Annotated in this window: 56 protein-coding genes, 9 tRNA genes and 1 other annotated feature (1 of these 66 cut by a window edge); of the genes, 29 read left to right on the forward strand and 36 right to left on the reverse strand. The window is 31.1% G+C overall.

Annotated elements, in window-relative coordinates; genetic code table 11:
* Positions 1–17: 17 nt before the first annotated feature.
* Positions 18–1625, reverse strand: a complete 1608-nt coding sequence (locus BN350_RS14765; RefSeq protein WP_028044298.1) for a CTP synthase — start codon at positions 1623–1625, stop codon at positions 18–20.
* A gap of 200 nt (positions 1626–1825) precedes the next feature.
* On the opposite strand from BN350_RS14765, the gene BN350_RS14770 reads away from it, so the two are divergent.
* Entirely contained in the window at positions 1826–2521 is a 696-nt protein-coding gene (locus BN350_RS14770; protein WP_028044299.1) for a response regulator transcription factor, read from the forward strand.
* 23 nt (positions 2522–2544) lie between these two features.
* Positions 2545–3642, forward strand: coding sequence for a sensor histidine kinase (locus tag BN350_RS14775; RefSeq protein WP_231385298.1), 1098 nt, complete (start codon positions 2545–2547; stop codon positions 3640–3642).
* A gap of 172 nt (positions 3643–3814) precedes the next feature.
* On the opposite strand, the gene BN350_RS19420 is transcribed toward BN350_RS14775, so the two are convergent.
* From BN350_RS19420 to BN350_RS14790, 3 genes are all read right to left on the reverse strand, one after another.
* On the reverse strand, positions 3815–4312 hold the full coding sequence (locus tag BN350_RS19420; RefSeq protein ID WP_044600373.1) for a 4Fe-4S binding protein: 498 nt from the start codon (positions 4310–4312) through the stop codon (positions 3815–3817).
* Positions 4309–4947 carry a rubredoxin-like domain-containing protein gene (locus BN350_RS14785; RefSeq protein ID WP_028044301.1) on the reverse strand — a complete coding sequence of 213 codons (639 nt, stop codon included), beginning with the start codon at positions 4945–4947 and terminating at the stop codon, positions 4309–4311. Before BN350_RS14785 ends, BN350_RS19420 begins: the two co-directional genes overlap by 4 nt.
* Positions 4948–5008: 61 nt before the next feature.
* On the reverse strand, positions 5009–5644 hold the full coding sequence (locus BN350_RS14790; protein WP_028044302.1) for a flavin reductase: 636 nt from the start codon (positions 5642–5644) through the stop codon (positions 5009–5011).
* Positions 5645–5807: 163 nt separating this feature from the next.
* Here BN350_RS14790 and BN350_RS14795 point away from each other — a divergent pair, with 163 nt between their 5' ends.
* The 10 genes from BN350_RS14795 to BN350_RS14840 all read left to right on the forward strand — a co-directional run bounded on the left by BN350_RS14795 (position 5808) and on the right by BN350_RS14840 (position 8032).
* The gene (locus BN350_RS14795) at positions 5808–7088 is read left to right on the forward strand and encodes an aspartate aminotransferase type Ic (protein WP_028044303.1); all 1281 of its coding nucleotides are present in this window, start codon (positions 5808–5810) and stop codon (positions 7086–7088) included.
* Positions 7089–7272: 184 nt separating this feature from the next.
* Positions 7273–7348: transfer RNA gene (locus tag BN350_RS14800), tRNA-Gln, on the forward strand.
* A gap of 5 nt (positions 7349–7353) precedes the next feature.
* Positions 7354–7429: transfer RNA gene (locus BN350_RS14805), tRNA-Val, on the forward strand.
* A gap of 3 nt (positions 7430–7432) precedes the next feature.
* Positions 7433–7508 (forward strand) — tRNA-Thr (locus tag BN350_RS14810).
* A gap of 8 nt (positions 7509–7516) precedes the next feature.
* Positions 7517–7600, forward strand: a tRNA-Tyr gene (locus BN350_RS14815).
* Positions 7601–7606: 6 nt separating this feature from the next.
* Positions 7607–7682: transfer RNA gene (locus BN350_RS14820), tRNA-Lys, on the forward strand.
* A gap of 14 nt (positions 7683–7696) precedes the next feature.
* Positions 7697–7785, forward strand: a tRNA-Leu gene (locus BN350_RS14825).
* 7 nt (positions 7786–7792) lie between these two features.
* Positions 7793–7866: transfer RNA gene (locus BN350_RS14830), tRNA-Gly, on the forward strand.
* A 7-nt stretch (positions 7867–7873) separates the two neighbouring features.
* Positions 7874–7949 (forward strand) — tRNA-Asn (locus tag BN350_RS14835).
* A 7-nt stretch (positions 7950–7956) separates the two neighbouring features.
* Positions 7957–8032: transfer RNA gene (locus BN350_RS14840), tRNA-Glu, on the forward strand.
* A 70-nt stretch (positions 8033–8102) separates the two neighbouring features.
* On the opposite strand, the gene BN350_RS14845 is transcribed toward BN350_RS14840, so the two are convergent.
* The 7 genes from BN350_RS14845 to BN350_RS14875 all read right to left on the reverse strand — a co-directional run bounded on the left by BN350_RS14845 (position 8103) and on the right by BN350_RS14875 (position 14699).
* Complete coding sequence (locus BN350_RS14845; RefSeq protein ID WP_028044304.1) at positions 8103–9104, reverse strand: Gfo/Idh/MocA family protein; 1002 nt, start codon at positions 9102–9104, stop codon at positions 8103–8105.
* 74 nt (positions 9105–9178) lie between these two features.
* Positions 9179–10081, reverse strand: coding sequence for an AraC family transcriptional regulator (locus BN350_RS14850; RefSeq protein WP_028044305.1), 903 nt, complete (start codon positions 10079–10081; stop codon positions 9179–9181).
* Positions 10082–10115: 34 nt separating this feature from the next.
* Positions 10116–12113, reverse strand: a complete 1998-nt coding sequence (locus BN350_RS14855; protein WP_028044306.1) for a penicillin-binding transpeptidase domain-containing protein — start codon at positions 12111–12113, stop codon at positions 10116–10118.
* Positions 12114–12231: 118 nt separating this feature from the next.
* Entirely contained in the window at positions 12232–12648 is a 417-nt protein-coding gene (locus BN350_RS14860) for a hypothetical protein (protein ID WP_028044307.1), read from the reverse strand.
* Between the two features lie 53 nt (positions 12649–12701).
* Positions 12702–13106, reverse strand: coding sequence for a hypothetical protein (locus BN350_RS14865; protein ID WP_028044308.1), 405 nt, complete (start codon positions 13104–13106; stop codon positions 12702–12704).
* 56 nt (positions 13107–13162) lie between these two features.
* Positions 13163–13858 (reverse strand): tRNA threonylcarbamoyladenosine dehydratase, encoded by a 696-nt coding sequence (locus tag BN350_RS14870; RefSeq protein WP_028044309.1) that lies wholly within the window; start codon positions 13856–13858, stop codon positions 13163–13165.
* Position 13859: 1 nt separating this feature from the next.
* Entirely contained in the window at positions 13860–14699 is an 840-nt protein-coding gene (locus BN350_RS14875; RefSeq protein WP_028044310.1) for a tRNA 2-thiocytidine biosynthesis TtcA family protein, read from the reverse strand.
* Positions 14700–14791: 92 nt separating this feature from the next.
* Between BN350_RS14875 and BN350_RS14880 the strand changes: the two genes are divergently transcribed.
* Positions 14792–15760 carry a Gfo/Idh/MocA family protein gene (locus BN350_RS14880; RefSeq protein ID WP_028044311.1) on the forward strand — a complete coding sequence of 323 codons (969 nt, stop codon included), beginning with the start codon at positions 14792–14794 and terminating at the stop codon, positions 15758–15760.
* 463 nt (positions 15761–16223) lie between these two features.
* A complete protein-coding gene (locus BN350_RS14890) occupies positions 16224–16970 on the forward strand; it encodes a CAP domain-containing protein (protein WP_028044313.1) in 747 nt (248 codons plus the stop codon).
* Positions 16971–16999: 29 nt separating this feature from the next.
* On the opposite strand, the gene BN350_RS14895 is transcribed toward BN350_RS14890, so the two are convergent.
* The 5 genes from BN350_RS14895 to BN350_RS14915 all read right to left on the reverse strand — a co-directional run bounded on the left by BN350_RS14895 (position 17000) and on the right by BN350_RS14915 (position 21534).
* The gene (locus BN350_RS14895; protein ID WP_028044314.1) at positions 17000–17770 is read right to left on the reverse strand and encodes an ABC transporter permease subunit; all 771 of its coding nucleotides are present in this window, start codon (positions 17768–17770) and stop codon (positions 17000–17002) included.
* Positions 17767–18669, reverse strand: a complete 903-nt coding sequence (locus tag BN350_RS14900; protein ID WP_028044315.1) for an ABC transporter ATP-binding protein — start codon at positions 18667–18669, stop codon at positions 17767–17769. The genes BN350_RS14895 and BN350_RS14900 overlap by 4 nt, the downstream gene beginning before the upstream one ends.
* Complete coding sequence (locus BN350_RS14905; protein ID WP_028044316.1) at positions 18670–18870, reverse strand: PLDc N-terminal domain-containing protein; 201 nt, start codon at positions 18868–18870, stop codon at positions 18670–18672.
* Positions 18867–19991: a helix-turn-helix domain-containing protein gene (locus tag BN350_RS14910; RefSeq protein ID WP_028044317.1), complete on the reverse strand. Its 1125-nt coding sequence runs from the start codon at positions 19989–19991 to the stop codon at positions 18867–18869. The genes BN350_RS14905 and BN350_RS14910 overlap by 4 nt, the downstream gene beginning before the upstream one ends.
* A 133-nt stretch (positions 19992–20124) precedes the next feature.
* Positions 20125–21534, reverse strand: coding sequence for an amidophosphoribosyltransferase (locus BN350_RS14915; RefSeq protein WP_028044318.1), 1410 nt, complete (start codon positions 21532–21534; stop codon positions 20125–20127).
* Between the two features lie 166 nt (positions 21535–21700).
* Here BN350_RS14915 and BN350_RS14920 point away from each other — a divergent pair, with 166 nt between their 5' ends.
* Entirely contained in the window at positions 21701–24130 is a 2430-nt protein-coding gene (locus BN350_RS14920) for an ATP-binding cassette domain-containing protein (protein ID WP_028044319.1), read from the forward strand.
* Between the two features lie 34 nt (positions 24131–24164).
* On the opposite strand, the gene BN350_RS14925 is transcribed toward BN350_RS14920, so the two are convergent.
* Positions 24165–25418: an N-acetylmuramoyl-L-alanine amidase family protein gene (locus tag BN350_RS14925; RefSeq protein WP_028044320.1), complete on the reverse strand. Its 1254-nt coding sequence runs from the start codon at positions 25416–25418 to the stop codon at positions 24165–24167.
* A gap of 139 nt (positions 25419–25557) precedes the next feature.
* Between BN350_RS14925 and BN350_RS14930 the strand changes: the two genes are divergently transcribed.
* The 4 genes from BN350_RS14930 (at position 25558) to BN350_RS20700 (ending at position 28231) form a co-directional block, all read left to right on the forward strand.
* Positions 25558–26343 carry a zinc dependent phospholipase C family protein gene (locus BN350_RS14930; RefSeq protein ID WP_028044321.1) on the forward strand — a complete coding sequence of 262 codons (786 nt, stop codon included), beginning with the start codon at positions 25558–25560 and terminating at the stop codon, positions 26341–26343.
* Positions 26315–27571: an MFS transporter gene (locus BN350_RS14935; protein WP_028044322.1), complete on the forward strand. Its 1257-nt coding sequence runs from the start codon at positions 26315–26317 to the stop codon at positions 27569–27571. The genes BN350_RS14930 and BN350_RS14935 overlap by 29 nt, the downstream gene beginning before the upstream one ends.
* Before the next feature lie 137 nt (positions 27572–27708).
* Complete coding sequence (locus BN350_RS14940) at positions 27709–28095, forward strand: hypothetical protein (protein ID WP_028044323.1); 387 nt, start codon at positions 27709–27711, stop codon at positions 28093–28095.
* Complete coding sequence (locus tag BN350_RS20700; RefSeq protein ID WP_155849109.1) at positions 28067–28231, forward strand: hypothetical protein; 165 nt, start codon at positions 28067–28069, stop codon at positions 28229–28231. Before BN350_RS14940 ends, BN350_RS20700 begins: the two co-directional genes overlap by 29 nt.
* Before the next feature lie 63 nt (positions 28232–28294).
* On the opposite strand, the gene BN350_RS14950 is transcribed toward BN350_RS20700, so the two are convergent.
* Complete coding sequence (locus BN350_RS14950) at positions 28295–29413, reverse strand: aldo/keto reductase (RefSeq protein ID WP_028044324.1); 1119 nt, start codon at positions 29411–29413, stop codon at positions 28295–28297.
* Between the two features lie 144 nt (positions 29414–29557).
* Between BN350_RS14950 and BN350_RS20050 the strand changes: the two genes are divergently transcribed.
* Both BN350_RS20050 and BN350_RS14965 read left to right on the forward strand, forming a co-directional pair.
* On the forward strand, positions 29558–30391 hold the full coding sequence (locus tag BN350_RS20050) for a prepilin-type N-terminal cleavage/methylation domain-containing protein (RefSeq protein ID WP_049945584.1): 834 nt from the start codon (positions 29558–29560) through the stop codon (positions 30389–30391).
* Between the two features lie 342 nt (positions 30392–30733).
* Positions 30734–31837 (forward strand): DUF362 domain-containing protein, encoded by a 1104-nt coding sequence (locus BN350_RS14965; protein WP_028044325.1) that lies wholly within the window; start codon positions 30734–30736, stop codon positions 31835–31837.
* Positions 31838–31872: 35 nt separating this feature from the next.
* Here BN350_RS14965 and BN350_RS14970 read toward each other — a convergent pair whose 3' ends face one another.
* The 8 genes from BN350_RS14970 to BN350_RS15005 all read right to left on the reverse strand — a co-directional run bounded on the left by BN350_RS14970 (position 31873) and on the right by BN350_RS15005 (position 41412).
* A complete protein-coding gene (locus BN350_RS14970; RefSeq protein ID WP_028044326.1) occupies positions 31873–33933 on the reverse strand; it encodes a helix-turn-helix domain-containing protein in 2061 nt (686 codons plus the stop codon).
* A 145-nt stretch (positions 33934–34078) separates the two neighbouring features.
* A complete protein-coding gene (locus BN350_RS14975; protein ID WP_028044327.1) occupies positions 34079–34543 on the reverse strand; it encodes a DUF3284 domain-containing protein in 465 nt (154 codons plus the stop codon).
* A 118-nt stretch (positions 34544–34661) separates the two neighbouring features.
* Positions 34662–35663, reverse strand: coding sequence for an ornithine carbamoyltransferase (gene argF, locus BN350_RS14980; RefSeq protein ID WP_028044328.1), 1002 nt, complete (start codon positions 35661–35663; stop codon positions 34662–34664).
* A gap of 9 nt (positions 35664–35672) precedes the next feature.
* The gene (argB, locus tag BN350_RS14985) at positions 35673–36533 is read right to left on the reverse strand and encodes an acetylglutamate kinase (protein WP_028044329.1); all 861 of its coding nucleotides are present in this window, start codon (positions 36531–36533) and stop codon (positions 35673–35675) included.
* Positions 36534–36544: 11 nt separating this feature from the next.
* Positions 36545–37759 (reverse strand): bifunctional glutamate N-acetyltransferase/amino-acid acetyltransferase ArgJ, encoded by a 1215-nt coding sequence (argJ, locus tag BN350_RS14990; RefSeq protein WP_028044330.1) that lies wholly within the window; start codon positions 37757–37759, stop codon positions 36545–36547.
* Between the two features lie 11 nt (positions 37760–37770).
* The gene (gene argC / locus BN350_RS14995; protein ID WP_028044331.1) at positions 37771–38805 is read right to left on the reverse strand and encodes an N-acetyl-gamma-glutamyl-phosphate reductase; all 1035 of its coding nucleotides are present in this window, start codon (positions 38803–38805) and stop codon (positions 37771–37773) included.
* Positions 38802–40178, reverse strand: coding sequence for an argininosuccinate lyase (gene argH / locus BN350_RS15000; RefSeq protein ID WP_028044332.1), 1377 nt, complete (start codon positions 40176–40178; stop codon positions 38802–38804). The genes argC and argH overlap by 4 nt, the downstream gene beginning before the upstream one ends.
* Positions 40179–40191: 13 nt before the next feature.
* On the reverse strand, positions 40192–41412 hold the full coding sequence (locus tag BN350_RS15005; RefSeq protein ID WP_028044333.1) for an argininosuccinate synthase: 1221 nt from the start codon (positions 41410–41412) through the stop codon (positions 40192–40194).
* Positions 41413–41524: 112 nt separating this feature from the next.
* Positions 41525–41730, reverse strand: a binding site (T-box leader).
* A 203-nt stretch (positions 41731–41933) separates the two neighbouring features.
* Here BN350_RS15005 and BN350_RS21035 point away from each other — a divergent pair.
* From BN350_RS21035 to BN350_RS15015, 3 genes are all read left to right on the forward strand, one after another.
* Positions 41934–42275 (forward strand): metallophosphoesterase, encoded by a 342-nt coding sequence (locus tag BN350_RS21035; RefSeq protein ID WP_196802973.1) that lies wholly within the window; start codon positions 41934–41936, stop codon positions 42273–42275.
* A complete protein-coding gene (locus BN350_RS21040) occupies positions 42272–42781 on the forward strand; it encodes a metallophosphoesterase family protein (RefSeq protein ID WP_196802974.1) in 510 nt (169 codons plus the stop codon). Before BN350_RS21035 ends, BN350_RS21040 begins: the two co-directional genes overlap by 4 nt.
* 104 nt (positions 42782–42885) lie before the next feature.
* Positions 42886–44097: an ATP-binding protein gene (locus BN350_RS15015; RefSeq protein WP_028044334.1), complete on the forward strand. Its 1212-nt coding sequence runs from the start codon at positions 42886–42888 to the stop codon at positions 44095–44097.
* A gap of 192 nt (positions 44098–44289) precedes the next feature.
* Here BN350_RS15015 and BN350_RS15020 read toward each other — a convergent pair whose 3' ends face one another.
* The gene (locus BN350_RS15020; protein ID WP_028044335.1) at positions 44290–45621 is read right to left on the reverse strand and encodes a hypothetical protein; all 1332 of its coding nucleotides are present in this window, start codon (positions 45619–45621) and stop codon (positions 44290–44292) included.
* The gene (locus BN350_RS15025) at positions 45605–46426 is read right to left on the reverse strand and encodes a MurR/RpiR family transcriptional regulator (protein WP_049945585.1); all 822 of its coding nucleotides are present in this window, start codon (positions 46424–46426) and stop codon (positions 45605–45607) included. Before BN350_RS15025 ends, BN350_RS15020 begins: the two co-directional genes overlap by 17 nt.
* Before the next feature lie 180 nt (positions 46427–46606).
* Between BN350_RS15025 and BN350_RS15030 the strand changes: the two genes are divergently transcribed.
* Genes BN350_RS15030 through BN350_RS19435 form a run of 3 tightly spaced genes read left to right on the forward strand, consistent with a single transcriptional unit; the run spans position 46607 to position 49907 of the window.
* Positions 46607–47881, forward strand: coding sequence for a PTS sugar transporter subunit IIC (locus tag BN350_RS15030; RefSeq protein WP_028044337.1), 1275 nt, complete (start codon positions 46607–46609; stop codon positions 47879–47881).
* Positions 47868–49298 carry a glycoside hydrolase family 1 protein gene (locus BN350_RS15035; RefSeq protein ID WP_028044338.1) on the forward strand — a complete coding sequence of 477 codons (1431 nt, stop codon included), beginning with the start codon at positions 47868–47870 and terminating at the stop codon, positions 49296–49298. The genes BN350_RS15030 and BN350_RS15035 overlap by 14 nt, the downstream gene beginning before the upstream one ends.
* Before the next feature lie 54 nt (positions 49299–49352).
* A complete protein-coding gene (locus tag BN350_RS19435; RefSeq protein WP_478209956.1) occupies positions 49353–49907 on the forward strand; it encodes a DUF6198 family protein in 555 nt (184 codons plus the stop codon).
* Between the two features lie 49 nt (positions 49908–49956).
* On the opposite strand, the gene BN350_RS15045 is transcribed toward BN350_RS19435, so the two are convergent.
* From BN350_RS15045 to BN350_RS15065, 5 genes are all read right to left on the reverse strand, one after another.
* Positions 49957–50862, reverse strand: coding sequence for an alpha/beta hydrolase family protein (locus BN350_RS15045; protein WP_028044339.1), 906 nt, complete (start codon positions 50860–50862; stop codon positions 49957–49959).
* A gap of 193 nt (positions 50863–51055) precedes the next feature.
* Positions 51056–52510: a TrkH family potassium uptake protein gene (locus BN350_RS15050; protein WP_028044340.1), complete on the reverse strand. Its 1455-nt coding sequence runs from the start codon at positions 52508–52510 to the stop codon at positions 51056–51058.
* A complete protein-coding gene (locus BN350_RS15055) occupies positions 52507–53172 on the reverse strand; it encodes a potassium channel family protein (RefSeq protein WP_028044341.1) in 666 nt (221 codons plus the stop codon). The genes BN350_RS15050 and BN350_RS15055 overlap by 4 nt, the downstream gene beginning before the upstream one ends.
* Positions 53169–53615, reverse strand: coding sequence for a potassium channel family protein (locus BN350_RS15060; protein ID WP_049945586.1), 447 nt, complete (start codon positions 53613–53615; stop codon positions 53169–53171). Before BN350_RS15060 ends, BN350_RS15055 begins: the two co-directional genes overlap by 4 nt.
* Complete coding sequence (locus BN350_RS15065; RefSeq protein ID WP_028044343.1) at positions 53612–53989, reverse strand: hypothetical protein; 378 nt, start codon at positions 53987–53989, stop codon at positions 53612–53614. Before BN350_RS15065 ends, BN350_RS15060 begins: the two co-directional genes overlap by 4 nt.
* A gap of 220 nt (positions 53990–54209) precedes the next feature.
* Between BN350_RS15065 and BN350_RS15070 the strand changes: the two genes are divergently transcribed.
* Both BN350_RS15070 and BN350_RS19440 read left to right on the forward strand, forming a co-directional pair.
* Entirely contained in the window at positions 54210–54872 is a 663-nt protein-coding gene (locus BN350_RS15070) for a DUF5680 domain-containing protein (protein WP_028044344.1), read from the forward strand.
* Positions 54873–54882: 10 nt separating this feature from the next.
* Positions 54883–55395, forward strand: a complete 513-nt coding sequence (locus BN350_RS19440) for a pyridoxamine 5'-phosphate oxidase family protein (RefSeq protein ID WP_081652937.1) — start codon at positions 54883–54885, stop codon at positions 55393–55395.
* Here the strand turns inward: BN350_RS19440 and BN350_RS15080 are convergent.
* The 3 genes from BN350_RS15080 to BN350_RS21455 form a co-directional block, all read right to left on the reverse strand.
* A complete protein-coding gene (locus BN350_RS15080; RefSeq protein WP_028044345.1) occupies positions 55336–56037 on the reverse strand; it encodes a response regulator in 702 nt (233 codons plus the stop codon). The two genes, BN350_RS19440 and BN350_RS15080, sit on opposite strands and share 60 nt — an antisense overlap.
* Entirely contained in the window at positions 56030–56857 is an 828-nt protein-coding gene (locus BN350_RS21450; protein WP_231385300.1) for a sensor histidine kinase, read from the reverse strand. The genes BN350_RS15080 and BN350_RS21450 overlap by 8 nt, the downstream gene beginning before the upstream one ends.
* Positions 56858–57129: 272 nt before the next feature.
* Positions 57130–57671, reverse strand: partial view of a DUF4118 domain-containing protein gene (locus BN350_RS21455; RefSeq protein WP_231385301.1) — the 3' portion only. 1039 nt of this gene lie beyond the right edge of the window; 542 of the gene's 1581 nt are visible here — the last part of the coding sequence; the start codon falls outside the window, past its right edge; it ends in the stop codon at positions 57130–57132.

Here is a 57671-nt window from a genome sequence, read left to right on the forward strand (position 1 = left end):
TAAAAAAAGAAGAAAATTTATTCCTTCTTAGATTTATTTTGGCTTGCAGCTGTTATAAAACCTTGAAACAATGGTTCACTACGATTAGGACGTGAACTAAATTCAGGATGAAACTGACACGCTACAAAATATGGGTGATCTTTTAATTCAATAATTTCAACGAGGTTTCTTTCTGGATTAATACCTGATACAACAAATCCATGTTGTTCTAAAATATCTTTATATTTATTATTAAATTCATAACGATGCCTGTGTCTTTGTTGAATAAGTGTTTTACCATAGAGTGCATAAGCTTTCGTTTGAGGAATTAACTGACAATCATAATTTCCTAGTCTTTGTGTTCCTCCCATATCATCTAATGACTGATCACTCATCAAATGAATCAAAGGTGTTTGACATAATTCATTAAATTCAATAGAATTAACATCTTCTAAATGACATACATTTCTTGCAAATTCTATGGATGCAAGTTGCATTCCTAAACATATTCCTAAAAAAGGAACTCGTTTTTCTCTAGCATATTGAATAGCTATAACCATACCCTCTATGCCACGTTCTCCAAAACCGCCAGGTACCAATATTCCATCTGCTTCCGACAATTTATCTTCAACATTATTTTGATGAATATCTTCTGCATTAACCCATTCAATATGCACTCTACTATTTTCATAATATCCAGCATGTCTTAAAGCTTCATTAACAGATAAATAAGCATCTGGTAATTGAACATATTTACCAACCATTTTGATTGTTATATCTTTATGAAGTCCTTTAACTCTTTGAATCAGACCTTTCCATTCTTCCATATCTGCAATAGGGGCTTCTATTCTCAAATGTTCTAAAACTAAATCATCCATATGTTGTTCCAATAACATCATTGGTAACTCATACAAAACATCAACATCATAATTAGAAATAACTGCCTGCGTAGGAACATTACAAAATAATGATATTTTCTCTTTTAATTCCTGATCTATATATTTTTCACTACGACAAACAATAATATCTGGCTGAATACCATAGCCTCTTAATTCTTTAACACTATGCTGAGTAGGTTTTGTTTTCACTTCATGACTTGCACCTATGTAAGGCAATAAAGTTGTATGAATATATAATGTATTTTCATAACCTAAATCTAAACGAATTTGACGTATTGCTTCAATAAAAGGCAAGCTCTCAATATCTCCTACCGTTCCACCAATTTCAGTAATCACAATATCTGCCTGACTGCTTTTTGCAGCTGCATATATTCTTGCTTTAATTTCATTTGTAATATGAGGAACAACTTGAACAGTCGCACCCAAATAGTCACCACGACGTTCCTTCGCTATGACATGACTATATATTTTTCCAGTTGTAATTGATGAATCTTTATTTAATTCTTCATCAATAAATCTTTCATAGTGTCCTAAATCCAAATCAGTTTCTGCCCCATCAGCTGTTACAAAAACTTCACCATGTTGAAATGGTGACATCGTCCCTGGATCCACATTAATATAAGGATCTAATTTTTGCATAAATACTTTTAATCCTCTTTGTTTCAATATTCTTCCCAAAGATGCAGCCGTCAACCCTTTTCCAAGACCAGATACAACTCCACCAGTTACAAATATAAATTTTGCCATTTTACAAACTCCTTTCTTAACTAAAAAATGCACTTCAACGGAAAGCCGTGAGTGCCCTTTTTCATTCTAACAAAAAATAATTATCAATGCAATTATTTTTTTACACACATTTTATTTTCCCCAATTTTCATAAACAATATACATTTTATTGTTGTTGTTTTGTTATTTTTCCTTATAATAAGAATGAAGGAGGATGAACAATGAATATACCTCATATCCTCGTCGTTGATGACGAAAAAGAAATCACTGATTTAATAGAAATTTATTTAACTCAAGAAGGTTATCAAGTTGAAAAAAGATACAATGCATTAACACTTCTTGATGATATTCAAAATCATCATATTGATCTTGTTATTTTGGATGTGATGATGCCTGAAATAGATGGTATCCAAGCATTAAAAATGATTCGAGAAAAATATAATATTCCTGTTATTATTGTTTCTGCAAAGACTGCCGATTCAGATAAAATCAATGGATTAACAACAGGAGCCGATGATTATATTAGCAAACCCTTCAATGCTATGGAATTAGTTGCAAGAGTTAAAACACAAATTCGTAGAGCACAAGTTTACAATAAACCTGTCCATGATTCTTCATATATTATTGAAGCTACCGATCTCATCATTGATACTCAAAAGAAATTAGTGACTTTAGATGGTGTTCCACTTGCCCTTACAAGGATTGAATATAATATTCTTGTATTATTGGCTAGCGCACCAGGAACTGTATTCTCAATAGAAGATATCTTTGAAAAGATATGGCATGAAAAATCAACGAATTCTAATAATACAATTATGGTCCATATTAGAAAATTAAGAGAAAAAATAGAAAGACAGCCTAGAAATCCTAGACATATTAAAACTGTTTGGGGTATAGGCTATAAATTTGATTTATGATGAATAAATTGAGAAGATTGTTTATGAGCAGTTTTCGTTGGAGACTGCTCATAAACCTCATTATTTCTTATATTATGACTTTTTTGGTTTATAGTGCGATGGTTATTATTTTAGAAAGCTTTGATATTTTTGGTATGTCTATTGAGATAAAATATTTCATTTCTTTCATTATTTCTTTATTTATATTTTTAATTATCTTTTTTGATTTAATGAATATTACACTTAAATATCTAAAAGTATTAAGTCATACAATCCAAGAAGTAACAGCTGGTGATTATCATGTCGAAGCTCCTATTGAGTATGATGATGAATTAGGCTTATTAGCAGCAAATATCAATGCCTTAGCAAAGACACTTAATGACAAAGAAAAAGAAAGCGAAATATTAAAAGAAAATGAAAGACTTGCTTTTGATGCTGAAAGAAATGCTGAAAAACAAAAGAATGATTTAATTACAAATGTTGCTCATGATTTAAGAACACCTTTAACAACAATTGTAGGGTACTTAGAATTAATAAAAAATAATAGTCAATTATCTAAAGAAGATATTCAAAAGTATTCTACTGTTGCTTATGAGAAATCAAAAAGATTACAATCAATGATGGACGATTTATTTGAATTTACAAGTTTAGATCAAGCTAATGTAAAAATTCATATGACGACATTAAATATATCTGAATTATTATTACAGATGATAGATGAATTTTATCCTACTTTTCAAGAACATCAGTTAACTCCAGTTGTAAAGATTAGTCAGCCCAATCTCTATATCAAAGGAGATGGACAATTAATTGCAAGAGTATTTGATAATCTTTTGTCTAATGCTATTAAATATGGTGAAGATAATCATGAAATTAAGATAGAAGTCTTGAATGATCATGAGAATATTACAATTAAGATTATGAACTATGGCAATCCTATTGCCCAAGAAGATTTACCTTATATTTTTGATAAGTTTTATCGTACTGATTCTTCTCGTTCTTCTGCAACTGGTGGAACTGGACTAGGTCTAGCTATTGCTAAAAATATTGTTCACATTCATAATGGTCAAATTTTTGCAACAAGTCATAAGGAAAAAACAACATTTGTCGTTGTTCTAAAAAGAATACATATACAAGAATAAACTAAATTCTAAATGATATTATACTTTTATTCTCATGATGATAATCATCATGAGTTTTTTAGATATTTATATAAAAGACTGCGATTTATAACACGAAACATAAAGAGGATAAAGCAGAAATACATAATTTGCTTTATCCTCAAGAATGATATACTTAACAAATTATTACTTTTTAATCATTCACTGGTAATAACTTCACTAATTCTTTTGCCATCTTTTTTATATTTTCATCATCCACAGTCTCTATAATCATCTGCAATAAAGTATGTGTATTTTGACTTTGAGGCAACATATATCCAGCTTCTCTTGCTAGATCTTCTGCCATAACACGATTTGATGTTTCAATGGCTTGTGCTAATTGCATGATGATTGGATCTTGCTGATGTTGTTTGAGATAGCGCATAGCTGATTCTTGTTTTGACTTACTGCTTATTAAGCGATGTAAATCATCAATCATAGCTGGTTCTTTAACTTGTTGAGCAGGATATTCATATGGAACTAATGACAATGCATGTGATGGACAAGATTGTACACACATGCCACACCCAATACATTTTGTTGCGTCAATCTGACCATTTTCTGTATCACTAGCACCTGTCGGACATACATATAAACATAAACAGTCTTTTGTGCATAATCTAATATTTCTAATTGCTCTCATTTTTTTCATAATACATACCCTCTTTTCACTTCATGTATTTTTAGACTTGGAACTTTACACACAGGGCAGATTTCTGGAACATGAGCACCAATATAGATGAAACCACATATTTCACAGACAAAAACTTTTGTATCTTTTGTAAGATTTTCTTTTTCTTGCTGATATCTTTCTATAAGAGAAGCTATCATATTGGTTGATTTTTCACTCCATACTATTGCTCTTTTGGCACCACGATCTTTCATTTGATCTGCCATTTCATGAGCCAATGGATAATGATGACTTAAGTCTTTGTCAACATCAGATTGAATATCTGATAGCGCTTGAGTTGGCAAATCTTCTTCTAAGTTTTGATAATATTCAGATAGTTTTAAGAAAAGGTCTTGTTCATGTTCGAGATATTGTTTTTCACAACCCTTAGCCAAATTTGATAATATGATACTGATTTCTTTTGTTGTCCAATTTTTGTTGACTTCTTCTCTTTTGAGAACATCTTTCTGTTGCGACTTCTCTTTCTTAAAAGCACTTTTCGGTGCTTTACACAATGGACAAACCCAATCACTGGAGAGTTCATCCCATAAGACTAATGGATTCACTTGATCTTCATCATAAACAAATCCACACACTTGACATACATATTTTGCCATATATTTTCCTCCTTATGGACGGTTATGTAATCGCTTACTTTTTATTGCAAAAATGAAGAACCTATGAAAGGTTCTCTATTTTGTGAAAATGACTAGCATCTACTTTACATATAGGACAAATATATCCTTCAGGTAAAGTTTCACCTTCATAAATAAAACCACAAACATCACAGCGCCATCCCGTCTTATCTTTTACTTCAACATAAGATGGTGCACTTTTTGGTGTTGTTCCATTCTTTTTTTCATGATAAGCTGCATAAGTCAAAACAGTTCCTTCTTCAAGAACTTTAGTATCCTGCACTTCACAAATAAACATAAGATGTGTTCCAACATCTACAGTTTTGTTCACTTTACAAACAAACATAGCAGCACTTTCCTGTGTTAAATATTTCACACCATTTTGATCTTCTTCATAATCAATACCTTCAAACTTATTAACATCTTTTCCACATTGAAATCCAAATTGACGAATTGTATCCATTGAAACTTTTTCAAGTAACACACTGACATTTAAAACACCACTCTTTTGAATTAACTGCGTTGTATAATTTTCCTTATTTAATGTTACACAAACCTGTGATGGTTCTGATGTCACTTGTGTCATAGTATTAATAACACAACCGCTTTCATGATTATGATCTTTTGATGTTACAATATATAATCCATATGATAATTTAAAAAACGCCTTTGTATCCATAACAATATCCTCCTATTGATAGTATAGCACAAATTCCTAAATATAAATAGTAATTATTACTATTTAGTGATATTTTTACAATTTTATTGATTAGAGATTGCAATTTATAGTATGAAAGAGTAAAATATCTTCAATTAATAACAAAACAAGAGAGGGATATAGCATGAAAGCATATCAAGATATGAATCGTGAAGAATTAATGTCTTTACATACTGATTTATCAAAGCAATACAACAATATAAAATCATTAGGTTTAAATTTAAACATGGCTAGGGGAAAGCCAGATTTTGCACAAACAGAATTATCTTTAGCTATCTTAGATATTGTCAATAGTCATTATGATTTTGGAGAGAAAATGGAATATTGTAATTATGGGATTTTAGATGGTATTCCAGAAGCAAAAGAATTTTTTGCAGAAATTCTTGAAACAACACCAGAGCATATGATTATTTATGGTAATTCTAGTTTAACAATTATGTTTGATCAAATTAGCCGTGGCTATACACATGGTTATTTAGGAAATACGCCTTGGTGTCAACTTGAAAAAGTTAAATTCTTGTGTCCTGTTCCAGGATATGACCGCCATTTTGCGATTACAGAGCACTTTGGAATTGAAATGATTAATATCCCTCTTTATGAAGATGGTCCAGATATGGATATGATTGAAAAACTTGTAAATAATGATGAATGCATTAAAGGTATCTGGTGTGTGCCTCAATATTCTAATCCTAGTGGTATTATATATTCCGATGAAGTTGTGAAAAGATTTTCACAATTACAGCCAGCCGCAAAAGATTTTAGATTATTTTGGGATAATGCATATATTGTTCATCATTTATATGATGAACATAAACAAGTTCTCAATATTTTAAGTGAGTGTGAAAAAAATGATAATGCTGATATTGTTTTCGAGTTCTGTTCAACTTCAAAAATCACATTACCAGGAGCTGGAGTTGCTGCTTTGGCAACATCACTTGCTAATAAGAAAGATATCTTATCTCACATGTCTATTCAATGTATTGGACATGATAAGTTAAATCAATTAAGACACATTGAATATTTTAATAAAGTTGAAAATCTTGATATTCATATGCAAAAACAAGCTGCTTTACTTAGACCTAAATTTGAAGCTGTACTCGATATTTTTAATAAAGAATTAAATGGTCTTGGTATTGGTCAGTGGACAAAACCTTTAGGTGGATATTTTATTACTTTTGAGTCATTGCATAATTGTGCTAAAGATATTATTGAAAAATGTAAAGAAGCAGGAACAATCTTAACAAGTGCTGGAGCACCTTTCCCTTATGGTAAAGATCCATTAGATTCAACTATTCGTATTGCCCCTTCTTACCCAACACTAGAGGAACTTAAACAAGCAACTGAATTATTTACATTATGTGTAAAACTTGTAAGTGTTGAAAAATTATTAAGTCAAATGAATTAAAAGAGCCACGTGGCTCTTTTTTTGTGAATAAAACATATTTTTGAGGTATACTATAATACAAAGAACGTATATAATAAATAAGTACTTAGATAAGAGTTTTTGATATAGAAAAAAAATTTAGTTTTTTTATTAAAAAATATTGACTAATATCTAAAAACTTGTTATATTATATGAGCATGATTATTGGGATATAGCCAAGCGGTAAGGCAACAGACTTTGACTCTGTCATCTCCCTGGTTCGAATCCAGGTATCCCAGCCATGTATGGAGGTTTAGCTCAGTTGGGAGAGCATCTGCCTTACAAGCAGAGGGTCAGCGGTTCGAGCCCGTTAACCTCCACCATTTGCCGGCTTAGCTCAACTGGTAGAGCAACTGACTTGTAATCAGTAGGTTGAGGGTTCAAGTCCTTTAGCCGGCACCATGTTTCTTGGGGAGGTAGCGAAGTGGCTAAACGCGGCTGACTGTAACTCAGTTCCTTTCGGTTCGGTGGTTCGAATCCGCCCCTCCCCACCATTTCAAGACCCGCTAGCTCAGTCGGTAGAGCATCTGACTTTTAATCAGAGGGTCAGGCGTTCGAGTCGCCTGCGGGTCACCATTTTAATCGCATATGCCCAGGTGGCGAAATTGGTAGACGCACAGGACTTAAAATCCTGCGGACCTTAAAATCCGTGCCGGTTCGACTCCGGCCCTGGGCACCAATCTTATGCGGGTGTAGTTCAATGGTAGAACTTCAGCCTTCCAAGCTGACTACGTGGGTTCGATTCCCATCACCCGCTCCATTGATTCGCTTGAATAGCTCAGTTGGTAGAGCAATCGGCTGTTAACCGATCGGTCGTAGGTTCGAGTCCTACTTCAAGCGCCATTTTTATGGCCTGTTGGAGAAACGGTTAACTCACATGCCTTTCACGCATGCATTCACGGGTTCGAATCCCGTACAGGTCACCAATTGACATTAACTAACACATATGTGTTAGTTTTTTTGACTTAAAAAACTACTGTGTAAGTAGTTTTTTCTTCATATATTATGATATTTAACTTTTACCCAATTTCCAGTATCTTTAGATTCATCAATCGCTAAACCAATCGCACTTAACTGTGCAACTCGATACGCATTCCCTAAACTTGGTTCTTGCCCAATAACATTATCCAAAAAAACTGATACTGTCTCTCTAACTGCTGGGTAATCAGCATATGGTTCTAATGGTAAACATGATTCAACAAAGTCTTCGTGATTCGCTTTTGTGCCACTCACATAAGTCAACTCACCAGTGAAATAGTCAGCACGTATACATCCTTTTTCTCCTGTTAATTCAACAACAATAGATTCTTTACCTTTTCTTCCCACATCAGCTTTAAATATTCCCCATACACCATTATAATCATATATACCAATACCTTGCGCTTGCATACGCCCTGATTCACCATTTCCTTCCAATAAGAAAACACGTTCAGGAACAGTCCCAATGATTCGATTAAGGACATCAACATACCAACATGACATACGATCAATCAAACACAAATCAGCATCAGGATCCGCACCCCAATTGGCATGTAATGTTATTGTAACATCCTGCAATGCACCAATTATCCCCTTATCAATAAGTGATTTTATTCTTTGAAAAATAGGATGATATCCAAGTTCTAAATGTGCAAAAGAAAGACATTGTGCATTGATCAGTTGATCAATCATTATAGGCATTTGATGACGAACTAATGAAATCGGTGGTTCATAGAACACAGGCACCTTTTTCTGTAAACAAGCCAACAGAATTTCCTGATGAACTTTGTCTGGCACCGCCATCATAACAGCATCAATATCAGCATTATCTAAAAGACTTTGATAATCATGATAAATGATTACTGATTCACCTAACATATGCTGTGCTTTTTTCTTTGTCTCCTCAGATGAAGCCGTTATTGCGACAACTTCAGCACGACTATCATATTCCAACGCAGGTAAATAAGCACTTTTCACCCATTTACCAAATCCAATCATACCAATCTTTATTTTTTCCATAAAATTTCCTCCATCTTCATTTGTTAAATTTATTATAACAAAGAGATATTTGAAAACTATATACAATTCTGCCATCACATATGACTATTCTGCCATTTTTCTCGATATCCCACTGGTGTATATCCCATATATTGACGAAAGACCTTCCCAAAATAACTATGATTAACAAATCCACAGGCATAACTGATTGACATAATTGAATCATCGGTCGATATTAACAAGTCACATGCTTGATGTAATCTATAATCCAACAAATATTGCATAGGAGTCATATGTAAATCATCATGAAAAATTCTATAACACTCTCTTTCACTGATATACACAGAGGTCGCAATATCACGGACCGTTATTTTCTCAGCATAGTGATCATGTATATATGATAACATTCCTTTGATCATTGTATTTGTCTTATGATTATATATCTTTTTATCATTTTCTAAATGAACATCTTTAAATATATCAATCCAAATATGAGATAATATTTCTCTTAGCTTCAATTCATAACCATAATCCGTTTCAGAGATTTGAAATGATTTCTGTAATAATGAAAGAATATTCTGATGAGAAGGATTTTTTGGATAAAAACCTAACATCTCAAGATAAGGATTATGAATGATGGGTAGAATGTATTTTTGACTTATGACATTTCCCATTTGACCACTTATGAAAACCGGATTAAATAAATGCAAGAGTGCGGTCGTTGCAGGTGCATGACCAGACACTCTTGCCATATGCAATACATTTGCATTGATAATCCCTGCTGATCCTGCAGGGAAAATCATTTTAAGATCGGGCGTATGATATTCAAACGTTCCTTGTTCAACATAAAATAATTCTATTTCTTTATGAAAATACCATGGACATATATATTTATCTAATTGTACATAAGAAGAGATATGTGGAAAATCTTCTGAAAATCCAGGTATAAATTCTTCTTGACTATTCTTTTTTAATTGAACTTCTTGAATATTTTCCATGATTTTATACCAACTATCTATTTTCCAATAAACTCTATTTTAAATATGAATCAAATGGTTGTTTCATATGATCAACAACATATCCACTACCACCACGTCCTTTAACATCTTCTACCATTGTAGAAATAACAATTGGCTTTAATGAATCTGTTGTCATAACTGTAAACCAACCTATTTCAGTACCTGAATTATCATCTTGTGATGCTTTAATTTCTCCAGTTCCAGTTTTACCAGCTAAAGTTAATCCATTATGATAAAAACTATGTGCTGTTCCATTACTATCACCAATGACCCCTATAAGGTCATTTTTTATTTCATCGGCAGTTGCTTTAGAAAAAGCTTCTGACCATACTTTTGATTCCGTTGACTTTATAATATGTGGTGTCATCATTTTTCCATCATTAACAAACGCTCCATAAATACTTGCCATCTGCACTGGATTCATTAAGATTTGTCCTTGTCCATATCCACTATCAGCAACTTGAATATCATCTTTAAAATCGCCACTTGTATATTGTGATTTATTCAAAGATAACTCAAATGGAATATCCTCACCAATCTTCATATCCTTATATCCCTTAATAAGATTATCTTTACCTATAGATAATGCTGCCTTAGCAAAATAAACATTATCAGAATAAACTAATGCATTCTTCAAATTATTAGGATTTGGAGCATGTAATGTTGTTACAAAATAACTACCCCAACTTGAATCTTTTTGCCATTTCATAGCTGCTCCAAAATCTTTAGATGAATCTAATGATTTTGTATTTAATCCAATTGCACCCGTTAATGGTTTCATTGTTGATCCTGGAACCCAGCTTGATTTAAAACGATTAGATAATGGTTTATCTTTATCATTATTGAGACTATCCCATTTAGACGTACTCATTCCCAGAATAAAATCATTACTATCAAACGTTGGGGTACTCACTAGTGCTAGAACTTCCCCATTTTCTGGATTCATAGCAACCGAAGCACTCTTATCTTTTTCAAAAGATTTATATAAATTATTTTGTAATGTTATATCAATTGTTAAAGTTATATCTTTTCCATTTTCTTTTTCCTGATTAGCTAAAGTCTTGATACGTTCTCCCTCTGCATCAACTATATAAATCGCTACACCATCTTTACCTTTTAAGTCCTTCTCATATGCTGACTCAATACCACTACGCCCAATATATGAATTCTCATCATATCCTTCACCCTTGTGTTTCTCTAAATCTTCTGCGGTGACTTTTTGCATATATCCAATCATATGTGATGTCGCTTCACCATAGGGATAACTACGCACTGAAGTTGTTGTTAACTTCACCCCAGGTATTTTTAATAAAGCATTTTCTAAACTTGCATCACTTTTGGAAATTGTTTTCAATGGCACAAAAGAATCATCTTTAATCCATGATGCACTCATTGTTTTTTGGATACCTTCTTTCGTTAGACCTAATAATTCAGCTAATTTCGTATAATCATTTTCACCATTTAATTTACCTCGTACTAAACCAACAGAATAGGCATCTCCTTGTCCTGCCAGTACTTTTCCATTACGATCTAAAATTCTTCCTCTAGATGCATCATCTTCCACAATTCTCACTTTATAATCATTCTTTAAATCAGGAAATATATTAGAATCATCCCAATTGATTTTATCTCCAGAAAATGTCGTTTGATTCTCAAAATTTATCTCTCCAGCAATTGTATTCATTTTCACATTATATTTTAATGTTTGATCTTCCTTAGAATCTATAACTATTTCAATTTGACTTGCTTCAATACCATCATAGATATTTTGATTTCTTTTCACAAAATCCTCTTTAGAATACTTTGTTTGAGAATCTTCACTTAAATATGTATACATTTCTTCATATTTATGTTCAGATAAAAGTGAGTAATATTCTTTTAATGTTTTTTCCTTACTATCTCCTGTCAGTAAAAAAAACGCAATTATTGCCACAGTAACAATGACAACAATACCTCCTCCAATCATAATCAATTGTTTTGGATTACGACGGTTCGTATAGACATCATTCATATGATCTCCTCCTTTACGTTTTAAGTATATCACTTTTATCCTTAATATCAAATATCTCAAATATCATAATAGACACTTTCTACGTAACGTAGAGAAAGAAAAACGTACTTTCGTACGTTTAATTCCCTTCAGATTCAGGCGTGTTCATATTTGTCACTATTGCTAAAATTGTTAAAATATGAGCTAACTTGTTATCAGTTATTGCTCTAATTGTTTCTCTTAATTCAGTATCTCCCTGATTATAAGTCAATTTTCTTAACTCTAAATAAGAAGATAATTCCTGTTTTTGAATTTCATTAAGCAAATCTCTATAAGTGCCTTGAATATTGCCTTCTGGAATCATTGGATCAAACCCTGTTCCAAATTCCATTCTATAAAAATAATTTAAATAATTTGCATTTTGCTCTGCATTCTGTGCAAATGATAACAGCACCTGTCTTTCATCTTGTAAGGTAGCTCTTGCTGCTGCCTGACGATACAATTGAGCTAATAACTTCTCAGTATAAATATAAGATTGAAGTTGTTCTCTATTCATTCCATACACCTCTCTATATGTTATGAGAAAAAACCAGGTTTGTGCTTATTTTTTTATTTTTTAGGATCATCCATATCAATAACTATTGCCAATATAGCTAGAATATGTGTTAATTTATCATCCGCTATACTTCTCATAGTTTCTCTTAATAAAATATTCTCTTGAAAATACGTATGTCGACGATATCTTAAAAACGATTCTAAATCTAAGAATTGAATATTATTCAATATATCTCTATATGTCCCTTTAATATCAAATTCACAAATGACGGGGTTATATGTTTCATCAAATTCTTCATTATAAAAATAATTTAAATATTTTATGGCTTCATCACAACTTTGAGAGAACTGAAGCATCATTTCTTTTTCATCACTTATATCTGCCATAGTAGCTGCATGTTTATAAAGAAAACATAACCGTTTTTCAGTATCCATATACAATTGAAATAGTTCTTTCATTTCAAACACCTCAATATAGTTTATACAAATGATTATAAAACGTGAAAAAAGATTTACTATAAGAGTAAATCTTTTATGACTTCACTTGCTATTAAGAGTCCAGCACTTGATGGCACAAAGGCAGTGCTTCCTGGAACTGTACGTTTATTTGTTTGCTCATTAGAGGCTCTTGGTTTCATAGGAACTTCTTTAGAATAAACAACTTTTAAATGTTTGACTCTTCGTGCTTTTAATTCATGACGCATCACTTTAGCCAATGGACAAACAGACGTTTTATAAATATCAGTAACTTCTAACATTGAAGGATTCATCTTATTTCCAGTTCCCATTGAGCTTATGAGAGGAATGCTTAATTTTTCACATCTCACTGCTAATTCTATTTTCGCAGTTATTGTGTCTATTGCATCAATGACATAATCATACTGACTCAAATCTATTTCATCTGCTGTTTCAGGCAAATAAAACATTTCTAATGTATGAACATCACATCGAGGATTAATAGACATTATTCTTTCTTTCATGACATCAACTTTCTTTTGATCAATGGTTTGTTGTGTTGCTATAATTTGTCGATTTAAGTTAGTTAATGAAACAACATCATTATCCACTATTGCTATATGTTCTATTCCACTTCTTACCAATGCTTCTATGACATATCCACCAACTCCACCAACTCCAAAAACAATAATATGTTTATTTTGTAATTGATTTAATTTTTCTTCACCAATCAATAATTCAAATCTTGAAAACATATTAATCTTCTCCTTTATCATACGTATCTAAGAAATGATGTCTTCCTTGATCATCACTATATGCAATAATTGTTGCCAAATTCACATTTTCCACACTCTTAAATACATTTTTCTTAACATTAGGATTCATTGTTTCTAAATATTTTAATAAATTTTTCATTTCTTCTCTTTTTGATGTGTGATGTACTTCTCCCAGTTCTTCCATTTCTTCAGTAAAACGACAAGCACACTGAATAAAACTTAAATCATTATATTGACACCAATGAATAATATCTTTTTCTTCAATTAAATACATTGGTCTAATCAGTTCCATTCCTTCAAAATTAGTACTATGTAGTTTTGGCATCATTGTCTGTACTTGTGAACCATAAAACATTCCCATTAAAATTGTTTCAATCACATCATCAAAATGATGTCCTAATGCTATTTTATTACATCCGAGTTCTTTGGCTTTCGCATAAAGAAATCCTCTTCTCATTCTTGCACATAAATAACAAGGAGATTTTTCTATATTTGTGACAACCTGAAAAATATCTGATTCAAAAAATTGGACAGGAATATTAAGGATTTTCGCATTTTCTTCTATCTTTTGACGATTTTTCTCATTATATCCTGGATCCATAGATAGAAAAACCAATCCAAAGTCAAACTTACCATGACGTTTTAATTCCTGTAAAAGTTTAGCCATTAACATAGAATCCTTACCCCCAGAAATACATACAGCTATTTTATCTCCAGGTTGAATTAAATCATATGTTTGTACTCCTTTGACAAATTTACGCCAAATCTGTTTTCGATATTTTTTGATAATACTTTGTTCTATTGCTTTTGTTCTATCCATAATTATACTCCTTTGCCTGATACATTTTATCATTAACTTCTATTTCAAAGCAATTCTTTTTGTAATATAATAAAGAATATGGAGGAAATGTTATGAAAAAATATAATTGGGGTATTATTGGAACAGGAAATATTGCATGCTCATTTGCAGAGTCTTTATCAAGAGTAAATGGTGAAATCTATGGCGCATATAATCGACATTTAGAAAAAGCGCAAGTATTTGCTGAAAAATATCGGGTAATGCATGTTTATGAAAATCTTGATAATTTATTAAATGATAAGAATATTGACATTATATATGTTTCTACACCACATAATGCACACTATGAAATGATCATTAAAGCTTTGAAAGCTCATAAACATGTTTTATGTGAAAAGGCTATAACAGTTAATGACCGACAACTTGAAGAAGCAGTTGCGATTGCAAAAGAAAATCAACTTATTCTCATGGAAGCTATGACAATCTATCATATGCCACTTTATAAACAATTAAGAGAAATTATTGATAGTGGAAAAATTGGTAAAGTCAAAATGATTCAAGTGAATTTTGGAAGTTGCAAGGAATATGATGTTCACAATCGTTTCTTTTCTAAAGAATTAGCTGGTGGTGCTTTATTAGACATTGGTGTCTATGCAACAGCCTTTGCAAGATATTTCTTACAGTCATGTCCAAATACACTGATTACAACAAATCAGTATTTTGAAACTGGTGTTGATGAACAATCTGGTATTATTATGAAAAACCAGGATGGACAAATGGTTGTTATGGCATTAACAATGCGAGCAAAACAGCCTAAACGAGGGGTTGTTGCTGGTGAAGAAGGCTATATTGAAGTCAACGATTATCCTCGTGCATCACAAGCCACACTCACATATACAGTTGATGGTCATAAAGAAGAAATCAATGCTGGAGATACAACTCTAGGTTTAGATTATGAAATCATTGATATGCAAAAAGCGATTCATGATGGATATGATTCTTCATTACAATTAACAAGAGATGTTATGAAACTTTTAACTGAAGTAAGAACACAATGGGGTATGATTTATCCTTTTGAATAAAGACTTGAAAAAGTCTTTTTCTTTATATAGGCATATCATAATAATATGTCCAGTACTCATTTCAGTATAGAAAAAGGCATGATATTTCATTGCCTCCTTTGTCAATTTATTTAATATATCTTTGATTACCGATAATTTGTCATTGATCTCAGACATATAATAAACAACGAATGATAATGCAATCAGGATAGCTCCAGTCTCAAAAAATCCAATCACACAAAATATAATTCCTACTAATAATATCAAAGATGTCGCAAAAATTCCTGCCATTGTATCCTCCTTTTCAATTAAGTCTATTTATCATAAGTTTCTTCACTTAGTGTAATTGAATTATATAAATATAAAATACATACGTCAACAAGTTTAGTGAGTATAAAATCTTGAAAAGACTTTTTTCTTTAAGCAAACTATGTTATAATGCTATTAGCAAACCTTAATTCTTTTCTGATATGAAAGGAATCTTATGAAAAAATATTTTATCATTTTAACAATAGGTGCAATAACCCTATTATCACAAACAACGTCTGCTACTCATACAACAGAAAACGAGTCCTTCCCTTTACAGGAAGTAATACAGGATAATCGTTCTATTGAGCAGACAGAAAAAAAGGAGACTGATATAGTTAAACAAACAAAACAAATATCAACAAAAAAACAGGAGAAAAAACAAGAGAAAACTTCTTCATCTTCTAGCAATACAAAAAAGACATCAGAGATTAAAGAAACAACTGTTCAACCTCAACAAGAGGAATCTGTTATTCAAAAATCATCATCAATATTTAATGATAAACAAACCACACTGATTCAAACCACCTTTGTAAAACTTATTAATCAAACAAGACAAAATCCTGTTGTTATTTCTTCTCGTCTTTATTCAAGTGCATCTTTACGAGCCAAAGAAGCCAATCACAAATGGTCACATACAAGACCAAATGGGAGTCGTTGGAATACGACTTTAACTTCTATCATTAATATTAAAACGACTCCTCATGGAGAGAATCTTGCTAAAACAACAATCAACTATAAAAATGAATATACTGATGATGAAATTATTCATATCGTTACAACAATGCATCAACAACTGATTAATAGTTCAACTCATTATCAGGTTATGACAAATCAAAACTATAAAAAAGTTAATATTGGAATATATACACAAATAAAAGATAATCAAGTTATTGTGATAATTGCTCAACATTTTACTGCATAATATAAAAACATCAGTTTTCACTGATGTTTTTATATAGCTTTCTTATTAAAGAATAGAATAGATAAAATTATTGCTATGAATGATAATACAATTGTTATAAGTATTGAGCCTATAAACTGATCAATCTGCATAGTTCCTGTCAATATTGACATTGAATTAAACAATTGCGTTGGTAAATATTTTGAAATTGTAGGAATCATACTTAATGCATATGATAATATAAACATCCCTCCAGTTACTCCTAAAACAGCATAATTATCTTGGAAAATTGATGATGCAAACATAATGAATGATATACATAATATTCCTAAGATATAGATACAAGATGCTCCCCATAAAACATCCGCAACATTATGCACAGACCAAAAATAAATATTATACAAGTATGTGACAAGAAAACATAGCCAATAACACATTGTCCACAAGCCAATCATTGTTATAGTTTTTGCAATAATAACTTTCCATCTTTGTAAACCTTTAGTTAAAATATTAATTAAAGTTCCTTTTTGATATTCAATAGTTAAAATAGTACTCATAATAATTACAAATATAATCAATAATAGTGGTACATTTTTATAAAACTGCGTCCATGATGTCATGACATCAACTTTGAAATTTGATACAATCATTCCTGCATCTGCCAAATCACTTGATAACATCTCCATCATCCATGGTGTTATTTTCGCAATCAAAGGATTCATAATTCCAAACAGAATAGAAATAATAATCAATAAAATTAATTTTCCTGTACGTATCAATTCAAGCCATTCTTTTTTAATAAAGGCTATTAATGTTTTCATTTGCCAATAACCTCCATAAATAGATTTTCCAATGTTGATTCACGCATTTCAATCTTTTGAATACGATAATGATGTTGACTAATCATATTCATAGCCTTTAACATTTCTTCTTCACCTTGTGATGGATAATAGAGTCTTGTTGCATTTAATCTTTGACTTCCTGCATATTCTTTTTCCATAGCATCAGCATCATGACTTCTTAAAAAGTCAATTTCAAATCCATTACTCTTTTGAAGACTTTTCACTTCCTCTAAAGTTCCCTGAATTTTTATTTTTCCTTCATGTAATAATGCAATTTCATCACAGATACGCTCAACATCAGAAAGAATATGAGTAGAGAAAAGAACTGTTGTTTTACCTTTAACAGATTGTAAAATATCTAATATTTCTTTTCGTCCTACTGGATCTAATGCGGAAGTTGGTTCATCACAAATCAGTAACTCCGGGTTATGCAATAATGCTTGTGCTATTCCTAATCTTTGTTTCATCCCACGAGAAAACCCATGTATTCTTTTATTCACATTTTCTAGTCCAACCAATCTTAATAATTCAACAGATTTTTCTTGAATATCTGATCCTTTCATTCCTGAAATATCCCCACACAACTTTAAATATTCCATAGGTGTCATATATCCATAAAACTCAGGAACATCTGGTAAATAACCAATATATTGATTTGTCTCATTTTGCCCATAGACGACCTTCTTACCATTCACATATATATCGCCATGATCAATAGGTAATAAACCTAAAATCATCTTCATTGTTGTGGTTTTTCCAGCTCCATTTTGACCAATAAATCCATATATCTTATGTTGAGATATTGATAAATTCAAATCATCAATAACTTTATTTTGCCCAAATGATTTTGATAAATGAGAAATTTCAAGCATTGCCATTTAGTCATCTTCCTTTCCAAAAACAAAATATAAGATTGGTCCAATAAATTCCATTCCTATAATCGCAATAACAATCCATAATCTACGATTTCCATGTTTATAATGTGTATGTGTTAAAATATGTCTCATTGTAAAAAACAATAATCCAAACTGTACAATAATCAATGGAATAAGAAATGGTAACATTTCATTTAAAGTCATAATAGTTCTCCTTCTTTCATCAAACGCTTTTTCATTATTTGAAACTCTTGCCTCATAGAAATTGTATCAAATAACGGATGATCCAAAGCATCAATCGCTCCTTGTAAAACCAATTTTTTATTTTTCACAGGATGAACACCTAAATCAGAACTTTCAAAATAAACATGAATCATATCAAAATAATCATCACCATGTAACAAAACTTGATCATCTTTAATCAATCTTTCAACAAGTGTAACATATTCATCTAATCTGTTGAGAGTTTCTTCTTGATTATTATGGAGACAAGAAATCAAGGCTGCCTGATATTGGAATTGAGCAATGACATTTGGATTGAGATAATCCAAATGATAAACATCAATCAACTGATCAAGCCTCTCTATTGTCTTTTGACAAAGAGATAAATCTTGTATATGAATAACAAGATATTGAATTGATAAGCTCATAAACTCCATTAAATGAGAATACATACTCATTTGTGTAAATTGATTGGCTTTTTGATTTTCATTTTTTAAAGTATATGACTGAATCAAAAGAGATTCGCTATGTTGGATGCGATAAGGATCCAAAACATCCTCCAAAGCTTCAATGACTTCATCAGTTCGACCACATTGTAAATCAACCATCGATTTCAACACTGTTGCATCATGACAAATACTTGATTCTTTACAATAATTCATAATATGTTGGCATAATTCCGTAATGATATTCAAAATTTCACTTTGTCTATGAGAATCTGGTGCTAAAACAAAATGATTTAAACAAAGTACACACATCTGTAATAAAAATGGATAACAGGAATAATATTGTTTAATAAGTTCATTCACTTTATTCATAACATCTTCAAATGGCTCACTAGCAAACTTAGATGTTAATTGTATATAAAGTTTTTGAATCTGTTCTTTACTGAGTTGTGGCTGATATCCTAATAATTCATCAACAGTGACATCAAAAAAAGATGCAAGTACTGGCAGCAAAAGAATATCAGGCATACTCTGTTGAGTTTCCCATTTAGAAACTGATGCTTTTGTAACACCAATAAAATCAGCCAACTCTTCTTGTGTAATTTTTCTTTGATGTCTTAGTTTTAATATATTATCAGCAAAATGTAATTCACTCATTTTTTATACCTCCTACACTTCTATTATATCTTTTCTCTTTATAATAACAATGGATTATAACGATACTTTACGATATTAAATCAACTACTACGATACAAAAAAGTCTATATATCTCTACATAGACTTTATCTTATTATTCTTCTCCACTAAAACAATATGTACATAAATCACATGGTTTTAAACCAATAGATTCAACCATATCATCTAAACGATGATATCTTAATGATGTGAATTTCAATCTTCTACGAATTTCTTCTAACATTGCCTGATATCTTTCGCTATCAGGATTTGCGTATTCTTTTAAGACTTCATCACTTACTTGATCTGTTCCTTCTAAATCACGAACGACTCTTCTTGTTATCAGATCCATTTCTGAACTTGAACGAGAGAAATTCAAGTATTTACAACCAAATAGAATTGGTGGACATGCTGGTCTAACATGCACTTCTTTAGCACCAGATTCATATAAGAATTCAGTTGTTTCTCTTAGTTGTGTACCTCTAACAATTGAATCATCAATTAACAATAAACTTTTATCTTTGATTAATTCTTGTACTGGGATTAATTTCATTTTTGCAATTAAATTTCTTTGCCCCTGACTTGATGGCATGAATGAACGAGGCCAAGTTGGTGTATATTTGATAAATGGTCTAGCAAATGGAATACCTGATTGATTCGCATATCCCACAGCATGAGCAATTCCTGAATCAGGAACACCAGCTACAAAATCAGGCTTTGCATCATCACGTTTTGCTAAAAGTTCTCCACAGCGATTACGCATCATTTCAACATTCTCACCTTCATAGGTTGAAGTTGGATATCCATAATAAACCCATAAGAATGAACAAATCTTCATCTTTTCAAAAGGAGCCTGTTCTTGTTTTAAATAATCGTGTGTCATAAACACAATCTCACCAGGTCCTAAATCTTTCACATGGTGATAACCTAGGTTTAAGAACGCTGAACTTTCAAAAGTCACACAATGTGCATCATTTTTACTACCTATAATCACAGGTGTTCTTCCATACTTATCTCTTGCACAATAAATTCCATCTTTTGTCATGATTAAGATACTCATTGATCCTTTCACAACCTCTTGAACATGTTTAATTCCTTCTACAATAGATTCTTTTTGATTCATAATGGCAGCCACCATTTCTGTTGGATTAATAACACCACCACTCATTTCTAAGAAATGTGTTTTCCCATATTCAAAACATTTCTCTCTTAATTCCTCCAAATTATTAATTCTTCCAACAGTCGTAATTGCAAAAGACCCTAAATGTGAATTCACTAATAAAGGTTGAGCTTCATTATCAGAAATACAACCAATCCCTATATTCCCTTCAAACTCTTCTACATCTTTATCAAACTTAGTACGAAAAGGTGAATTTTCAATATTATGAATAGAACGATCAAACCCATCCTTACCATAAACAGCCATACCACCTCTTCTTGTCCCTAAATGGGAATGATAATCAACACCAAAGAATAAATCCATGACACAATCATTTTTAGATGCAACACCAAAAAAACCACTCATATATTCAATCTCCTTTTTTCTCTCATTTACACACCTATTTTAGATGATTTTATTTTGAAAGTCTATATTTAATCATGTAAATTTATGAAGTTACCGCTTACTTTTTTATATTTTCTTATTCCACCTATAAATCTTTTCATGTATGATAGTAACAGGAGGAAAACATATGGAAAATATTCTCATCACAAACGCTTATGAAGGAAATCTAAAACACGTCTCTTTAACAATCCCAAAACATCAATTGGTTGTCTTCACCGGCCTATCTGGTTCAGGAAAATCAACATTATTGATGGATGTACTTTTTCATGAGTGTCAAAGACAATATTTAGAAGCTATGGCTATGCAAGGCATTCGCAAACCAAAAGTTGATCGTATTCAAGGAGCTTCTCCTGCGATTATCATCTCACAAAGCGAACATCAGTCTAACCCACGTTCGACAGTTGGTACAATGAGTGATATTTATACTGACTTAAGAATGATTTATGAAAAGCTAGGAGTCAGAACTTGTCCTCATTGTGGAAAAAAAATATGTGCTGCTGATTGTCATGAAGAAACCGAAAAAAATAATAATGATTTCTATGTTTATATGTATTGTAGTGAATGTGGAAAACGCATGAATAAAATCACACGTACTTATTTTTCTTTCAATACCAAAGATGGTGCCTGTCCAACATGTGAAGGACTTGGTTCTCTGCATACAATTCAAAAAGACAGAGTTGTTGATGAATCACTCTCATTAGAAGAAGGTGCTGTTCTTTACTGGGAAAAACAATATGGCAAATACCAATTATCTGTGATTGAAGCCGCTTTTCAATATTATCATTGTCCATTAATTCCCCATACTCCTGTTCAAAATTTTACACCTTTACAAAAAACTATACTATATAATGGTGTTAACACCGATGAAGTGAAACAGTTATGTCCTGAGCTTCAACCACCCAAAACAACTCAGACAGGAAAATTCGAAGGTGTTTATCCTATTTTATGGCGAAGATTTGCTGATAAAAATGGACATTCTAAACAACTTGAACCTTATTTTGAAATATCTGTTTGTCCTGACTGTCATGGCGAACGCCTATCACCTATCAGTCGTTATATCACCATTTTACAAACACGTCTCCCTGAACTTTCCTTTTATTCCTTAGAACATTTGTTTAAATGGATTGAAACACTACATCAATCATTATCTTTACAACATTTGCAATTGGTTGAAGATTATCTGATAGATATACAAACAAAACTCAAACGTTTCTTACGTGTTGGATTAGGATATTTAACACTCGATCGTCAAATCATGACTTTGTCCGGTGGCGAACTGCAAAGACTGAGATTAGCAGCAACACTTGATAGCGAACTCTCAGGCATTATTTATATCTTAGATGAACCAACAGTTGGATTACATCCGAAAGATACCTTAGGACTTATTCAAACCTTAAAGAAACTCCGTGATCTGGGAAATACTGTTTTGGTCATTGAACATGATATCGATGTTATGAAACATGCTGATTATCTGATTGATATGGGTCCTTTATCTGGACAAATGGGTGGTGAAATTGTTGTGACAGGGAACATTGAAGATATCAAGAAATGCCCAACATCATTAACTGGACACTACTTATGCTATTCAGCAGTAATCAAACAACAATTAAGAAAGCCTCTACAACCTTTACATATAGAAAAAGCTAATCAATTCAATTTAAAGAATGTCTCAGTCGATATCCCCACTGGTTGTCTTGTTTGTATCACAGGTCCTTCTGGTTCTGGGAAATCTACACTGATTTTTGAAGTCCTTGCTAAAAACAAAGGTGTTCAAGGATTAGAAATGTTTGATGAAGTGATAGAAATTGGACAATCTCCATTAAGTAAAATGCGTCGTTCCAACGTAGCCACTTATAGTGATGTCTATACAGAAATCAGAGATGTATTTGCTAAAACTTCAGATGCCAAAAAGGCAAAACTTTCAACAAAATATTTTTCATTCAATACGAAAGGTGGACGTTGTGAAAACTGTGAGGGCTTAGGTTATGTTGAAAACAATATGTTATTCTTTACAGACAATAAAGTCATATGTCCTATCTGTCATGGTTATCAATTTCAGAATCATATATTAGATATTCACTATAAGGGATACTCTATCAAAGATATTTTAAATCTTTCTATAAGAGAAGCCATTCCCGTTTTTGCAGAGCAGTCAAAAATTATCAGAATTCTAAAACTCTTACAAGATGTTGGTTTAGATTATTTACAACTAGGCCAGCCACTCACAGCATTATCGGGTGGTGAAGCACAAAGATTGAAACTAGCCAAAGAGTTGATTCATGCACGTTCATCGCAACATAATCTATATTTAATGGATGAACCGACGAGAGGGTTACATCCTCATGACGTTGAACATTTCTTAACTTTATTAAATCGTTTAATTGATAATGGTCATAGTGTTATTGTCGTTGAACATAACCAACAGATGATTAAAAATAGTGATTGGATTATTGACTTAGGTCCTGATGGTGGAGAACATGGTGGTGAGATTATCTTTTGTGGTACACCACAAGATTTTATTCAGGACACTCATAGTCTGACTGCAAAATATCTGTAAATGAAAATGAACGAGATAAGTCGTTCATTTTTTGTTATTTAAAATATTGATCAATTCCATTTGCAATGCCTTTTGCACATTTATTTTGAAAACTTGAGTCTGTTAAAAGTTTATCTTCTTCAGAATTTGATATAAATCCCATTTCAATATATATTGCTGGAACCTCACTCCAATTCAAACCTGTTAAATCATTACGATACGAAACACCTCGACTTTTAATTCCAGTCAGTGAAGTATATGATGAAATCACTTTTTGTGCTAATGAAGAAGATGCCTTATAAAGTTGTGGACAGTATGGATTATCTTTTCCAATCGCAATCGTATGTGCACCTCTCGCACTAGATGCTCCGCCATCACAATGAAGATGAATAACTGCAGCAGCATTATTCTTATTCCCAACTTGTGCCCTTTGTTGATTAGAAATATTCACATTTTGACTTGTCCTTGTCATAATCACTGTGTATCCTCGTGCCTGCAATTCATTTCGTAATTTTAATCCTATGTCTAATGTGATTTGCGATTCAGGCTTTCGAGAAGAAACACCCGTTGCTCCACCTGCTACCTTTGCTTTCATCGTTGAAGAGCCAGGTCCCACTGCTTCTTTAGCACTATTTCCTTTCCCTTGATGTCCAGGATCAATCACAATGACTTTATTATTAGGATTAGCAGTATACGTTGAAGATGATGTATTTGGTTTTGATGGTGTCGTTTGCGGTTCTTTTTCTTGTTTTTGAACTGTTATCTTTAATGATTTCTCTGTTTTATTATTATTTTTATCTACTGCTATATATTGAACAGTATAATCTTTTGGTACTTTTGTATTTACATCACTTTGATATGTATAATAATTCACATCATTATCTTTCACATCTTTTTTATATTCAATATCACCATCTACAGGATCTTTAACTGATTTGATATACTTTTGAGGATCAAATGTTGATCCATAGGTTAACGTATCTTTTTCTTTTGTCATCACAATCTCGGGTGCCTTTGTATCTTTGACCTCTATTTCATAAGTAAATTGTTTTGTCAGCCCTTTTTCTTTAACTACAAAAGTTATCTCATGTTTACCAACTTGATTTGTATTTGGTGCTTCCTGATATGTTACTTCACCAGAACATGTTTTAATTAATGACAAAGGATCTATTGACTCACCGTACTCAATCTCTTTAATATCATTAAATTCTAAGACAATATCATCTATTTTAAATCTTGTCTGGTCATAAATCAAGTATCCACCAATCACAATTGCAACTCCCAACAATACAATAATCACTTTTTTCATAAAATCCCCACCTTTTTCTTTATTTTATCACATTTTATTATATTTCAATATATAAACGTGATATGATTTAAGGAGAAGTTAACATATATTTGATGTTTTTTTGTATTGATCTATTTATAATAAACAAGGAGGATTGATTATGCCAGCAAGTTATGCACATTTTGATTTTGGACAACAGGTTTATAGCCAACTTGATCAAGCATTACAAGACAGATTAAAGCCACATATGGACTTATATAATATTGGTGTTCATGGACCAGATATTTTATTCTATCACAAAGCATTACAGAAAAATGCTATTAAGGATTTAGGATTTTCAATGCATAGAAAAGAAGCTTATGAGTTTTTTAGAGATGCAAAACATATTATTATTCATAGTTTGTATAGAGAGGATTCTTTTGCTTATATCTGTGGTTTTATTACTCATTTTGTATTGGATAGCGAGTGTCATGGTTATATTGGTGAACAGGAAAAAGAATTAGATATGACACATAGTGAAATAGAATCTGAATTTGATAGAGAAATATTAATACAACAAGATAAAGATCCTTTACGTACTTCTCTAACACCACATATTCATCCTTCTATAGAAGTGGCTCAGGTCATTGCACCATTTTTCATGTTGAATGATAAAGATATCAATAAATCATTAAAAGATTTATTATTTTATTTAGGTATGTTAAAGGCACCAGGACATATCAAAAGAAGTTTTGTATTGTTAGCGATGAAAGTTGCTGGAATTTATCAGAAATATAAAGGGTTAATGATTAATTATGAAAAAAATGAAAAGTCTCGTGAATGTATTGATGAACTCATACATAAAAAGAATAATGCTGTAAAATTAGCTGTGAAGCTTATTCAAGAATACAGTGAACATCTTAATGATGAGCATCTTAATGAAAGGTTTAGAAGAACATATGGATAATAAATTAACAAAATTAGAAAAGTATTGGATTTTATATGATGTTGGAAATTCTGCATTTATATTACTCGTTTCAACCATTATTCCTATTTATTTCAATCATCTTTCTTCAATGGCAAATATCTCTGAAGTGAATTATTTAGCTTATTGGGGATATGCTGCATCATTGACAACTGCTGTTGTTGCGATTATTGGTCCTGTTTTAGGTTCAATAGTTGACACAAAAGGATACAAGAAACCATTTTTTGCGATGAGTATGATGATTGGTGTCTTAGGTTTGGCTGCACTTTCTTTTTCAACATCTTGGGTGATTTTCTTAGCGATTTATGTTGTTGCAAAAATAGCTTATTCCACTGCTAATATCTTCTACGATTCAATGTTATTGGATATTACAACCAATGATCGTATGGATAGAGTCTCTTCTAACGGTTATGCATGGGGATATATTGGGAGTTGCATTCCTTTTATTATCAGTTTAGTATTTGTCTTATTTTATGAAAAAATTGGCATGTCATTTGAAATTGCGATTATGATTGCTTTCTTTATCAATGCATTATGGTGGTTATTACTGACAATGCCACTTTTAAGAAAATATCAGCAAGTCTATTATGTAGAAAAACCAAAACATCCTATCAAAGATAGTTTCAAACGTTTATTTCTTACATTAAAAGATATCTCTAAAGATCGTAAAGTATTCCTTTTCTTAATTGCTTTTTTCTTCTATATAGATGGTGTTTATACTGTTATTGATATGGCTACTGCTTATGGAAGTGCATTAGGTTTAGATACACAAGGATTATTAGTTGCATTATTGGTGACTCAAATTGTGGCTTTCCCATTTGCATTAATTTTCTCTAAACTTTCTAAAATGTATCCTGCAAAGTTATTAATTAAAATCTGTATCTTTGCTTATACATGTATTGCATTATTTGCGATTCAATTAGATAAACAATGGGAATTTTGGTTACTTGCGATTTGTGTAGGCATGTTCCAAGGTGGAATTCAAGCTTTATCAAGATCATATTTTGCAAAGATTATTCCTCCTCAAAAATCTGGAGAATACTTTGGTTTATTTGATATTTGTGGTAAAGGAGCAGCCTTTATGGGAACAGCTCTCGTTAGTGTAACTGCTCAAATGACTGGTCAAATGAATATTGGTGTAGGAATGATTTCTATTATGTTTATTTTAGGTTTTTATTTCTTTACCAAAGCCACAAAAGTATTAAATTAGTATAAGTGGGATTCCCACTTTTTATTCATATTGATATTCGCTATTAGCAATTATATAATAAAATTGTAAAAAGTTTCCATAAAAAAAAAGAAAAACCCGAAAAAAATGCGTATATATAAAGTAGAAGGATTCATTTTATGGAGATAGAAAATGCAATATTAGATTATAAAGATGATTTGCTTTTTAAGTTTTACTGTGGCAGAGATGGGGCAGAGGCTATGGAATTTAGAAAATTCATCATTGAAAATGTTACTGGATTAAAGATTGATGTTTCAACAACAAACAATACTGAGCCTACAACTTTAACTATTGGTGATAAGAAGATTATCATGGATACTTTTATAATGCAAAATGGTTCATTTGATGCCTATCAAAGTAAAAGATTTCAGTATTATGCATATTTTAATGCTGATATACCATTAATGAAGAAATTACTTGAAGAAAAGGAAAAAGAATTCTTTCATAGAATGGAGTTAGTGGAAAGTAAGAAGTCTGGTGAAAAGGAAGGATTTATTAGTCGATAGAATCAAAAGAAAATATCATAAAGATATTAGCATTCGCTCAGAACATTGTCAGGAAAAAGATTTATATGAACTTAATATTTTAATTGATGATGGTATTACATATGATGAATTAATGAAAAGATTTACAATTTATTAGTTAAGTAGAGTTTATAGTTATGCATTCATAACTATAAACTTTTTTGTATCAAAAAAGAGGGTTTTAACCCTCAAAGTCCTTAACAACTCTTTTTAAATCTTCTCTAATTGGTAATTGTTGTGGACACATTTTCTCACATGCACCACATTCCTTACAATTGCTTGCTTTCGCTTCATTGGCCATCTTTTCATATTTTCCCTTAAATAAAGCTTCATCATCATAAATAAAGCAATTATTCCAATATTTAAAATTACTAGGTATATCGACACCAAATGGACAAGGCATACAATAAGAACAACCTGTACATCCATTCTTCGTACGTGAATGTAATGTTTCAGCAACTTTATTCACAATATCCAATTCTTCCTGTGATAGGTTTTGATAATTTTGGAAAGTTTTTAAATTATCTTGAACTTGTGCTAAAGTTGACATTCCACTTAAAATGACTTTTACTCCTGGTAATGTCCCAACATAACGTAATGCCCATGATGCAAGTGTTGCTTCTGGATTGTAGTCTTTAAACATCTTTGTAACATCATCAGGTAAACTAGCAAGTGATCCACCTTTAATAGGTTCCATAACAACCAAAGGTACTCCTAATTCATTAGCAAGATTAACACCCTTTTGTCCTGCCTGTATTTCCATATCCATATAATTTAATTGTAACTGACAGAACTCCCAAGTATGATATTTAATAATTTCTTCAAAAACATTGAATTCATCATGGAAGCTAAACCCTAAATATCTAATTTTCCCTTCTCTTCTTAATTCTTCACACATATCAATAATATGATAATCTTTGATCTTTTGCCATTTCTTAGCATCTAATGCATGTAATAAATAGAAATCAACATACTCAACATCTAATCTTTTCAATTGTGACTCAAATAACTCTCTTGCTTCTTCTTGACTATGAATATTCCATACAGGTAACTTTGTTGCAAGTTTAAAACTTTCTCTATTATACTTCTTTAATACTCTTCCCACAAATGGTTCACTATCCCCATTATGATAAGGATAAGCAGTATCAATATAAGTCACACCACTCTCAATAGCCAAATCAAGCATCTTTTCCGCTTCCACTTCTTCAATATTTCCTTTCTCATCTAAAGGAAATCTCATACAACCAAATCCCAATAAAGAAGCTTCAATTCCTAACTTATCAAATTTTCTATTTTCCATAACTCATCCTCCATATCTATAATAAGTATAAGATAATTCTAAATAAAAAGATATATTCTTTCTTAAATTGAAAACATTTTTAATATCGACATTATTTGATTATATGATAATTTTATGATACACTCAACATAAGGAAGTGGTTTTATGTTAAAAAATAACAAAAAAGGATTTACTTTAATTGAAATAATAGTTGTTGTAGTGATATTGGCAGTTCTTATGGCTGTTGCAGTACCATCAGTTTTGAAGTACATAGATACTGCTCAAGAAGCTCCTGCTTTAACTGAAGCACATGCTATTGTAACAGCAGCACAAAAGAAAGTGATTGAAAAATATTCTCAAACAAGAGACGAAAATGTTACTTTAGATGATAATGACAATAAATGGATAGAAGAATTTGTAGGCGAAGGCGGAACTGTTCAAGGATCTATCACCGTCACAAACAAAGAAGTAACCAGACTTTTATATCAAGCATCCAATGGCTTGCTTGTCCTTTATGAGAATCAAGAATACAAAATATTAGATGAAGAAGCTTTTGATATAAACACAGTTTCTGGTTATCTTAGATATCTACAAAAATTAGCTTCAGATAAGGAATTAGATAAAATTACAAATGGCAATGCTAACGAAATTGCTAAAAACAGAACAAAATCGCTACAAAAAGAATTCTATGAGTCTAATGGAAATAAATATCCAACTCTTACTAATGACGAAAAAAAGATGTTAACTTCAAGACTTTATAAAGATGTCGATACTCTTTGTTGGAAACCTCTATATGATACAAATGGAGGAATAGTCTTAATTGCTGATATAAAAACTGCTAAAGGGGAGGCCATTGGTGCTGGTCAAGGTCCACTTATATATTATAATAATGAATATTATTATCATAGACATAGTGCAGCACAATCTAATCAAGCAACTTCGACCCACATTAAAGAATCTCAATTCATTTTGAACGAGGAATGGGTAAAGGTTTCATAACCATTTTATATTTGATCAATATTATAGTGAGTTTTTGTATAATAAATTTTTGTTATTATGTTCATTAGATAAATTACTTAATTATCCAAATACACATTCAATTTAAATGTTAATTTGTTGTATACAAAAAACAGTTAAGAACTTTGCTCCTTACTTAATTTCAAGTAAATACAAATAAACAAGTTTTCAAATCCAATAAATACTTCCTTTTTAATTTTTGCTTTTAAGTAAGGAAAAATCTGTTCTTTTATCTGTATTTTATTTACTGATATAATTATTTCCCTTGACATAGAGTTAACTCCAAGTGCTACAATGTAGATAAAGAGGAGAAGGAGGAAATATATGGAAAAATCAAAAGTGTATTATTGTGATATGCATACAGGAAGAATGAATCTTCCTGAAAAATTAAAGTATTTAATGAAGAAAGCAGGATTTGAAAATATTGATTTTACTGATCAATATGCTGCTATTAAGATTCATTTTGGTGAACCAGGAAATTTAGCATATTTAAGACCAAACTATGCTAAGGTTGTTTGTGATTATGTGAAGGAATTAGGTGGTAAAGCATTTTTAACTGATTGTAATACTTTATATGTTGGTGGGAGAAAGAATGCATTGGATCATTTAGATAGTGCATATATGAATGGTTATAATCCATTTCAAACTGGTGTTCATACAATTATTGCTGATGGATTAAAAGGTACTGATGAGGCATTAGTTCCTGTTGACGGTGAATATGTCAAAGAAGCTAAGATTGGACAAGCTATTATGGATGCTGATATTGTGATTTCCTTAAGTCACTTTAAAGGACATGAATTAACTGGTTTTGGTGGTGCTATTAAAAATATTGGTATGGGTTGTGGCTCTCGTGCTGGTAAAATGGAAATGCATAGTGCTGGGAAACCATCTGTTGATCAAGATTTATGTATTGGATGTGGTCAATGTATTAAGATTTGTGCTCATGATGCACCAAGTATTACTGACCGTAAAGCAACTATTGATCATGATAAATGTGTAGGTTGTGGTAGATGTATTGGTGTTTGTCCTAAAGATGCAATTGAAGCAAGTATGGATGAAGCTAATGACATTTTGAATTGTAAAATGGCTGAATATACAAAAGCTGTTGTAGATGGAAGACCTTGTTTCCATATTTCTTTAGTTATTGATGTTTCACCATATTGTGATTGCCATAGTGAAAATGATATTGCAATTGTTCCCGATGTTGGTATGTTTGCATCATTTGATCCTGTCGCTTTAGATCAGGCTTGTGCTGATGCAGTGAACAAACAACCTGCTATTGCGAACAGTTTATTAGATAAACATGGACATGATCATCACGATCATTTTACTGATGTTTCTCCTGAAACAAATTGGAAATCATGTTTAGAACATGCAGAAAAGATTGGTATTGGAACAAGGAAATATGAATTAATTGAAGTGAAGTAGAAAAAAGATTCAGAACCTATTAGGTTTTGAATCTTTTACTTTGTATAATGATAATGATTATCTTTGGAAACATCCTTTTCTAAAGGTGTTGATAATGATGCCAATCCTACATCACCAGGTACACGATATGTAATTCTTGCAACAAGATATCCATCTTCTGCTTTCATAATACGATAATCTGGAATTAATCCTGATTTCTCTGATTCACCAGTTGATTTGTTTTCAATTTCTATTCCAACTTCTAATCCAACAAAAAAATCTTGAATACTTCCAGCATGAACAGTTATTTTTTCAATTTGTCCCTCTTCAGTAAAGCTACTATCTGTATATAATCTTTGTTCAGCTAAATATGCTTCTTTTGCGACTTCAAAATAATCATCTGAATTTGATTTGACTTTAAATATAGATTGTGTTGATTCATAACTTTTCAATGTAGGATCGTCTTTAATAATTTGCTGCATTTTTTCAACAAGATGAACTGCCTGTTCTCTCATTTCGCTATCAATATTTGCTTGAACCTGTGAATCTTCTTTATATGTTGTACAAAATAATTCAATTGGTATTTTATTTTCTACTGATATAATCGTCATATGTCCATCTTTATTAATCAAATAGTTTTCATCCAATGTACTTCCTTCATTAATTACAATAATATACTTTGCTTTTGAACCTTTATATAAAGTTATTGCTATTGTTCCATTCTGTTCAACTTCTTGTGGTGAAAAAACCGTTTCTTTTCCATCTTCTTCAACAGTTACTGTACCGTTTTCTACAGTAACTTCATAAAGATTATCTCCTCTATTATAAGTTTGCCAATTTCCTCTCATACTTCCAACAACATTGTAGTAAGAAATACCATTTCCTCTATCTCCATAAGTTGCTACATAAACTTTCTGTTGTCCATCTATATCATAATATGTCACTAAATTACAATCACTTGTAATCCATTTTGTCTCTATATCTAAATCTCTATTCGCACTCATTTCATTTGATTTCTTACCAAAACAAAGAAATGTATAATGATAATCTTGTAATTTCCCTGTTTCTTTGTTTTGTTTCATAACTAACTGTGATGATAGATTTGGAGAGAATGAGTATATTGTTTTATGATTTGATAACATATCACTGATAATAAATGTTAAACCAATAACAGATATACTAGAAATCATTAATATGAGTATATATTTTTTATTCATTTTTACTTTATTTATCATAAACATCAATGCAATAAAAATGATAATCATCATAATAACTGTTGCTTCAAATGCATTAAAAATATATTCAAAACCCAATCTTTTTAAAATAAACTGATAACCTATTTCTATACATCCTAATTGAGTCATACATATACTCAATATAATCATTATTGACCATTTATATTTATCATAACTTTCTACTATATGATTTTGAGTACACTGCATATAAGGTTTTATAGATGTATAATCCTGAGTATCTATAAAAAGCAAATTTCGTCCTACTCTCAAAATGGTAAAAGAATCACCCAAAACAACCTGATGAATATCTGTATAAAAATACTTACTTTCTCCATGCACTCCTGAATAAACAATACCATATTCATCATATGTATACCTTGCATCAAATTCTTGAAACGATGCATATTTTACTTTTTTAAATAATATTGGTAAAAGAATAAGAATCAATCCTAAACCAGATATTATGAATCCAATAATATCCATATATCTTCCAATATATTTATTTATAGAATATATTGCATACCCACCCGTTATCAATAAACTCCCACAAATCAATACGATCATCAATATAATTCTCTTTTGATAATAAAGATTGTTCATAAACTGTTTATACAAAGACTTATCAACATGAAACATCTGATATGTTTTTTCTTCTCTTATGACATGTTCCTCATTATCCTGTCCATCTAATAATTCATCAACTGTTACATCTAATGCCTTTGCTAAATCTTTTAAAATAGAAACATCCGGTATCCCTCCACCCGTCTCCCATTTAGAAATAGCTTTATTTGTCATCATCAGAATATCAGCTAATTCTTGCTGAGTCATTCCTTTTTGTTTTCTTTTATATGCTATATACTTTCCTATTTTTACACTATCCATATTCGTTCCTCCTGCTTATTGTCATTATACAAAAAGCAACTTTTATAGCAACATACATCCCGTTGATTGCTTCTACGTTGCGTAGATTATAATCAAATCAACCATATATGAAAATACAAACGAGATTTTTTCCTCGCTTGCATCATTAATCTTCTTGTATTTCTTGCACAGATTTTCTGTAATTCTTCAACATAGAGTTAATAGTTCTTTTTGTCATGAATTTTGCATTCACAATTTCATCTTCACCAAAGTTTTTCGTTGGATTGACACCATCTTTCAGTTTTTCATCAAAAGAACCAAATAAAACTTCCATATGACCATCATCAAGTTCTTTCATTTCTGCTGAAATGACTTTATGATATGTTTTACTTTTATATTCCATGACAAATATCTTTGGAAATTCACATTCCAATACTTTATATGTTGCCTTATTAACAACTGTTTGATGTTTTTTCATAGGTAATTTTGTTGAAAATGAAAATCCCTTTACAATATCTTCATCCTTTAAATCTTTATTTTTAACACTTTTATATTGATTTTTAAAATCTTGAATAACTGCATTATAAAACTCTTCCTGTATACATTTTAAAACAATCTTTTCTTTTTTCATCTTTCCCTCCATCTTGAATCACAATTCAAACCTCTTTGTTTATATATTTATTATAGTTGATAAAAAGATATTATTCAATTGAATATAGTTAAATAGAAAAAACAGGAGCATCTCCTGTTTATAAATCTATATTGTTTCCTATAGTCGCAACCATTACGGCTTTAATCGTATGCATTCTATTTTCTGCTTCATCAAAGACAACAGATTGTTTTGATCTAAAGACTTCATCTTCAACTTCTCTAATATCAATACCTTGTTCATTCTTTGATTGAGCAACTTCTGTTTCAAAGTCATGATATGATGGTAAACAATGCATAAATAATGTTGATTCTTTACCAGTTTTCTTCATCATTTCAGCAGTCACTTTATATGGTGATAACATTTCTACTCTTGGTTTATATAAACTTTCATCTTCACCCATACTTACCCAGATATCTGTATAAATGACATCAGCATCTTTGACAGCTACATCAACATCATCTAATACCTCAAGTTTTCCACCTGATTTTTCTGCTTCACTTTGGCAATATGCTAATACTTCTGGATCAATCTCTAAATCTTCAGGACCTAAGCATACAAAATGCATACCCATTTTTGCTGCTCCATACATTAATCCATAGCACACATTATTTCTAATATCTCCTGTAAAAACAAACTTCACTTCATTTAATGGTTTATTAAGATGTTCTTCAATAGTCATAAAGTCAGCTAATGTTTGAGTTGGATGATCAACATCAGTTAAGCCATTCCATACAGGTACTCCTGAATATTTCATTAAATCTTCTACAGTTTCTTGTTTAAATCCTCTAAATTCAATTCCATCATACATTCTTCCAAGAACTTTAGCAGTATCTTCAATAGATTCCTTTTTACCCATCTGTGAATTGCTTAAGAAAGTGACATGCCCACCTTCATCTAAAGCAGCTACTTCAAAAGCACATCTTGTTCTTGTAGATGTTTTCTCAAACAATAGAACAATGTTTTTTCCCTCTAATGTTTTACCAATTCTTCCTGCCTTTTTTGCTTTCTTTAACTTATGAGCTAAATCTAATAAATATCTAATTTCTTCTTGGGAATAATCTTTTAAAGTTAAAAAACTTCTATTCTTTAAATTAGTCATAATACCTCCTTATCTTTGAAACATTGTTCCAATACCTTCTTTAGAAAGCATTTCTATTAAAATAGAGTGTGGAATTCTTCCATCAATAATGACTGCTTTTTTTACTTTTTGGCGAATAGCACGAACACAGCAATCGACTTTCGGAATCATCCCACCACCAATAATACCTTTATCAATAAGACTCTTCACTTCATAAACATGAACAAGTGGAATGAGTGTTGATTCATCATCTTTATCTGCTAATAAACCAGGTATATCACTAACCAAAATCATGTTTTCTGCACCTAATGCTCCAGCAATTTCAGCTGCTGCAGTATCAGCATTAATGTTATAGGTATGACCTTCTTCATCAGTTCCCACACTTGCAATAACTGGTATATAACCTTTATCAAGTAAATCAAAGATAATATGTGGATTGATTTGATCAACATCTCCAACATATCCTAAATCATCATCACATTCATGTTTTTTCGCAACGATCAATTGATTATCAATTCCACTAATCCCTACAGCATTTCCACCTCGCTGCATGATTAACTTTACCAAATCTTTATTTGTCTTTCCTGCTAATACCATTTGAACAACATCTATTGTTTCATCATCAGTATATCTTAAACCATTAATAAACTTTGTTTCCTTGTTCATCTTCTTTAATGTTCCATTGATTTCAGGTCCACCTCCATGAACAAGAATCACTTTCACACCAATTTCTGATAATAAAACAACATCTTTAATAACATTCATCTTTAATTCTTCATTAATCATGGCATTCCCACCATACTTAATGACAACGATTTTATTATTATATTTTTGAATATAAGGCAAAGCCTGTGATAAAATCTCTGCCTTCACTATTGAATTTTTATCCATATATAATCCCTCTAAGTTCTATAATCGCCATTAATCTTGACATAATCATATGTTAAATCACAGCCCCATGCTGTCGCAGAACTTGATCCGTCATGAAGATTAATTAAAATGTCTATTTCATCTTCACTTAATATTTTTAGCGCTTCATTTTCATCAAATAGATATCCCCTACCATTTTGACAAACAAGAATCTGCCCAGTGTGACTTGCAAGTGAGACTTCTATTTTATCAACATCATAATTTGCATCACAATACCCAATAGCACATAAGATGCGTCCCCAATTGGCATCTTTACCAAACATGGCCGCCTTGAATAGTGAACTTGTGATAACTGATTTTGCAACAATTTTAGCATCTTTAACTGTACAGGCATTTTCAACATGACATGTAAGTAGCTTTGTCGCCCCTTCACCATCTTTTGCAATACCTTTTGATAAACTTGTACAAATAGACATCAATGCTTCTTTAAAGATTTCATAATTTCCATCTTTTTCAATAATCTGATGATTGCCTGCCAACCCATTAGCCATCACACTCAACATATCATTAGTAGATGTATCACCATCAACACTGACCATATTAAATGTATCATCAACAACTTCATGGACAACTTCATTTAATATTTCCTTGGAAATATTTACATCAGTTGTCACAAAAGCTAACATTGTTGCCATGTTCGGATGAATCATACCACTACCCTTCGCAATTGCACCAATATGACAAGTCTTACCATCTAATTCAAATTCAACTGCATATTCTTTTTTTACTGTATCAGTTGTCATAATTCCTTCACAGGCATCTGAACTTCCGTTGTCTTGAAGAACTTGAACCAACTCTGTCATATGATTTTCAAATGGTGTAATATCTAACGGTTGTCCAATCACGCCAGTAGATGCAACAATAATATCATTTTCATTGATATTAAGTTCTTTTGCACATAAAGCACAGACTTTATTTGCAATCTCTTCTCCATCAGGATTACATGTATTGGCATTACCACTATTACAAATAATCGCTTTGGCTTCTCCATTTAATAAATGTTGTTTTGTAACAGCAATCGGTGCTCCTTTAACTTTATTTAAAGTATATGTGCTGGCTGCATGACACATGACATCACTAACAATCAACGCAAGATCTTTTTTTGATTTATTTTTTCTTATCCCACAGTGTATCCCTGCTGCCTTAAATCCCAAAGGTGCACATACACCTCCTTGTATCTCTTTCATATTCTTTCCCCCTAGAAAGATGGTGGAACCATCTTTAAACCTTTTGTTTCTTCAATTCCATACATAATATTCATATTTTGAATAGCCTGCCCTGCAGCACCTTTAACCATATTATCAATTGTTGAAACAACAATGACCTGATGATATCTTTTTTCATAATGTAAAGAAATATCACAGAAATTAGAATATTTCACGAACTTCAAATCAGCAACTTTTCCATTATCTAAGACTCTTACAAAATATTCCTGATCATAAGAATCATGATATGCTTTCACGACATCATCAAAAGTGACATCTTCTTTTAAAGATACAACGATTGTTGAAACAATACCACGATTAACAGGCAATAAATGAGGAATAAATGTCACATGGATATTCTGATTTGCCATTTTTGATAATTCCTGTTCAATTTCAGGTGTATGACGATGGGTTCCTAATTTGTAAGGATGAAATGATTCATTACATTTTGGAAAATGTGTATCTTCACTTAATGTCTTTCCTGCCCCTGTTGTTCCTGATTTTGAATCTATTACAAAATCATTGTTTTTATTCATCTGTTTTTTTAATAAAGGATATAATCCTAAAGTAATTGATGTTGGATAACATCCTGGATTTCCAATCAGTGTCGCTTCCTTTATTTTTTCACGATTGACTTCACTTAAGCCATAAACTTGTTTTTGATGAAGTATTTTTTCATGATAATCTAAGTTATACCATTCCTGATAATCCTTTTCTTCATCTAGTCTAAAGTCAGCTCCAAGATCAATGAATTTTTTATTATGTTCATCACAATACTTTGCATATTTTTCACTTAAACCATGAGGTAATGAAGCAAAGATCATTTCTGATTTTTCAAGAACATCTTCATCAGTGACACATACCATATCACAGATTCCATAAAATGATGGATAAATATCTGAAATAGGCTGTCCAACATAACTTCTTGCTCCAAGAGCTACAATTTCCACTTCATCATGATTTAATAATAATCTTAATAGTTCCGCACCAGCATATCCACTGGCACCAATAATTCCTACTTTTATCATAATGCTTTCACCTTCTCTTGCATTTTTATGATTGCTTTTTTGACTGCAACTGGTGATGGTCCACCGTCAACTTGACGATTATGGACACATGTGTCTAATGAGATAGCTTCATAAATAGAATCTTCAAAAGTATTATCATACTTTTTATAAATTTCTAATGGTAATGTTTCTAAAACCAAGTCATGATCAATGCAATATGCGACTAATTCTCCAGTTGTTTTATATGCATCTCTAAAGGCTTTCCCATGTTTAACAAGATAATCTGCACAATCAGTTGCATTGATAAATCCTTTGGCTGCAAATTCTCTCATTCTTTCAGTATTCACTTTCATTGTTTTTAGCATATCTGTAAAGACCGGTAAACAAAGTTTGACTGTATCAATGGCATCAAATAATGCTTCCTTGTCCTCTTGCATATCCTTATTATAGGCAAGTGGTAAACCTTTCATCATTGTGAGTAGTGTGGCAACATCACTGATGACTCTAGCACTTTTACCTCTGACAAGTTCAGCAATATCTGGATTTTTCTTTTGTGGCATAATGCTTGAACCAGTTGCATAAGCATCATCTAACTCCACATATTTAAACTCCCAAGAACACCACAAAATCATTTCTTCACTGAATCTTGATAAATGCATCATAATGAGTGCCAAAGCATTCGCAAATTCGATTGCATAATCACGATCACTGACACCATCTAATGAGTTATCAGTGACATCACTCATTCTTAATTGCTCAGCTACATAAATTCTATCAATTGGATAGGTCGTTGTAGCCAAAGCCCCTGAACCAAGTGGTGAAACATTCATTCTTTCGTAACAGTCATCTAATCTTGTAATATCACGATAGAACATTTGTGCATATGCCATTAAGTGGTGAGCAAATGTTATGGGCTGAGCACGTTGTAAATGTGTATATCCACACATAATTGTTTCTAGATGCTTTGATGATTGTTCAATAATAACATTGATCAAATCAATCAGCATATCTTTAATATCTTTCATTTCATCACGTGTATATAATCTTAAATCAAGTGCAACTTGATCATTTCTTGATCTGGCAGTGTGTAGTTTTTTACCACTGACTGGATATTTCTTTGTCAGTTCACTTTCAATAAACATATGAATATCTTCAGCATTAGGATCAAATAACAATTCTCCAGTTTCTAAATCATGTAATATTTCATTTAACCCTGTTAAGATTTCATTTAAACTTTGTTCATCAATGATTTCTTGTTTTGCAAGCATTTTGGCATGTGCCTGACTCCCCATAATATCATGTTTATACATCCTTGCATCAAATGAAAGAGATGAATTAAATGCATTCACATTTTCATTGATTTCTTTTTTAAATCTTCCTGCCCATAACGCCATATTCTTCACACCCCTATTTATTTCTTTTTTGATCTAATAAAGCTTTCACTTTAATTGGTAAACCATATAAGTTAATGAATCCTTGTGAATCCATTTGATTATAATCTTCATCTTCTCCAAATGAAGCTGTTTGTTCACTATATAAAGTATCTGGAGAACTCATACCTGCATTTGTAATATTTCCTTTATATAATTTCAATTTAATTTCCCCATTAACTGTTTTTTGTGTTTCATCAATAAATGCTAATAAAGCTTTTGTTAGTGGTGTATACCATTGACCATTATATAATATATCAGCTAATTTCAATGACACTTGTTGTTTAAAATGTTGTGTTTCTTTATCTAAAGTGATTTCTTCTAAATCAGCATGTGCTTTATAAAGAATTGTTCCACCTGGTGTTTCATAAACACCTCTTGATTTCATACCTACTAATCTATTTTCTACCATGTCAATAATTCCAATTCCATTAGCTCCACCAAGATCATTTAACTTTAAGATAAGATCAACACCATTCATTTTCTCTCCATTTAATGCAACTGGTTCACCTTTTTCAAATGTTAGTGTAATATATGTTGGTGTATCAGGTGCTTGTTCTGGTGTCACACCCATTTCTAAAATCTTATCATACATTGGTTCGTTTTGTGGATCTTCTAAGTCTAATCCTTCATGAGATAAATGCCATAAGTTTTTATCTTTTGAATAGTTTGTTTCTCTGTTGATTTTTAATGGAATATTTCTTGCTTCTGCATATTCAATTTCATCTTCTCTACTCTTTAATTCCCAAGTTCTCCATGGGGCAATGATATCCAATTCTGGAGCAAAAGCTTTGATTGTTAATTCAAATCTGACTTGGTCATTTCCTTTACCAGTACATCCATGACAAATGGCATCTGCACCTTCTGCTTTTGCGATATCTACTAATTTCTTTGCAATAATTGGTCTTGCAAGTGACGTTCCAAGTAAGTATTTTCCTTCATACATAGCATTTGCTTTAACTGCTGGAAAGATAAAATCATTCACAAATTCTTCTTTACAATCTGCACAATAATATTTAGATGCTCCAGTTGCTAAGGCTTTGGCTTCTAATTCTTCAAGTTCATCTGCCTGACCAACATCTCCTGCGACTGCAATAACTTCACAACCGTAGTTTTCTTTTAACCATGAAATAATAATTGATGTATCTAATCCCCCTGAATAAGCTAATACGACTTTTTTATATTGTTTCTTTTCCATAATATTTTCTCCTCTTTCTTATTTATTTTTATCGTTTATCTTTTATGAATATAATCTCCCTAATCGCCGCATCTCAATCACCCCTTCTAAAACAAAAACGTCTCCGGAAAAATCCAGAGACGTATATATACGCGGTACCACTCTCGTTGTTAGAATATCTAACCACTCTTGCCTTTAACGCAGGTGACGTTCCATTATACTTATGTTCCAATGGACTCTCACGGGGGCGGTTCATTCATTTCCACTTGGTAACCTTCCACTCTCTGTTACCTCGCTTGAAGCGTTCAATAAATTACTCTTCCCGATCAACGATTTGATTTTTAACTTGCGTTTATCATACAGTGATAGCCATTTTTTGTCAACACTTTTTCTTATATTTTTTGAAAAAGGCAAAATTATTTTATGTTATTTATCCAAATCACAATTTTAATCCTCTAAAAATATTTTTATTGATACAATAGTTTGTTAATAGCAAATCACCTTTGTGATATAATTAAAGAGAATAAAGGAGTGTATCCATAATGAAAGTTTTATATGTTACAGATTTACATGGCGATAAAAATAAATACAATAAAATTTTAGAAGTTTCTATTAAGGAAGATATAAAAGTTATTATTAATGGTGGGGATATGCTTCCAAAGCAATGTAATAGACATAAGGAGCAGCCTCTTTTTATGAATAACTTCTTAAAAGATTATTTTATCCAATTACAAAAACACCATATTACTTATCTTGCAATGTTAGGAAATGATGATTTATTAGCATTTGATGATCTATTTGAAGAACTCTGTTCTCAGTTTGATAATGTTTATAACATAGCCAATAAAAAGATTTTATTCATGAATATGAGTTTATTGGAATGAACTTTATTTTAGATCATCCTTTTGGCTGTAAAGATAGAGTTGTCACTGAAGACCACTATATCCCTCAACAGCAATTCAGTCTTGTTGCTGGAACTTCTCATAAATATGGTTATGATGAGATTTATAATTGGTTATCCTATTCACAAAATTATTTGCCACATATGTGTGATCTTTTAAATAATTTACCAAAACCACATAATCCCCACAAAACAATCTATATCATGCACATGCCTCCTGCTGGATTAAGATTAGGACAATTGTTTTATCAAGATTTAGATATTGGTTCAATAGATATCTATGAATTCCTTAAACAACAACAGTCATTACTTTCTTTACACGGACATATACATGAATGTCCTGATACAGAAAAAGGCAAACGGATTAATCAAATTTTAAACACCACTTGTATTCAACCAGGACAAACAGAACTTTTTGATACACATATGATATACGCTTTGCTTGATTTACAAAACAAAGAATATAGACGTTATGTTATTGGAGTATAGTTATTGGATAATTTTTAAGAAAAAATTCTATTGACCAAAAATGAATATTTTTTGATTTTGGTCAATAATAATGATACACTATAAATAGAAAAGGTGGTTAAAGTATGAAATTAATTGAAAGAACATTTTATTTAAATCAATTAAAAAGTATTCAAGGTACACCAGATATTAAAGTTATTACTGGGGTGCGAAGATGCGGAAAATCAAAACTTTTAGTTTCATACATGGACTGGATAGATAAAAACGATAATAACGCTAATATTATCTATATAAACATGCAAGAAACTGAAAATGAATTTTTATTAGAATATCATGCATTACATGAATACATTTTAAAACATTATGATGCCACAAAAAATAATTACTTATTTATAGATGAGGTTCAATTATGTCATCAATTTGAAAAAGCGATTAATAGTATTCATACAAAAGAAATATATGATATCTATGTTACAGGATCAAATGCCTTTTTACTGAGTAGTGATTTAGCTACACTTTTCACTGGTAGAACATTTATTATTGAAGTATATCCATTCTCTTTTAAAGAATTTCTATTGTATTTCAATAGAACAGATTATGACCAAGCTTTTAATGATTACTTAAAAATTGGTGGGTTTGCTGGTTCTTATCTGTATCAAGATTTAGACCAAAAATATAATTACTTACAAAGAGATGTTTACGACATAATTGTAACGAGAGATATAGTTACTAAATACAAAATTAGAAATAAAGGTTTATTTGAAAACTTAACTCATTTTCTTATAGATAATATTTCTAATTTATCTTCTGCAAGAAACATAGTTCATTATCTAAGTAGTCATAAAAACAAAGCAAGTCATAACACAGTAATAAATTATATTAATTATTTGTGCAATGCTTTTGTCTTTTATGAAGTGAAAAGATTTGATTTGAAAGGAAAAAAATATTTGTCTACTGAACAAAAATTTTATTTAGTGGATCATGCAATTAAATATGCTATTTTAGGTACTAAAAATCAAGACTTAGGAAGAATACTAGAAAACATAGTCTATATGGAATTAAAAAGAAGAGGATACGAAATATATATTGGTAAACTTTATAAAAAAGAAATTGATTTTGTAGCTATCAAAAGAAATGAACAAATATATATTCAAGTTTCAACATTTTTAGATAATGAAAGTACAATGAAAAGAGAACTAGATCCATTATTAAATATAAAAGATGGATATCCTAAAATGATAATTGCTAGAACTCATCAAGAACAATATTCTATTGAAGGTATCAAAGTTATTGATATTGCAGATTGGCTCATTAATGATTCACTTTCTTCAAATTAAAAATGAATTATGTTTGTAACCAATTAAGCAAATAAAATACCATGCAAGTAAAAATTCTATTGACCAAAAATGAATATTATTCAATTATGGTCAATAGAAACAATATATTCCCTTGTGTTTTACACTTGCATAAGTGAAAAGAGGTCTCACTCCTTAATTTATAAAGAGTTGTACCTCTTTTTTATTTAAAATCTATCTTTTCATCCATGTTTTACCTTGATTAGTAGATATATACATAATATATCTATCTTCAATAGCATTCATATGTTTATAGATTTTTAAATAGACTTTATTATCCTGTATGTAAGGAATGGTGAAATAATCATAATCATCATTGTCAGTTACCTTCACCTCTTTGAAAGACTTTCCACCATCTTGTGTTCTATATAAATGAGAATAATCTCCTTGAGCACGTGTCATCTTAATAAAACCAACCGATTCATTGATAAAACCAATTTCTGGAGACGTTCCTATTTCTGTATGAAATGGATTATTATTCCAATATATCCAGTTTTTTCCACCATTTGTTGTTTTATCTAAAACATAGAAATAACTTCCCGTTGCCCCGTCTGTGCAACGCAAACGATATCCAATATTTTTATCAATATAATACTCTGCTTCAACTAATCCATCACCTGCTTCTTTTCCAATTCTTTTATCTGGTTTAAGCGTTTGAGCGGAAGATGTATCATCGGAATCATGAGTTTGTGGTTGTTCTATGACTTGATGATCAGACTCAATTTTTTCTGGTGTCACTTTTATATATGAAGATGATAGTTCATAATACAATGATTCTGCATCGCTTTTTGAAGAAACAAATTCAACTGTATAAGCTGTTTGTGGAAATGTTATTGTTCTTAATTTTTCTACAAATGTCTGCCATGAAGGATATTGGTCACTTTCTTCGCCATATGATACATTAGATATTTTCACATGAATTTGACTTGTATAATACTCTAAATGATATATGTACTTATTGAGATAAAGCAAATCTAAAGAAAATGACTGAATTCTATTAGAATTATCGCATGTCAAATGGCTATGGTATAAATCCACGTCTTTACCATCAACAATATCTTGTACTTTTTGATCAATGATTTTAATACCCTTTTCATTCATCATGATTTTTGATACATCAAACGTATCATCATATTCTTGGGCTTTGAATTCATTCTTGACTGCAGAAATATCCTGTATTCCATAAGCAAATAAACATGTACTTATCACTATCAATAAGATTCCTAAAATTTTCTCGATTTTATATGGAAACAAATGAAATTCAACGGTTATTTTTTGTATCGAGAAAATGATACACGCTATAATCCATACAAGCAATCCCAATGCAAAAAGAATAACACATCCTAAAGCCACAACAAAATCATAACTATTCCCATAAACTTGTAATTTTAAAAATGTGTACAAACAATATATAAATATCAGATATATACATACAAAAATAATATTGATTAAATTCTTACCAAATAATAATACTCGCTCTTTCATAACATTATCTATTCCTTTCATTCCTATATTCAGTCAGATAAGCCGTTAATAATATAAAGAAAGATTGAAGTACATGACTAGATATATAATTGGATTCAAAGAACCCATTAATATGGGAGAAATCTACAATTTCTTTAAATGAATAATCCGTATTCATCAAATTATATGATAACAATATAGATTTATCATAATTATTGCTGATAACTGATGAATCAGAGTGTTCAAAGATTTGATCTAACCAGAACCCTGTTAAAGATATAATAAACACCATATCTGCTAAATGATATGTCTTTTCAATCAAAGAATATTCTGCATCTCTATCTACTTCATAAACAACAATATCAAAAGAACGCATCATTTCACAAAACAGATTTGCTGATGAAAAACCATGCAAGCCTGTATACACAACGACTTTTTGACACTCTGATAACTGCTTAGCAATACGACTGATTTGTTGATGATCAAAAAGGATAAATAAAGATTCATAGAGTTCTTGTGTTGACTGTGTAAAATAATTATAGAAATCTTTTGGATTATGACAGATATGATTATCTAAAATATTTTTAGTGAGTCCTGGGAATTTAACAATTGTTGCCTCTTCTTTAATTTGAGAGAAACCTAGATATCCTAATTTTTTGCAAAACTTCGTTACTGTTGATGGCGTGGTATTAGATAAATAAGCAATCTGTTCAATGGACACATCTGGAAATTCCGATAACTTATCTAACATCACTTTCGCAATAATAAAGTTTGTATCAAATTTCTTAATATTAAAAAGATATTCTGTCAAACGCACCTGTAAAGTTAAACTACTATAACGCTCCATAATACACTCCCCTTTTCACCCTTATTTTATCACACTTTTCAAGTATAGCATATGTGCAAGATGAAAGCATTTTCCAAAAGTGGAAAATGAAATGCTTTGCGTATTCATGACACTATACATATAATGAAGTCAGTTGTTAATCATGATAAACACTAAAAATCAAATAAGGAGAGAGTATTTATGAATAAACTTACAAAGATTTTAGAAACAACGCTCATTCCTGTTATGAACAAAATTTCTAATCAAAGACATCTCGGTGCTGTTCGTGACGGGCTTATTGCGACAATTCCATTAACTATTATTGGGGCAATATTTTTATTAATTCCAACATTCCCTTGGCCACAATCTTATGTGCAATTTATGGCTGATAGTCCTAAAATTGTATCAGTATTAATGATACCATTTCAATTAACATTAGGTCTATTATCAGTTTATGTATCTTTTGGTATTGGTTTAAAATTAGCTAAATCTTATGGATTTGATGGTTTAGCAGGTGGTATTTCTGCAACACTCACATTCTTTACAACAATTGGCTTTACAGCTTTAGAAGAAGGATCTTTTCTAAGTACAGCATACTTAGGTGGAGAAGGTATGTTTACAGCTATTATTTCTGCTATTTTTGCAGTTGAAATTATTCATTTATGTGAAAAATTAAATTGGAAAATTAAATTACCTGCTTCTGTTCCACCGAATGTAGGAAGTAGTTTTGATTCATTAATTCCTATTACAATTTCAGTGACATTAATGGCAATTATTGTTCATTGGTTTGGTTTTGATATTAATCAGTTAATTTCTACTATTATTACACCATTATTAGGAGCATCATCAGACTCTATTTTCTTACCATTAATTTATGTCACTTTAACAGCATTAATGTGGTTTGTTGGTATTCATCCCGCTGTTTTAGCAGCCGTATTAACTCCAATTTGGATGGTAAATTCTACAGCTAATATGGCGGCTGTCGTTGCAGGAACTCCAATTCCTCATATTGGAGTGCAACCATTTATCTTTACATTCTTGTGGATTGGTGGTGGTGGTGGAACACTAGCACTGTGTCTCTATATGTGTTTTTCAAAGAGTCAATCTTTAAAGAGTTTAGGACGTTTAAGTATTGTTCCAAGTATCTTTAATATTAATGAACCAATCCTATTCGGTGTTCCTATTGTCTTAAATCCAATATTAATCATTCCATTCTTATTAGGCCCAATTATTTGTACAATTATTACTTATATCGCTTTTACATCTGGGTTAGTTCAAGGTATGGGGTATCCACTTGCTGCTGCATGGAACTTCCCTTCATTTATCGCAGGACCATTATGTACTGCTCATTGGAGTGGTGCTGTATTAGTTATTATTAACTTTATTGTTTATTGTCTTGTATATTATCCATTTTTTAAAGTATTTGAAAAAAGAACATTAGAAGAAGAAGGAGGATTAGAAAATGAAGTACAATAAATTTGAATTTCCTAAAGATTTTCTATGGGGTGGAGCAGTTGCTGCTAACCAATTAGAAGGTGCTTATGATGAAGGTGGTAAAGGATTATGTATTGCTGATATTAATGAATTTAAAGGTGATTTACCACCAGAAAAAAGATCTAATAAAGAATTAAGTACAAAAGAAGTAGAGGATTTATTAAATAAAAAAGATGGGAATTTTCCTAAAAGATTAGGTATTGATTTCTATCATACTTATAAAGAAGATATTGCTTTATTAGCGGGTATGAAAATCAAATCTTTTAGAACATCTATTAACTGGGCAAGAATCTTTCCTAATGGTGATGATGAATTACCAAATGAAGAAGGTTTAAAATTCTATGATGATCTCTTTGATGAATTATTAAAATATGGTATTGAACCATTAATTACCTTATCTCATTATGAAATGCCATTAAATATTGCCTTAAAATATAATGGATGGTATAACAGAAAAACAATTGATATGTTTGAAAAGTATTGTCAGGTTGTTTTTGAAAGATATAAAAATAAAGTTAAATATTGGATTTTAGTGAATCAAATTAATTTAATTACTTATGAATCATTTAATCATTTAGGCATTCCAAGTGATCGTGTTGATAATTTATTAGAAGCAAAGTATCAAGGTATCCATAATGAGTTGGTGGCTTGTGGTCGTGCCATGAAAATAGGTAGAGACATCAATCCTGAATTTAGAATAGGTGTAATGACTTATTATGGTAATGCTTTCCCTGAACAAGGAAGTTCAGAAGATATGTTAGCTGCTATTCAATATGGGCAACTGCAATATTATTATACAGATGTAGAAGTAAGAGGATATATTCCTTCATATATGTATCGTTTCTATGAAGATAATCAATTGAACATAGAAATCACACAACAAGATATTGAAGATTTAAAGAATACTGTTGATTTTGTAACATTCTCATATTATTATACTTCAAATATTAGTGCATCATCTCAAGATACAATTCCTAACAAACATATTAAGAATGCTAATGAATGGGGATGGGGTATGGATCCTGTTGGATTACGTGTTGCTTTAAATGAATACTATGATCGTTATCAGTTACCAATTATGATTACTGAAAATGGTATGGGATTCTATGAAACACTTGATGAAGATGGTCATATTCATGATGATTATCGTGTTGAATTCTTAAGAGAACATATTCTTCAAATCAAAGAAGCTATTCATGATGGTGTTGATGTGATTGGATATTATCCTTGGGGGCCTATTGATCTGGTTAGCTGTTCTTCGTCAGAAATGGAAAAACGTTATGGTTTCATTTATGTAGATTATGATAATAATCATAAGGGAACTGGAAAAAGAAGTATTAAAGATAGTTATTATTGGTATAAAAAAGTCATTGAAACAAATGGTGAAAATTTAGGATAATTCATTTCATGAAATATCAAAAAGAATTTATACAGTGCCTATTTGCGACATTTTGTGTCGCAAATAGGCACTTGTCTCTATGCTGATTGTCAGTTAGGTGCTGATAGTTTAACCGTCTTTCTTGATGGTATGAATAAAACTACGCATTTATCTATTTCTTTCATTGATCAATTTTTAATTATTATCATGTTATCGATGGCATACTTTATCAATAAACAGCATATTGGTATAAGTACTATTATCCATACTATAACCATTGGATTATTTATCTTATTAGCAAGTCAACTCATATCTCCCTTAGAGTTAACAAAACAACCTTTTATGATTAAACTCATTGGTATCCTTTTTGCAGAATTGAGTTTTGCTTTTGGATTTGCCCTTATGCAAAAATTCACTTTTGGAATGGCCACTGCAGATGCATTTATTTATGGATTGGTAGAAAAAACACATCTAAGTTATATTCAAATACATTTTATATTTGATATATTCTTTTTTACAATAGGTTTTCTATTAGGTGGAACAATTGGTATTGGAAGTATTCTTTATGTATTAACTTCTGGATGGTTAACTTACAAAATAAGAATTATAATAAATAACTATATACAGTAAAAGAAGATTTAAAATAATTGTTATAATATTATTTTAAATCTTCTATTTTTTATTTTAAATTGTTGATTAAAAATTGAACTGTTTCATCAACAAGGAGTTGTCTAGGAACTTGTGACCCTGAACCATCTGCTGCATCAAAAACATGGTCACTATTAGGGACATTTAAAACTTCTATTTTCTTAGCTGCATTGATGACTTTGTTTGTTGTTTCTTTGCTGACATACTCATCAAAACTATCAATTGCAATCATAAGTTCTCCATTATATTCAGCAATATTCTTTAATGGATCTGAATTCTTATTTTCTTCAAAGAATTTGAGACTACAGTCCACATATGGTTCTCCCCATAATTTAAATGGAGAAGAGCCTTTTTCTTTCGCTTCATTATACATCTTTTCAACCTCTTTCATGCCACCCATGAAATCAGCAAGACCATCAAGTCCAGTATTGGCTGCTGGTGCCCATAAGGCTGCTGCCTTTATCTTATCATTAAGATATAATGACGCCATTCTTCCGCCCATACTATGCCCGATTAATCCAACATGGTTTTGATCACCATTGTATTTTGATTGCATTATTTCAATAGCACTTGTTATATCATTTGTCATATTTGTAATATCATAAGCTGTATAAGGTTCCTGACTTTCGCCATTTCCTGGGAAATCAATACGAATACTTGCAATCCCATTTTCAGCAAGTTGTTTAGCTGTTGGCTCAAAATTATTACAACCATTACGTTCACCTATAAATCCATGAAGCATAACAACATAAGGATACTTATCTTCCGTTTTAGGAGTCACAACAGTGGCTGGTATCTCTGTTTTTCTTTGAGAAATTACAGTTATATCCTCACTTGTGTATTCAAAAACTTGATTTGTTTCTGGTTCTTTATTTTGGCACCCAGATATAAAAACAAACGCTAATAAACAACATAATAATAATTTTAATTTCTTCATTTTTTACCTTTCCCTCTTCTTATTTTATTGATGCTATGATATCCATTTTTTATATCATCATTTCGGCCGATATTATATGACTCCATTATTCAATTTTTATCATAACATTCAATCTATCTTTATTATAAATGTCTCATTAAATACTTAAATAGAACATTTTTCCCTTTATAAAGAGGAAATGATAACATCGTTATTAAACTTTCAATTTATAACTAAGGGCACTTATTCCAATAAAGACAACAAAGATTTCAAGACGCCCTAATAACATACCACACATTTCAATAATAAGAATAATTGCTGGTGTTTCTGGTCCTGTTAATCCAATTGATAATCCTACTGTACCTAATGCTGAAGCAAATTCAAACATTGCACTCTGTAAATCACAATTTAAGAAAAAAGTAATAAGTCCAGTTCCAATGAGAAAGATAATAAAATAAATCAAAATATAACTAAGTGTATCTTGCATGAGAGTTGCATTGATTTCTGTTTTTCCTTGGGCGCGATAATGATAAATTTTATTCACACTACGTTTTGATGAAAGTTTTTGACGAAAGGTTTTTCTTAACGTTTGAAAAGCTATATAAATACGGGTTAGTTTCATTCCTCCAGCAGTAGAACCATAACCACCACCGATTAACATTAAGATAATTAATGCAAAAACTGCAAGCGTAGGCCAGTTTTGATAAGGCATGGTTGCATATCCTGTCGTAGATAATGCAGACACAACATTAAAGATAGCAATTCTTAGACTTTCACTAAAATTGATATAGAGAGAATAACTTAACGAAACGGCAACGATAAATGTAAACACTATAGCCAAAATACTAAACAATCTTAACTCACTTATCTTGATAACCTGTTTCCATTTTCTTTTGACCATTAATAATAAAACAGCAAAATTCGTTGTTCCAATGACCATTAAGAAAATAGTCACCCACTCAATAGCAACACTTCGATAAGCACCAATACTATCAACCTGAGTAGAAAAACCACCTGTTGATAAAGAACACATAGCATGAAAAAGACTATCAAACCAATTCATTCCAAAGACATAGTAAAGAACAGAGCCAATGACCAATGATATAAAATAAATACCAAAAATCATACGAACTGTATCAATCAATCTAGGCTCTAAACGATCAGGATGTCCTTCTGCATCATATAAACTAGCAGCCTGATTCTCTTGCACAAAGAATAGAATCATCATAATAAAGCCTAATCCCCCACAAAACTGCATAAAACAACGATGAAATTGAAACAAATGATTCACTTTTGTCACATCAACAACTGATAAACCTGTTGTGGTCCAGCCACTGACCGCTTCAAATAAAGCCTGTACAAATGATAGCTGCCCACTAATCACAAATGGTAATGCTCCTAAAACAATCCCAATGAACCATGCATACAAGACAGTTAAACTTCCTTCATGAATAGAAGATCGCCAATGATTAGGAAGACGTCTTTTGGGATAACAATAACAAATCCCCAACCCTAATAGAATAGCTATGAATGCAGGAATAAGAAAGGCATAAATCTGATAAATATCTTGAGGATAGAAGACAATCGTTACTAATGGAACCAGCAATAACATTCCTATTAAAATAAGAAACTGACCATAATAATTATTACTTTTTAAAATTTGTTTCATTGTCCTGTCATCTCCCTTGTCACTTGATCTTGTACAGAAGTATCACAAATGACAATCAAAGTATCATCCTTAAGAATTCTAGTATCACCTCTTGGTACAATACCCTGATCATTTCTTAAGATATATCCAACAATGGCTTGACTAGGTATTTTTAACTCCCATAGTTTTTTATTCACAATTGGCATATCCGATTTCATTTTTAATTCAATAATACTCACACGTCCATCTTCCATTGACATAATTTTCGTCATTTCATCTACAAATGCCTGTTGTTCAATAATTCCTGTAATGGCATTAATAGCACAAACAACTGAATCTATTCCCATTTGATAAAAGAATGATGTTTTTTGAGGATCACGGACTAAAGCAACTGTTTTTTGAATACCAAATTTCTTCTTACTTAATTCACAAATAACCAAATTATCATCATCTCTTTGCGTTAACGCAATAACAATATCTTTCTCTTTTGTATCTGCTTCTTCTAATATAAATGGTTTTGTTCCATCTCCATGAATAACTTCTAAATCATCAATACTTGCTAGTGTTAAACAATCGTTATAATTCATATTAATAGCTGTAACTTCATAACCCTTCGTAATTAATGAGTCAGCTAAAGACATCGCTTTATGAAGTCCACCAACCAATAAAACTTTCTTTTTCATAGCTTTTCTACCCCTTTTTCTTTTAAAATATCTTCAATACGATGAACAGATAGGAATGTTGGACATATGGTTTCAATTTGAAATTCATCATAAACACATTCTCTTTGCGGATCATATAAACGACATATAATTGTTTTCACATGATAAACTTCTCTTGCAATCTGAGATATCATAATATTGGTATTATCATTATCAGTCACAACAATCAGAATTGTATTTGAATGTATATTTAATTCTTCAAATGTTTCTAACTCTGTTGCATCACTCACTAATGTTAATCCGCCAAACGATGAAGATAGTTTACGAAAAGATATCTCATCTTTATCAACAACAATCACTTCTTTTCCTTCATCATACAAATAATCAGCCAAATGGGCTCCTAGTCTCCCACAGCCCATAATCACGATTCTATGAGACATATTCTTTTTATAAAATTCCATCATCCTAATTTCCTCCTTATCACACAATAATCTCTTTGTTTCTTTTTATCGATCATATCTTCCACATCCTGATCATGAAAGTAATATTTACGATGATATTCCATATCCACCAAGCGATCAATATTTGCTCGGGCTGGTCGATAGTCAGGTGCCAATGCCCAAGCAGCACGATAATGTTTCATTGCTAAAATCTTATTGTTTTTTGTTTCTGCAATGATTCCCAATAAATTCTGTGGCTGTGGTGCATCCGGATACTGCATTAACAGTTGTATGATTTTCATTTCACACTGTTGTGGAGAATCTTGAAGAAGTCTTTTCATTTCCTGACTTTCTTGTTCTAAGAAAAGATATTCTTGTAAATTTTCATTTGTTTTCATATTCTCCCTCCTTTGATACTTTTATTATAGATAAGCATCTGTGATTGTGGTGTGAGGAATAAAAGAAAGGTGTGAGAATGATGTGAGAATAATAAATGAGGTTGTTTTTCATTTGATTATTTGAAAAGCTATCATATCTCAGTAGCAAAATTGTCAACTTGGCTTGCTAGAGGATAATCATTGAGTATGTTATACTACTCATATAAAAGGAGGAATCATTATGTTTCATGATAAACTGATTTATTATCGAAAAAAGAATATGTTAACTCAAGAGGAACTTGCTGAAAAGTTATGTGTGTCCAGACAAACAATAACCAAATGGGAAACAGGGATGATTACCCCCAATCTAGAATACCTTATCGACTTATCTCATATCTTTGGTATAACTATAGATCATCTTATTAAGGATGATGATTGTTTTAGCGAAACTCCACAAATCGTCAATACAAATCAACTTATAACATTTCTTGTTGAAGCCAAAAAATCAACATATGCTACTCATCAAAATAAAATCAATTCTATAAGAATTGGTTCCCATGATTATATTTATAATAAAGGTCAATATAAATATTGTGATTCTTTCTTTGGAGCATCATCATTTTCAGGGCAAGAAATTGTTTATAATGATGATTGTGTATGCTGGTCTATGAATTATTATGGAACTGTTTATAGTGATTATTTCAGTGGTGATTATCTGAAAGAAGCATTGTTGATGGTTAATGAAAAAAGACCCTTTAGGGGTCCAGAGATTTATACAAGAGGAGAATATACATATGTTTCACAAGTAACAGGAGACTTTTTGATATTTCAAGGACATGAGGAAATTTATTATCAGTCACAAAAAATATATGATGCTTTGTTTCATGGTGGAATTATTAAATAGGAGAAGAAAAATGAATAACAGTTATACCAATAAATACAATGATATATTTCAACAAATAGGAGATCATGCAAAAATCGTTTTAGCAACTTCTCATGACAATAAAGTATCAGCTAGAAAAATGAGTTTTCTCATAAGAGATGGTCTTTTCTACTTTCAAACAGATAAAACTTTGAGAAAATATCAAGATATTATAGCCAATAATAATGTTGCATTATGTCTTGATAATATTCAAATTGAAGGCATTTGTAAAGAAATTGGACATCCTTTAGAACATCCAGATTTTTGTGAATCTTTTCAAAAATATTTCTTATCATCTTATCAAGCCTATTCACATTTAGATAATGAAAGATTATTCATAGTTGAACCAATCTTCATTCAAAGATGGAATTATATTAATGGCAAACCCATTATTGAACAGCTTGATATTCTTGAAAAGAAATATATTAAAAATCAAAAGTTAATTTTATTCTACCTTCAACATCCTATATCCTACACCTACATGTGTTTGAATATATTGAGGTGATGAAGGGTTTTTTTCTATCTTCTTTCTTAATGTCGCCATAAATACACGAAGTGAAGCCACATCACTTTCCCATGCACTCCCCCATATTTGATTGGTAATATAGGTATGCGTGAGAACCTTTCCCATATTTTTAGCTAATAAACATAACAACTTATATTCAATCGGTGTCAAATGTAATTCCACATCTTCTAGATAAGCACATCCAGCACTATAATCAATTTTTAATCCACCATTAATCACTATAGAAGAATGCATATTCTGATTTTCTATATAGTTTAAACGTCTTAAAGTAACACGTACGCGTGCTAAAAGTTCTTCAACAGAAAAAGGCTTTGTCAAATAATCATCTGCACCAGCATCTAATGCCTCTATTTTATCATTATCTTCACTACGAGCACTAATCACTATAATAGGCATATTTGACCAACTACGAACCTTTTTAATAATATCTATACCCTCTATATCAGGGAGTCCTAAATCTAATAGAATAATATCAGGATTATGAGTTGATGCTTCTAATATCGCAGCTTCACCATTTGCTGCTTGTAGATATTTATAATCATGTGTCTGCAATGTTGTTGAAATCAAATTGCGTACAGCACTATCATCTTCAACAACCAATATGACAGGATTTTTATTCATGTAAATCGACCTCCTCTGTTGGTAAGACTACTCTTAATATAGCACCTTTAGGATGATTATCAAGCACTTTTATAGTTCCATGATGAGCCTTGATAATAGATTTACATAATGCTAACCCAAGTCCTAAACTTCTACGACTATCTGCAACTTTCATATTGCCAGTATAGAACATATCAAAAATATGTTCTTTCATTTCATCATTGATTCCATTCCCATCATCTATAACATCAATATAAACATATTGCTGTTGTTGATAAATATGAATCATAATATGTGATCCCTTAGGTGTATATTTAATCGCATTATCTACAAGATTAATGATCACCTGCATCATTAATCTTGTATCCATCCTCACAAGAATAAGTTCATCATCTTGAACAATTTCAAGAAAATGTTCTTGACTCTGTCGACTTACATGACGCAAAGCCTCACTGACAACTTCATCAATTAATTCTGTTGTTAAATGAAGATTCATTGTTCCATCTTCAATTCGTGTCACAGATAAAAGATTTTCAACAAGATTAATTAACCATAATGAATCATTATATATATCTGAATATAGTTCTCGTTTCTTTGTTTCATTCATTGTTTCACTACTAGACAATAATATATTAGCATTTCCAGATATAGATGTTAATGGAGTTCTTAAATCATGTGATATAGAACGTAAAAGATTAGCTCGTAATTGTTCATTTTTAGCAATTAAATCTGCTTTAGATTTTTCTTCTATAGCTTTTTGGTTTTCAAGTGCCAATGCAGCATCACCTAAAATAGATAAAACGATACTATGTTCAAAAGAATCTAAAGCAAGATTATTCATTTTGATACCGACTACGCCATAAACATTCTCATTTACACGTAAAGCAAGATATAAACACTTTGCATTTCCTAATGTATGCGTTGTCGCTCCAGCATGTTTATTATTTTTATAAACCCAAGTTGCAACTGCTTTTTCATTATCATTTATGCAATCATCTAATGAATTTGTTTTTTGAATAGAATAAACAAGAGGAGACTGAATCCCTTGTTCATTAACGGGATAAAAGATAATATCTCTGTTTAATAGTTTTATGAATTGCTGACATATAACGTCTATAATCCCTTTTTTATTTTTTTTTGTAATAATTGATTTGTATCAAGTAATATCTTTGTTCTATAGGCTGTTTGGGCTGCTTTTTTAGTGTTTTTCTTCATTTGTACTGCTAATCCACTTGTTATAAAGGCAGCTAGAAACATAATGACAAAAGTTATTGGATATCCTGAATCATAGGCTTGAAATGTAAAATAAGGATCCGTAAAAAAGAAATTAAAGACAAGGACACTGACAACTGATGAGACAATACTATAGATTCTCTGACTTGTCATCACAGATATCATCAATACACCTAATATATAAATCGTAATAATATTAGCTTCGCTAAACCCTAACCATTGAAACAGATAACCAATTCCTGTCACAAATATTATAAAACCAATACTGATAATAAAATCTTTCATAGTAAACTGGATATTTTCTTTATGCTTTTGATAATGATAAGTAAGTGATTGTTTAACAGGAATAATATAAATATCTAAGTTAGGTGCAGCCGTTGTTAATTGTTCAACTAACGAGGATTTTGCAAAGAATCTTTTTT

The sequence above is a fragment of the Candidatus Stoquefichus massiliensis AP9 genome (genome assembly GCF_000455285.1).
GTDB lineage: Bacteria > Bacillota_I > Bacilli_A > Erysipelotrichales > Coprobacillaceae > Stoquefichus > Stoquefichus massiliensis.

What these genes read in the sequence shown, in the direction of transcription:
- BN350_RS14920 (WP_028044319.1), top strand. Translation starts at nt 21,701, where the DNA reads ATGGAAAATATTCTCATCACAAACGCTTATGAAGGAAATCTAAAACAC.
- BN350_RS14935 (WP_028044322.1), top strand. Translation starts at nt 26,315, where the DNA reads ATGAAAGGTTTAGAAGAACATATGGATAATAAATTAACAAAATTAGAA.
- BN350_RS15050 (WP_028044340.1), bottom strand. Translation starts at nt 52,510, where the DNA reads ATGAAACAAATTTTAAAAAGTAATAATTATTATGGTCAGTTTCTTATT.
- BN350_RS21450 (WP_231385300.1), bottom strand. Translation starts at nt 56,857, where the DNA reads ATGAATAATCTTGCTTTAGATTCTTTTGAACATAGTATCGTTTTATCT.
- BN350_RS14975 (WP_028044327.1), bottom strand. Translation starts at nt 34,543, where the DNA reads ATGAAAAAAGAAAAGATTGTTTTAAAATGTATACAGGAAGAGTTTTAT.
- BN350_RS14845 (WP_028044304.1), bottom strand. Translation starts at nt 9,104, where the DNA reads ATGGAAAAAATAAAGATTGGTATGATTGGATTTGGTAAATGGGTGAAA.
- BN350_RS14870 (WP_028044309.1), bottom strand. Translation starts at nt 13,858, where the DNA reads ATGTTTTCAAGATTTGAATTATTGATTGGTGAAGAAAAATTAAATCAA.
- BN350_RS15025 (WP_049945585.1), bottom strand. Translation starts at nt 46,426, where the DNA reads ATGGAGCGTTATAGTAGTTTAACTTTACAGGTGCGTTTGACAGAATAT.
- BN350_RS14940 (WP_028044323.1), top strand. Translation starts at nt 27,709, where the DNA reads ATGGAGATAGAAAATGCAATATTAGATTATAAAGATGATTTGCTTTTT.
- BN350_RS15005 (WP_028044333.1), bottom strand. Translation starts at nt 41,412, where the DNA reads ATGGAAAAGAAACAATATAAAAAAGTCGTATTAGCTTATTCAGGGGGA.
- BN350_RS14855 (WP_028044306.1), bottom strand. Translation starts at nt 12,113, where the DNA reads ATGAATGATGTCTATACGAACCGTCGTAATCCAAAACAATTGATTATG.
- BN350_RS14900 (WP_028044315.1), bottom strand. Translation starts at nt 18,669, where the DNA reads ATGGCAATGCTTGAAATTTCTCATTTATCAAAATCATTTGGGCAAAAT.
- BN350_RS14970 (WP_028044326.1), bottom strand. Translation starts at nt 33,933, where the DNA reads ATGGATAGTGTAAAAATAGGAAAGTATATAGCATATAAAAGAAAACAA.
- BN350_RS15035 (WP_028044338.1), top strand. Translation starts at nt 47,868, where the DNA reads ATGAAGTACAATAAATTTGAATTTCCTAAAGATTTTCTATGGGGTGGA.
- BN350_RS15080 (WP_028044345.1), bottom strand. Translation starts at nt 56,037, where the DNA reads ATGAATAAAAATCCTGTCATATTGGTTGTTGAAGATGATAGTGCTGTA.
- BN350_RS14925 (WP_028044320.1), bottom strand. Translation starts at nt 25,418, where the DNA reads ATGAAAAAAGTGATTATTGTATTGTTGGGAGTTGCAATTGTGATTGGT.
- argB (WP_028044329.1), bottom strand. Translation starts at nt 36,533, where the DNA reads ATGGATAAAAATTCAATAGTGAAGGCAGAGATTTTATCACAGGCTTTG.
- BN350_RS15015 (WP_028044334.1), top strand. Translation starts at nt 42,886, where the DNA reads ATGAAATTAATTGAAAGAACATTTTATTTAAATCAATTAAAAAGTATT.
- BN350_RS14770 (WP_028044299.1), top strand. Translation starts at nt 1,826, where the DNA reads ATGAATATACCTCATATCCTCGTCGTTGATGACGAAAAAGAAATCACT.
- BN350_RS14880 (WP_028044311.1), top strand. Translation starts at nt 14,792, where the DNA reads ATGAAAAAATATAATTGGGGTATTATTGGAACAGGAAATATTGCATGC.
- BN350_RS15065 (WP_028044343.1), bottom strand. Translation starts at nt 53,989, where the DNA reads ATGAAAACAAATGAAAATTTACAAGAATATCTTTTCTTAGAACAAGAA.
- argJ (WP_028044330.1), bottom strand. Translation starts at nt 37,759, where the DNA reads ATGAAAGAGATACAAGGAGGTGTATGTGCACCTTTGGGATTTAAGGCA.
- BN350_RS19420 (WP_044600373.1), bottom strand. Translation starts at nt 4,312, where the DNA reads ATGAAAAAAATGAGAGCAATTAGAAATATTAGATTATGCACAAAAGAC.
- BN350_RS15045 (WP_028044339.1), bottom strand. Translation starts at nt 50,862, where the DNA reads ATGAAGAAATTAAAATTATTATTATGTTGTTTATTAGCGTTTGTTTTT.
- argF (WP_028044328.1), bottom strand. Translation starts at nt 35,663, where the DNA reads ATGACTAATTTAAAGAATAGAAGTTTTTTAACTTTAAAAGATTATTCC.
- BN350_RS21035 (WP_196802973.1), top strand. Translation starts at nt 41,934, where the DNA reads ATGAAAGTTTTATATGTTACAGATTTACATGGCGATAAAAATAAATAC.
- BN350_RS14875 (WP_028044310.1), bottom strand. Translation starts at nt 14,699, where the DNA reads ATGGATAGAACAAAAGCAATAGAACAAAGTATTATCAAAAAATATCGA.
- BN350_RS14905 (WP_028044316.1), bottom strand. Translation starts at nt 18,870, where the DNA reads ATGACTTTAAATGAAATGTTACCATTTCTTATTCCATTGATTATTGTA.
- BN350_RS15020 (WP_028044335.1), bottom strand. Translation starts at nt 45,621, where the DNA reads ATGAAAGGAATAGATAATGTTATGAAAGAGCGAGTATTATTATTTGGT.
- BN350_RS20050 (WP_049945584.1), top strand. Translation starts at nt 29,558, where the DNA reads ATGTTAAAAAATAACAAAAAAGGATTTACTTTAATTGAAATAATAGTT.
- BN350_RS15055 (WP_028044341.1), bottom strand. Translation starts at nt 53,172, where the DNA reads ATGAAAAAGAAAGTTTTATTGGTTGGTGGACTTCATAAAGCGATGTCT.
- BN350_RS14785 (WP_028044301.1), bottom strand. Translation starts at nt 4,947, where the DNA reads ATGGCAAAATATGTATGTCAAGTGTGTGGATTTGTTTATGATGAAGAT.
- argC (WP_028044331.1), bottom strand. Translation starts at nt 38,805, where the DNA reads ATGATAAAAGTAGGAATTATTGGTGCCAGTGGATATGCTGGTGCGGAA.
- BN350_RS14890 (WP_028044313.1), top strand. Translation starts at nt 16,224, where the DNA reads ATGAAAAAATATTTTATCATTTTAACAATAGGTGCAATAACCCTATTA.
- BN350_RS15070 (WP_028044344.1), top strand. Translation starts at nt 54,210, where the DNA reads ATGTTTCATGATAAACTGATTTATTATCGAAAAAAGAATATGTTAACT.
- BN350_RS14850 (WP_028044305.1), bottom strand. Translation starts at nt 10,081, where the DNA reads ATGGAAAATATTCAAGAAGTTCAATTAAAAAAGAATAGTCAAGAAGAA.
- BN350_RS14790 (WP_028044302.1), bottom strand. Translation starts at nt 5,644, where the DNA reads ATGGATACAAAGGCGTTTTTTAAATTATCATATGGATTATATATTGTA.
- BN350_RS14860 (WP_028044307.1), bottom strand. Translation starts at nt 12,648, where the DNA reads ATGAATAGAGAACAACTTCAATCTTATATTTATACTGAGAAGTTATTA.
- BN350_RS14965 (WP_028044325.1), top strand. Translation starts at nt 30,734, where the DNA reads ATGGAAAAATCAAAAGTGTATTATTGTGATATGCATACAGGAAGAATG.
- BN350_RS15030 (WP_028044337.1), top strand. Translation starts at nt 46,607, where the DNA reads ATGAATAAACTTACAAAGATTTTAGAAACAACGCTCATTCCTGTTATG.
- BN350_RS14865 (WP_028044308.1), bottom strand. Translation starts at nt 13,106, where the DNA reads ATGAAAGAACTATTTCAATTGTATATGGATACTGAAAAACGGTTATGT.
- argH (WP_028044332.1), bottom strand. Translation starts at nt 40,178, where the DNA reads ATGGCGTTATGGGCAGGAAGATTTAAAAAAGAAATCAATGAAAATGTG.
- BN350_RS14765 (WP_028044298.1), bottom strand. Translation starts at nt 1,625, where the DNA reads ATGGCAAAATTTATATTTGTAACTGGTGGAGTTGTATCTGGTCTTGGA.
- BN350_RS14895 (WP_028044314.1), bottom strand. Translation starts at nt 17,770, where the DNA reads ATGAAAACATTAATAGCCTTTATTAAAAAAGAATGGCTTGAATTGATA.
- BN350_RS15060 (WP_049945586.1), bottom strand. Translation starts at nt 53,615, where the DNA reads ATGATGGAATTTTATAAAAAGAATATGTCTCATAGAATCGTGATTATG.
- BN350_RS14775 (WP_231385298.1), top strand. Translation starts at nt 2,545, where the DNA reads ATGAGCAGTTTTCGTTGGAGACTGCTCATAAACCTCATTATTTCTTAT.
- BN350_RS21040 (WP_196802974.1), top strand. Translation starts at nt 42,272, where the DNA reads ATGAACTTTATTTTAGATCATCCTTTTGGCTGTAAAGATAGAGTTGTC.
- BN350_RS14795 (WP_028044303.1), top strand. Translation starts at nt 5,808, where the DNA reads ATGAAAGCATATCAAGATATGAATCGTGAAGAATTAATGTCTTTACAT.
- BN350_RS14910 (WP_028044317.1), bottom strand. Translation starts at nt 19,991, where the DNA reads ATGAGTGAATTACATTTTGCTGATAATATATTAAAACTAAGACATCAA.
- BN350_RS14950 (WP_028044324.1), bottom strand. Translation starts at nt 29,413, where the DNA reads ATGGAAAATAGAAAATTTGATAAGTTAGGAATTGAAGCTTCTTTATTG.
- BN350_RS14915 (WP_028044318.1), bottom strand. Translation starts at nt 21,534, where the DNA reads ATGAGTGGTTTTTTTGGTGTTGCATCTAAAAATGATTGTGTCATGGAT.
- BN350_RS14930 (WP_028044321.1), top strand. Translation starts at nt 25,558, where the DNA reads ATGCCAGCAAGTTATGCACATTTTGATTTTGGACAACAGGTTTATAGC.
- BN350_RS19440 (WP_081652937.1), top strand. Translation starts at nt 54,883, where the DNA reads ATGAATAACAGTTATACCAATAAATACAATGATATATTTCAACAAATA.